The sequence below is a fragment of the Psychrobacillus sp. NPDC058041 genome (genome assembly GCF_042885655.1).
In the GTDB taxonomy this organism is placed as follows: Bacteria; Bacillota; Bacilli; order Bacillales_A; family Planococcaceae; genus Psychrobacillus.
On sequence record NZ_JBHVRO010000012.1, the window covers coordinates 1 to 57671 of the forward strand.

General features: G+C 34.9%; 44 protein-coding genes, 1 pseudogene and 1 other annotated feature. Of the genes and pseudogenes, 11 read left to right on the forward strand and 34 right to left on the reverse strand.

What is annotated here, in order from left to right; all coding sequences use genetic code 11:
• Positions 1–699: 699 nt before the first annotated feature.
• The 9 genes and pseudogenes from ACFVR1_RS16460 to sppA all read right to left on the reverse strand — a co-directional run.
• Positions 700–795 (reverse strand): annotated as a pseudogene (locus tag ACFVR1_RS16460) (hypothetical protein); the annotation flags it as partial.
• A 170-nt stretch (positions 796–965) separates the two neighbouring features.
• Complete coding sequence (locus tag ACFVR1_RS16465; protein WP_387585578.1) at positions 966–1088, reverse strand: hypothetical protein; 123 nt, start codon at positions 1086–1088, stop codon at positions 966–968.
• 621 nt (positions 1089–1709) lie between these two features.
• Positions 1710–5444 carry a YobI family P-loop NTPase gene (locus tag ACFVR1_RS16470; protein WP_387585580.1) on the reverse strand — a complete coding sequence of 1245 codons (3735 nt, stop codon included), beginning with the start codon at positions 5442–5444 and terminating at the stop codon, positions 1710–1712.
• Positions 5445–5659: 215 nt separating this feature from the next.
• Positions 5660–5926 (reverse strand): hypothetical protein, encoded by a 267-nt coding sequence (locus tag ACFVR1_RS16475; protein WP_387585581.1) that lies wholly within the window; start codon positions 5924–5926, stop codon positions 5660–5662.
• Between the two features lie 131 nt (positions 5927–6057).
• A complete protein-coding gene (locus ACFVR1_RS16480; RefSeq protein ID WP_387585583.1) occupies positions 6058–7248 on the reverse strand; it encodes an acetate kinase in 1191 nt (396 codons plus the stop codon).
• A 111-nt stretch (positions 7249–7359) separates the two neighbouring features.
• On the reverse strand, positions 7360–8289 hold the full coding sequence (locus ACFVR1_RS16485) for a class I SAM-dependent methyltransferase (RefSeq protein ID WP_387585584.1): 930 nt from the start codon (positions 8287–8289) through the stop codon (positions 7360–7362).
• A gap of 52 nt (positions 8290–8341) precedes the next feature.
• Complete coding sequence (tpx, locus tag ACFVR1_RS16490) at positions 8342–8851, reverse strand: thiol peroxidase (protein ID WP_387585585.1); 510 nt, start codon at positions 8849–8851, stop codon at positions 8342–8344.
• A 35-nt stretch (positions 8852–8886) separates the two neighbouring features.
• Positions 8887–9468 (reverse strand): RDD family protein, encoded by a 582-nt coding sequence (locus ACFVR1_RS16495; protein WP_387585587.1) that lies wholly within the window; start codon positions 9466–9468, stop codon positions 8887–8889.
• A 12-nt stretch (positions 9469–9480) separates the two neighbouring features.
• Entirely contained in the window at positions 9481–10494 is a 1014-nt protein-coding gene (gene sppA / locus ACFVR1_RS16500; protein ID WP_387585588.1) for a signal peptide peptidase SppA, read from the reverse strand.
• Between the two features lie 153 nt (positions 10495–10647).
• Between sppA and ACFVR1_RS16505 the strand changes: the two genes are divergently transcribed.
• On the forward strand, positions 10648–11448 hold the full coding sequence (locus ACFVR1_RS16505) for an NAD kinase (protein WP_387585590.1): 801 nt from the start codon (positions 10648–10650) through the stop codon (positions 11446–11448).
• A 19-nt stretch (positions 11449–11467) separates the two neighbouring features.
• Here ACFVR1_RS16505 and rarD read toward each other — a convergent pair whose 3' ends face one another.
• The 6 genes from rarD to ezrA all read right to left on the reverse strand — a co-directional run bounded on the left by rarD (position 11468) and on the right by ezrA (position 19232).
• Positions 11468–12406, reverse strand: coding sequence for an EamA family transporter RarD (rarD, locus tag ACFVR1_RS16510; protein ID WP_387585591.1), 939 nt, complete (start codon positions 12404–12406; stop codon positions 11468–11470).
• Between the two features lie 92 nt (positions 12407–12498).
• Positions 12499–14076, reverse strand: a complete 1578-nt coding sequence (mbcS, locus tag ACFVR1_RS16515) for an acyl-CoA synthetase MbcS (RefSeq protein WP_387585593.1) — start codon at positions 14074–14076, stop codon at positions 12499–12501.
• A 678-nt stretch (positions 14077–14754) separates the two neighbouring features.
• Positions 14755–14955, reverse strand: coding sequence for an alpha/beta-type small acid-soluble spore protein (locus tag ACFVR1_RS16520; RefSeq protein WP_387585594.1), 201 nt, complete (start codon positions 14953–14955; stop codon positions 14755–14757).
• Positions 14956–15036: 81 nt separating this feature from the next.
• Positions 15037–16239 (reverse strand): tRNA uracil 4-sulfurtransferase ThiI, encoded by a 1203-nt coding sequence (gene thiI, locus ACFVR1_RS16525; RefSeq protein WP_387585595.1) that lies wholly within the window; start codon positions 16237–16239, stop codon positions 15037–15039.
• Positions 16240–16244: 5 nt separating this feature from the next.
• A complete protein-coding gene (locus tag ACFVR1_RS16530) occupies positions 16245–17378 on the reverse strand; it encodes a cysteine desulfurase family protein (RefSeq protein ID WP_387585597.1) in 1134 nt (377 codons plus the stop codon).
• A gap of 153 nt (positions 17379–17531) precedes the next feature.
• Positions 17532–19232, reverse strand: a complete 1701-nt coding sequence (gene ezrA, locus ACFVR1_RS16535; protein WP_387585599.1) for a septation ring formation regulator EzrA — start codon at positions 19230–19232, stop codon at positions 17532–17534.
• A gap of 148 nt (positions 19233–19380) precedes the next feature.
• Here ezrA and hisJ point away from each other — a divergent pair, with 148 nt between their 5' ends.
• The 3 genes from hisJ to ACFVR1_RS16550 all read left to right on the forward strand — a co-directional run bounded on the left by hisJ (position 19381) and on the right by ACFVR1_RS16550 (position 22336).
• Entirely contained in the window at positions 19381–20190 is an 810-nt protein-coding gene (hisJ, locus tag ACFVR1_RS16540) for a histidinol-phosphatase HisJ (RefSeq protein ID WP_387585601.1), read from the forward strand.
• A gap of 3 nt (positions 20191–20193) precedes the next feature.
• On the forward strand, positions 20194–20673 hold the full coding sequence (locus ACFVR1_RS16545; RefSeq protein WP_387585602.1) for a GAF domain-containing protein: 480 nt from the start codon (positions 20194–20196) through the stop codon (positions 20671–20673).
• A gap of 103 nt (positions 20674–20776) precedes the next feature.
• On the forward strand, positions 20777–22336 hold the full coding sequence (locus ACFVR1_RS16550; protein ID WP_387585604.1) for an FMN-binding glutamate synthase family protein: 1560 nt from the start codon (positions 20777–20779) through the stop codon (positions 22334–22336).
• 107 nt (positions 22337–22443) lie between these two features.
• On the opposite strand, the gene megL is transcribed toward ACFVR1_RS16550, so the two are convergent.
• Both megL and ACFVR1_RS16560 read right to left on the reverse strand, forming a co-directional pair.
• Positions 22444–23631: a methionine gamma-lyase gene (megL, locus tag ACFVR1_RS16555; RefSeq protein WP_387585605.1), complete on the reverse strand. Its 1188-nt coding sequence runs from the start codon at positions 23629–23631 to the stop codon at positions 22444–22446.
• 79 nt (positions 23632–23710) lie between these two features.
• Positions 23711–25573 carry a sensor domain-containing diguanylate cyclase gene (locus ACFVR1_RS16560; protein ID WP_387585607.1) on the reverse strand — a complete coding sequence of 621 codons (1863 nt, stop codon included), beginning with the start codon at positions 25571–25573 and terminating at the stop codon, positions 23711–23713.
• 470 nt (positions 25574–26043) lie between these two features.
• Here ACFVR1_RS16560 and rpsD point away from each other — a divergent pair, with 470 nt between their 5' ends.
• Positions 26044–26646: a 30S ribosomal protein S4 gene (gene rpsD / locus ACFVR1_RS16565; RefSeq protein ID WP_387585609.1), complete on the forward strand. Its 603-nt coding sequence runs from the start codon at positions 26044–26046 to the stop codon at positions 26644–26646.
• A 453-nt stretch (positions 26647–27099) separates the two neighbouring features.
• On the opposite strand, the gene ACFVR1_RS16570 is transcribed toward rpsD, so the two are convergent.
• Both ACFVR1_RS16570 and ACFVR1_RS16575 read right to left on the reverse strand, forming a co-directional pair.
• Positions 27100–28611 carry a prolipoprotein diacylglyceryl transferase gene (locus tag ACFVR1_RS16570; protein ID WP_387585610.1) on the reverse strand — a complete coding sequence of 504 codons (1512 nt, stop codon included), beginning with the start codon at positions 28609–28611 and terminating at the stop codon, positions 27100–27102.
• Positions 28612–29349: 738 nt separating this feature from the next.
• The gene (locus tag ACFVR1_RS16575; protein ID WP_387585611.1) at positions 29350–29604 is read right to left on the reverse strand and encodes a DUF3006 domain-containing protein; all 255 of its coding nucleotides are present in this window, start codon (positions 29602–29604) and stop codon (positions 29350–29352) included.
• Positions 29605–29817: 213 nt separating this feature from the next.
• Between ACFVR1_RS16575 and ACFVR1_RS16580 the strand changes: the two genes are divergently transcribed.
• Positions 29818–29985 (forward strand): hypothetical protein, encoded by a 168-nt coding sequence (locus ACFVR1_RS16580; RefSeq protein ID WP_387585613.1) that lies wholly within the window; start codon positions 29818–29820, stop codon positions 29983–29985.
• A gap of 61 nt (positions 29986–30046) precedes the next feature.
• Here the strand turns inward: ACFVR1_RS16580 and tyrS are convergent, their stop codons facing one another.
• Complete coding sequence (gene tyrS, locus ACFVR1_RS16585; RefSeq protein ID WP_387585615.1) at positions 30047–31312, reverse strand: tyrosine--tRNA ligase; 1266 nt, start codon at positions 31310–31312, stop codon at positions 30047–30049.
• A gap of 51 nt (positions 31313–31363) precedes the next feature.
• Positions 31364–31559: a binding site (T-box leader), on the reverse strand.
• A 100-nt stretch (positions 31560–31659) separates the two neighbouring features.
• Between tyrS and ACFVR1_RS16590 the strand changes: the two genes are divergently transcribed.
• Positions 31660–34530, forward strand: coding sequence for a transglycosylase domain-containing protein (locus ACFVR1_RS16590; RefSeq protein ID WP_387585723.1), 2871 nt, complete (start codon positions 31660–31662; stop codon positions 34528–34530).
• Between the two features lie 74 nt (positions 34531–34604).
• Here the strand turns inward: ACFVR1_RS16590 and acsA are convergent, their stop codons facing one another.
• Entirely contained in the window at positions 34605–36323 is a 1719-nt protein-coding gene (gene acsA / locus ACFVR1_RS16595; protein WP_387585617.1) for an acetate--CoA ligase, read from the reverse strand.
• Between the two features lie 173 nt (positions 36324–36496).
• On the opposite strand from acsA, the gene ACFVR1_RS16600 reads away from it, so the two are divergent.
• Genes ACFVR1_RS16600 through ACFVR1_RS16610 form a run of 3 tightly spaced genes read left to right on the forward strand, consistent with a single transcriptional unit; the run spans position 36497 to position 38987 of the window.
• Positions 36497–37129 carry a GNAT family N-acetyltransferase gene (locus tag ACFVR1_RS16600; RefSeq protein ID WP_387585618.1) on the forward strand — a complete coding sequence of 211 codons (633 nt, stop codon included), beginning with the start codon at positions 36497–36499 and terminating at the stop codon, positions 37127–37129.
• Positions 37130–37167: 38 nt separating this feature from the next.
• The gene (locus tag ACFVR1_RS16605; RefSeq protein ID WP_387585619.1) at positions 37168–37815 is read left to right on the forward strand and encodes an acetoin utilization AcuB family protein; all 648 of its coding nucleotides are present in this window, start codon (positions 37168–37170) and stop codon (positions 37813–37815) included.
• Complete coding sequence (locus ACFVR1_RS16610; RefSeq protein WP_387585621.1) at positions 37785–38987, forward strand: acetoin utilization protein AcuC; 1203 nt, start codon at positions 37785–37787, stop codon at positions 38985–38987. The genes ACFVR1_RS16605 and ACFVR1_RS16610 overlap by 31 nt, the downstream gene beginning before the upstream one ends.
• Positions 38988–39008: 21 nt before the next feature.
• Here ACFVR1_RS16610 and ccpA read toward each other — a convergent pair whose 3' ends face one another.
• Positions 39009–40007, reverse strand: a complete 999-nt coding sequence (ccpA, locus tag ACFVR1_RS16615; RefSeq protein ID WP_387585622.1) for a catabolite control protein A — start codon at positions 40005–40007, stop codon at positions 39009–39011.
• Between the two features lie 308 nt (positions 40008–40315).
• Positions 40316–41401, reverse strand: coding sequence for a bifunctional 3-deoxy-7-phosphoheptulonate synthase/chorismate mutase (locus ACFVR1_RS16620; protein WP_387585624.1), 1086 nt, complete (start codon positions 41399–41401; stop codon positions 40316–40318).
• 171 nt (positions 41402–41572) lie between these two features.
• Here ACFVR1_RS16620 and ACFVR1_RS16625 point away from each other — a divergent pair, with 171 nt between their 5' ends.
• Complete coding sequence (locus ACFVR1_RS16625; protein WP_387585626.1) at positions 41573–43708, forward strand: cell division protein FtsA; 2136 nt, start codon at positions 41573–41575, stop codon at positions 43706–43708.
• A 466-nt stretch (positions 43709–44174) separates the two neighbouring features.
• Here the strand turns inward: ACFVR1_RS16625 and ACFVR1_RS16630 are convergent, their stop codons facing one another.
• The 11 genes from ACFVR1_RS16630 to ACFVR1_RS16680 all read right to left on the reverse strand — a co-directional run bounded on the left by ACFVR1_RS16630 (position 44175) and on the right by ACFVR1_RS16680 (position 57515).
• On the reverse strand, positions 44175–44936 hold the full coding sequence (locus ACFVR1_RS16630; RefSeq protein WP_387585628.1) for an SDR family oxidoreductase: 762 nt from the start codon (positions 44934–44936) through the stop codon (positions 44175–44177).
• Positions 44937–45447: 511 nt separating this feature from the next.
• Complete coding sequence (locus ACFVR1_RS16635) at positions 45448–46041, reverse strand: YtxH domain-containing protein (RefSeq protein ID WP_387585629.1); 594 nt, start codon at positions 46039–46041, stop codon at positions 45448–45450.
• A gap of 21 nt (positions 46042–46062) precedes the next feature.
• A complete protein-coding gene (locus ACFVR1_RS16640) occupies positions 46063–46518 on the reverse strand; it encodes a DUF948 domain-containing protein (protein ID WP_387585630.1) in 456 nt (151 codons plus the stop codon).
• Between the two features lie 202 nt (positions 46519–46720).
• Entirely contained in the window at positions 46721–48019 is a 1299-nt protein-coding gene (gene murC, locus ACFVR1_RS16645; RefSeq protein WP_387585631.1) for a UDP-N-acetylmuramate--L-alanine ligase, read from the reverse strand.
• A 125-nt stretch (positions 48020–48144) separates the two neighbouring features.
• Positions 48145–50598, reverse strand: a complete 2454-nt coding sequence (locus ACFVR1_RS16650; protein ID WP_387585632.1) for a DNA translocase FtsK — start codon at positions 50596–50598, stop codon at positions 48145–48147.
• Between the two features lie 937 nt (positions 50599–51535).
• Positions 51536–52141 carry a YtpR family tRNA-binding protein gene (gene ytpR, locus ACFVR1_RS16655; protein ID WP_387585633.1) on the reverse strand — a complete coding sequence of 202 codons (606 nt, stop codon included), beginning with the start codon at positions 52139–52141 and terminating at the stop codon, positions 51536–51538.
• A complete protein-coding gene (locus ACFVR1_RS16660; RefSeq protein WP_387585635.1) occupies positions 52141–52953 on the reverse strand; it encodes a DUF1444 family protein in 813 nt (270 codons plus the stop codon). Before ACFVR1_RS16660 ends, ytpR begins: the two co-directional genes overlap by 1 nt.
• 246 nt (positions 52954–53199) lie before the next feature.
• Positions 53200–53511: a thioredoxin family protein gene (locus ACFVR1_RS16665; RefSeq protein WP_387585636.1), complete on the reverse strand. Its 312-nt coding sequence runs from the start codon at positions 53509–53511 to the stop codon at positions 53200–53202.
• Positions 53512–53524: 13 nt separating this feature from the next.
• Complete coding sequence (locus tag ACFVR1_RS16670) at positions 53525–54034, reverse strand: hypothetical protein (protein ID WP_387585637.1); 510 nt, start codon at positions 54032–54034, stop codon at positions 53525–53527.
• Between the two features lie 66 nt (positions 54035–54100).
• A complete protein-coding gene (locus ACFVR1_RS16675; RefSeq protein ID WP_387585639.1) occupies positions 54101–54619 on the reverse strand; it encodes a DUF84 family protein in 519 nt (172 codons plus the stop codon).
• A gap of 1822 nt (positions 54620–56441) precedes the next feature.
• Complete coding sequence (locus ACFVR1_RS16680; RefSeq protein ID WP_387585641.1) at positions 56442–57515, reverse strand: M42 family metallopeptidase; 1074 nt, start codon at positions 57513–57515, stop codon at positions 56442–56444.
• Positions 57516–57671: the final 156 nt, after the last annotated feature.

Here is a 57671-nt window from a genome sequence, read left to right on the forward strand (position 1 = left end):
TTTAGTGTTCATTGTTGCTTGGAGTGCAGGTGCTCGACTCCTGCGGGAATAGCAGATGTTTTTCTGCACCGAAAGCGAAGCGGCAGGTGCATGAGCCTTGAGACCCCGCAGGTAGCGAAGCGAACGAGGAGGCTCAAGCCATGCCCGCGGAAAGCGAGCGCCGGAACGGAAATCAACAACTCGTTGAATGGATTACTATCTTTAATTTACTTTTATAGATATTACTCTTGACTAGAGGTAAGAAAGCGTCCGCCTGCAGCGGAAATCAACCTGTTTATGGCATAAAAAAAATTTCTATAAAAAAGTCACTCTCTACTGAATGTGACTCCTTTTCGCAAAAAATTTTTAACCACTATTTAAAAGCTCTTCAGCTTCTGCGAGAGCTTTACCTTAACATCCGAGAGCACATCTTTTTCCCCTTTATAATCCTGCTAACCTCATTGTATCTCTTGCAATCATTATTTCTTCGTTCGTTGGAATGACAATTACTTTTACCGGAGAATGAACCCTTGATATGACAACATTTCTAAGTATTCTTAACCCAATTATACCATTTCGGTTGTGATTGCTCCACGTTTTGAAAAAATGGTTATGATTTCTTTTTTATGTCTTGTACTCTAAGGGAACGAGCATAATTCATAACAAAAAAGAGCCTAACATACGTTAGACTCTACATTGTATCAAAAAAAATTAGTTGAACTAATTCTTCTTTACTAATCCACCAAAATACTTTGGTATATCAATAGGCTCTAGTACTTCGTTAATCGATTGTTTACTATATGTCTTGCCTGTTAGAAGTTGTTCGAATTATTCCATGTCACCGACACCAACAAGAGAGTCTCCTTCTACTACGTTCTTTCGTTTATTACCTTTACGCTATTATACAATATGAATGTAATATCATTAAATTAGTCATACTTTCTGCTAGTTCTTGCACAGGACTCCATTCCTTTTTTAAGGATTCTTCAAAGATAATCGAGTCCAGCAATCTCCTTATGCAAATGACGTTTGGAAGAAGTAGCATGAGCAACTAAGAAAAGCGTGTACACTTCTTCTTTGGATTGGAACCATTCTGACAGGTTTTTCATACAACCACTCCTATACTGTATTATATACGATTAGTATAAACCCCGATAGACCATATAGCGAAAAACCGAAGGTATGTCCCTGTCTTTTTTCCTTTCTTTACCCTCCCCTTACCCACCTTGTTTTGAATTAATTCGAATTAATTTAATCCATTCGAAGGTATTCAATAAATTCGTATTTATTATGGTTAGTGTGGGGGGGTTCGGCGGTTGCTGGAGAGCGGATCGATCGGTTAAGTGGTAGAGGTTCGGGTGGAGTAATAGGTCTATAAGGGAGGGGAAAAGAGCGAGAGAAGTGACAAGAGATAAAGTACGCAGAGCAAGACCAGGAGCAGCAGAACGGAACATAGGTGCGAATAGAATGACTATATGGTCCATCGAGGTATCTATTATATGGTTGTTTTGCGTTGTCTAGAGTTTGTCCTTTGGCGACATAGAAGTGTTTAATAAAGATTGACATTACCCACGTATTAGAGCACCCCGAACTTGCATTTCCTCTACGTTCTTCAAAAAAACCCCGAATTGCTACACTTTTTCTAAAGTGTCTACAATTCGGGGTTCAGCTCATTTATCATAAACTATCTATCTTTTTTTGAAATATGGGCTTTGTTAAACTATAAATTATTACATTAATTCATCTTCATTAACTTTACGTCCATATGCTCGGTAAAATTCCGTATCTTCATTATCAATTTCAAACTTTGTAATCCAGTTCTTTTCTTTGAAAATCTTTAAAATCCTGGTGTTAATTTCGTTAACTTCAATCCTTGGTCGTTTTCTTTCAAATAAACCCAAAAATTCGCTCATTTGTAACGTCGTAAGATTCTCTCTTGCTTGTGTTTCATTCAAATTTGGTAGGGACATCAAAAACAATTCTTTTTTTACATCCATCTCTAGAACATTTGAACTTAGAAGGTCTGAAAGAAGTTTAAAATCAATTGAATACTGATTATCTATTATATGTCTTACATATCTTATTGAAATGTCACATATAATTTTTTTAACGGCGACACTTTCATTTGAGTAATCACTGAGCAAAAACTCTATATCAGCTACATCGAAGTTGTCTTTTAAAATATGCTGTTTAACTAAATCAGAATATCCTTTTTGCTTAATCGTTAATTTTTCTGTTGTAAATTCCAACAATTTAATTTTGTTTGGTTCATCCACGTTTTCATCTAACACTGAAATCATTTCGTCAAAAACATAGTTTTCTGAGTTAATTATTTTAATGTATTCAGAGAAATTATGAGTAATGAAATGCATCAAATTCTCTGGATATATCTCTCTTATAAATAATAGATTTGATTCAGTCATTATAATAATATTGAGTTTGATAAGAATTGAAAACTTCTCGTATTCAATGTCAGAGTATAGAAACGAGTTAAAATTAGTATTTGAAGTCTTCAAAATAGACTCATACCTTTCGTTAGATAACTCGTTGCATAAAACTACTGCCTTAACAAAATCACTTTTGGATTTTTCACCAAATGGAGTATATATTGAGCTGTTTGTATTAAGTCTAAAATTAATACTTGAACTATTGATAAATTCAATTAAATACGTATCTATCACATTTCCGTTTTTAAAGAAATAGTTTAATATATTAATCTCCGTGTAGTTTACTAGTTTTTCTTGTAATAGGTATTTCCATAATTCTGCATTAATTACCTTCTCTATATTATCTAATTTAGTTTGCAGATAGCCAATATACTTTATCTTATAATCTGGTTTAATGTTAACATGGTTGAGTATTGTCAATGTAGCAGATTCTTCGTCTGTTATATCCTCATTAGAGTTTTCAAGATTGACTCTCATATACTCATTCATATTTCTATTTACATATTGTAATAAAGGTTCATCCTCTTTTGAACTAATCAAAGTATAATTTTTATTATAAAAGTCATTGCTTTTGTTCAAGCCATAAACTTTTATTAAGAATAATTCAATGAGTTCAAATGTAATCAGATATAAATTGTTCTTATATACAGCTGCAAAAAGTTCCTTGTTTGATACTTCATAATCAATCCATTCAAATTTAACTCCAATCTTAGTGAACCCATCTATCAGAACGTCGATATTTGGATTAATTATGTCTAAGAAATTAGGACTCTCAGATATAAATTTTGTTAAACTATTTCTATCATTAAGAGCTAAAATATCATCAACCGAAGAATTATATAATGTATGGATGACATATTGTTTTTTCTGTTCATAACTTAGATTACTTACACTAAAAATATCGTCAAAAATTCTTGGCCATATTTTGTTTAATGCTTCTATAAACAAAACAGTTTCTCTCTGTGTTTCCAAAAACTCAGTAATAAATTTGAAATTCTTTGTCCTTTTTAACTGTTCGAGGAAACTAATAAAATATTTTTCATTAATATTTCTTGTATTTAACAGATGACACAACAGGTCAAAGTTTAGGATTTCTATCTGCTCAAAATCGATAAGTTGTAATCTAGAAAGAACTACCTTTGGATTTATTAACGAATATGAGTAATCCTTTGGCATTTGATCAGTTATACTAAGGAGAAAATTCTTATCTATTCGATTTAGACTGTTTTCATAAAAATATGTCATATAATCAGGATATGTTTCATCAATATATCCATTTCGAATTAAGTATTTAATTAAAGGAAAATATGGACTCCCCTTTATTTCTTTATAATCGTTTTTTACTCCAATCTGATTAATAAAGTTGACGCTAAAAATGTTATCAATATTGTCTTTTGTAATAATGCTACGTAATCGACTATTTTGTATTATAGTTCTTTGCTTTTGTAATGTTTGTAATTCACTTTTCAACTCTTCAATTTGATTATCAACATTTCTTTCTATTGCTTCTTTCCGCTTAATATATTCTGGGTTTTGAAGAAGTTCCTCAAGATCTGGTTGTAAACTTATAAGCCTACTACTATAATTTTCTTGTATTTGGACACTATCAGGGTTTTCCTTTATAGCTTTAACCAAATCAGCTCGTGTTTTAAAATTCGAAATATCAATTCCTGAAGCATTGTTTATTCGATAATTTGATAACAAGTAGACCGCATCAAGTTCATTAATAGATTCAAGTTTTTCAACATTTGATAGGTCCAGCTTCTCTTCAACTTCTTTAATTTGATGGTTAATACTTTCAAACTCTTCCTTTAATAATTCCGTTTTACTTTCAAACAAAGTATGAACATATCCCATGCTCAGTTGTAAATCACTAAAATCTCTTGGAAATATATTTTTATAAGTAATTATTGCTAGGAGCCTATTTTTGTTTAATTCTATTGATTGTACAAGGTTATTGTATATAATAAATTCGTTATATATGTTCTTTAGAATTCTCATGTCATCAATATATAATGACAAACCTTTGAGAAAAACCTCGTCGAATAACTCAATAATCTCCCCTTCCACAAAATGTTCAATAAATTTATCATGTGAATTAGAGCTATCAATGACTGGAACAACCGGTATTATGAAATCAAAAAACTTTGTTCGATCTTTTGAAATGAAAATATCATCCCTTAATAAATATATGAAGCGAATCGGTGTTTTCTCGTCTTTGCTTTTTTTATTGTTAATCAGAGTATTAATTTCCCTCAGTTTTTCGAATATTTGATTCACATTATACCTGTCAATATCCTCGAAAATTATTACATCGACATCTGAGTTTTCAAAAATATACAATACTTCATTGAGATACTTATCAAAGTAAGATTCATTTGTTTCTTGAAAGATCTCAATCTCATTTCCCTGTAAATTTAGTCTCTTAAATATATTTTTGTTCTTTTGAGTTGTAATTATGGAGTATATCGTTATTCCAAAGATAATAGAGCATAAAATGCCACTAACCAACAATAGTTCACTAACTGTAGTCCACATCAAAATATTTTTTACCCATTCTATTTCCATTGATGAAACATAATTGCTCCAGCTGTTAAAAAACACTATATATGCTATTAGAATTAAAAATAACGATATAAATAGTGTGCTTTTTATAGTCCCTTTATCAGATACATTTTGCTTCACTTTAAAGTTGGTCTTTGGGATTTTGTTTGGATCAATTTGGTGAATGAGCTGGTTGAGAATCTTTCCCTCTAAAACTACTTCATCATAAGTCGGAATATCTGTACTTTCGGGTGATTCGAAGTGAGCTAGAGAAATATGTAAAAATTTTTTATCTGTATATTCACTCTTATATGTTTCTATTAAGCTGCTTTTACCAGAACTATACGGGCCAGATATTGCAATATTTTTAAGATCATCATTTGCAAAAACGAAATTCAATGCGTCTTCATAAATATTTAAGTCGGAATTATTAATAGGTGTTAACTTTTGAAAATGGTATTCTTTTTTATCCATTACATAACCTTCTTTTCAAGTATTATCCTAAATAAGCTGTTTTCAAAGTCTTCTCACACCTAGCTATTTTCTACATAAATAAAACATTCAACAAAATAGAAATAATTACTTTATACATTTAGACAAATAAACGACTGCTCCAATAATCCTATTTGCCTCCTACTTCATGCTTTCTCAGATCTACTTAGAAACTAGCTTTCGGTATTCCATTTAATTTAATAATATCTATTTCTAAACCTCGCTTTAAGAAACTGTGTTTTTTCGTTTAACTGCCACTCAATAAATCTTCTTGCGTCCTCATGTGTAACATTAGTCATATACTTACGAACACCAAAACAACGCTCAAAATCATTGAATAGTTTTTTATAGCTTTCTATTGTAAGACTTGCCCGACCTTCTAACGTTTTAATACTTATGATTAACTCTCTACCTTCTAACCATGTTAAACCTTTGCCTGTTGATGATGTTCTTCTTTTTTTCATAATACATCCTCCTAGAGTTGTAATCATAACCCTCAGAAAGTTGTACATATCAAATATCGGTAATGATTGCACGAGAGAAAATAATCATAACCAGTTTAGATTTTAAAGATTAGTCTAATCGTTCAAACCCTTTATAATCCTGCTAACCTCATTGTATCTCTTGCAATCATTATTTCTTCGTTCGTTGGGATGACAATTACTTTTACAGGAGAATGAGGATAATTTATAAATATTTCTTTACCGTTTAGCTTATTTAAATCATGATCCAAATAAACCCCCATAAATTGTAGACCACTTAAAACTTTTTTTCGAATAACTTCACTATTTTCTCCAATTCCTGCAGTAAAAATTATGGCATCTACGCCATTCATCCGAGCTGCATAAGAACCTATATATTTATGGATACGATTTGTAAATACGTCAAGTGCTAACTGAGCTCGTTCATTTCCCTTGGATGCCTCTGTTACAATTTCACGTAGATCACTTGAAAATCCAGAAACGCCTAGCATGCCAGATTTTTTATTTAAAACATCTAATACTTCTTCTGCACTTTTCTCTGTTTTTTCCATTAAGTATGGAATTAAAGCAGGATCTAAATTCCCAGATCTTGTCCCCATCGTTACTCCAGCAAGAGGTGTAAAGCCCATGGATGTGTCAATAGATTTTCCTCGATGTATAGCCGCAATACTTGCTCCATTTCCAAGGTGACAGGATATAAATCTAGTCGTTTCTATTGGTCGGTTTAATAACTCTGCTGCCCGGTAAGCAACATACTTATGTGAAGTCCCGTGAAAACCATATTTACGAATTCCATACTTCTCATAATAATCATATGGTATGGAATATAAGTACGAACTTTCCGGCATCGTTTGATGAAATGCTGTATCAAAAACAGCTACCGCAGGAACATTCGGTAATTCTTTTGAAAACTCGCGAATACCGGTAATATTTGCAGGATTATGTAATGGGGCAAGCTCAGAAAGCTCTTCTAATTTTTTCATTACTTTTTCTGTTATTAATACTGAATCACTATACACTTCTCCACCATGTACTACACGGTGTCCTACTCCTTGTATGTCATTTAAAGAGTGAATAACTCCTTTATCAACTAACTGATTCATCAAAAGTTTTACGGCTTGTGTATGGTTTTCCACTTGTTCTATTAATTGTATTCGTTCATTTTGCGTCGTCATTGTAAAAATAGGATTGCTTAAGCCAATTCGTTCTATTAATCCTTTTGCAATAACATTTTCTTCTGGCATTTTCAACAATTGAAATTTTAAAGATGAACTACCGGCATTAATCGCTAAAATATTTACCATAAAAAAACGCCCCTTCCATCCTTTCACTTAATTTAGCCGGTGTATGACCGCTGGTAGATTAAGTGAAACTAGTACTTTAATTGTACTAATCACAGTAGGGGCGAGCAACTATCATCTTGAATTTTCTTCTTGCCATATATCTACTTTTTTAAAGAACAACTCCATCGCTTCCCGATTCGACATATTTGGAACTTTTGCAAGTAATACTTCCCTCGGTGCTTTTAAATCTTCGCTTTTCTTTTGAAGAATGAGTAAACTCTTCTCCTGCCCTTTTGTTTTGAAGATATTAGATGGAAACTGTATTACTGCCTGAATCCAGCCATTATCTTTCAAAAATTTATGAAGGTTTGGTGCTTGTTTTGATTCAAAAATAGTGTCTGGAACTAAAAAGTATAAGTATCCACCAGGTTTTACATGATTCATCGATTGTTCGATAAATAAATGATGTGCATAAGACATTTCACCTTCACTTTGAAGAAAATATTCACTTGCAGTTTCCTCATCTGGATAATATCCTACAGGTAAATCACTTACAACAATGTCAACTGGATCGATTAATAATGGTTTTAAGGCATCCTGTCTAAATAATTGAATATCACAACTTAATAGCTCACCTGTTTGGGCTGCCAATTGAATTAATAAATCGTCTATTTCAACACCAAAAGCATGATTCTCACTAGATAATGCATTCATAATTGTATAGAGTAAATTACCAGTTCCTAAAGCTGGATCTAAAATTGCATGCTCTTTTTTTTCTTTCATCATTTTCTTAACAAAATAAGATACTAACAAGCCAATTGCATCTGGTGTCATTTGATGGTTAACTTGTGCTGATTTTTTCATCCCTTTTAGAATTGCAAGTTGTACTGCTTTTCTAATTTGCTCGTTATCAGGGTTTGTCACTAAGGGTGCTTTTTTATCTGTTATCCATAATTCAAGTGCGTAAATAACGCCTTCTAAATATGTCACAGACTCCTGTTCTTCTATAAAACTACTTTCTTGATCAATAAACGTAAAAATTTTCTCCACATTTGTATGCATAATTATCCCTCAAATTAAAACCCACTCTTTAATTAGAGTGGGTTTTATTGTTTTATTTGTTCGTTAACTCTTTAACTGCTTCTAATGCTTTTTCGTAGTCTGGATGATCTGTTCCTTCGCTTACATATTCAACATAAGTAACTACGTCATTTTTATCAACTACAAAAATGGAACGAGCTAGTAAACGCAATTCTTTCATCACCACGCCATATGCTTCTCCGAAAGAAAGATCGCGATGATCCGATAATGTCTGAATTGCATCTGCAGCATTAGCTCCACACCAACGCTTTTGAGCAAAAGGTAAGTCAACGGAGATAGTCAAAATTACTACATCCTCACCGAGACTAGCAGCACTTTGATTGAATTTATTTGTTTGTGTTGAACAAACACCAGTATCTAGAGAAGGGACTACACTAATTAAACGAACTTTCCCAGCAGAATCTTGAAGTGTTACTGCCGATAAATCGTTTGCTAAAACTGTAAAGTTTGGTGCTTTCTCTCCAACTACCACTTCTTTACCAACTAATGTAATAGGATTATTTTTAAATGTTACTTGTGCCATAATATGTAGCCTCCTTTTTCAATATCTTCATCTTACTAGAATGTGTTCTGCTCTTGCAACTCTTTTGCCATTGCTGTACGTTCGTATCCATTTTTTTCTATCTTGTCGTAAACTTCTTCATGAACTACAAAAGTATCTGCGATCATATCATGGATTGCCTGATTTCTCTCTGTAAACGCAATAACAAGATAAGGAAGATTAAATGGGATAACAGAAATTATGCGGCCAATCCACTCCCTGAATAGAATTGTACTCCATGTAAGGTTTCCATTATCCTTCGATATAACTCGAATGCCAAAAATCATTTTTCCTATTGTTTGATTGAAAAATTTTGTCATCAGTACAAAATAGGCGTAAAAAAGAATCGATGTTATTAACGTAAATGGTGCATACCAGGTAGGATCGTTTATTTCTAATGAAAACAAACGAAAAATGGGCTTTATTAGTAACATTCCAATAGAGGATAAGATTAATAGATCCGAAAAATATGCCCAAAAACGAATCCAAAAACCAGCTGGTTTCAGTTCAAATTGTTCAATTGGTTTTATGTCTATTTGCTGGGTTGGCAATTCATTCGGTTGTACATTATTTTCTTCCGTCTGTATAATTTCACTCATCATTTACCCTCCTTATCTATCACCATATAAATACATCATTCGTGGTGCACTATTGTCTGCAATAAGTTTACCGATTAATTTTGATTCCATATCTATCCCTAGGAAAGATTGTGCTTTCAGAGCAAAAAGGGAGGAAAGACTTTGTGAGTAGCCATATTCAATTACTTCCGCATCCTCTAATTTTTGATCTTTCTTAATCGCTTGAATAACATCATCCAAATATCCAACGTCATCTGCAAGACCAGCTGCAATAGCTTGACGCCCACTCATAATTCTACCGTCTGCAACTTTCTTCACTTCTGCAACTGTCATATGACGACCTTGCGCAACGATATCAACAAAATCCTCATACGATTCGTTTAACATAACTTGTAACATATTTCTTTCTTCTTCTGTCATATCTCTAGTTGGACTCATGATATCTTTATAAGGACCAGATTTTATAGTTACAAACTCTACTCCGTATTTTTCTGCCAATTTTCCATAATTGATGCTATGCATGATAACACCAATAGAACCTGTAATTGTTTCTTTATTCACAAAGATTTTATCTGCAGGTGCCGAAATATAGTAACCCCCTGATGCTGCCATACTTCCCATAGAAACATAGATTGGCTTTGAAGTTTCGTCTTGAATCTCTTTAATTTTTTTATATATTTGTGCAGATTCGACTACTCCGCCACCAGGTGAGTTCACTTGTAAAACTATAGCTTTTATTGTATCGTCTTCTTTCACCTGATCTAATTGTTGCAAAAAGAATTGGTGATTATAACTTTCTGTTCCAAAAATAGAGGATGCACTACCGGTATCCTGAATCGTACCATCAACTGTTAATACTGCTACTCTGTTATCCATATCTCCATCTTCTAATACAGTTTCATAGAAATCAGAATTTGAAATAGATGCAAATTCATCCATTAAAGAAGTCCAATCTGTAGAAAACATAGTTGATATTGTGTTTACAAAAATTGATATTACCAATAAAATGGATGCTCCTAAAATAGCAAACCAACGTTTCTTATTCATATTGTTGTTCCTCCTTTTGTTCTCTCATAACATACGATAAAAATCCCTAAACGTTTCATGAAATGGTAAAATAAATATTATAAATATAGTGAAGCTAGGCAATAAATAATTTTAATCTTTTTATCCTTAATTCTACTGGAAGGAATATCGATTATGACATCCAAAAACGCAATATATCTTTTTGCTAAAAATGACATAGATACTTTACAAAAAAAAGATCATTTAACAAATGTAATAAAACAGTACGGCTTTCAAGTTGTTGAACACCATGATGAAGCCTCTATAATTGTAAGTATTGGTTCAGACGGATCATTTTTACAAGCAGTTCGCAAGACAGGATTCCGCCAGGATTGTCTCTATGCCGGAATATCAACTACAGGCCTACTAAGTATGTATTGTGACTTTTTAATAGAAGACATTCACGAAATGGCAGAAGCAGTATTGCATAATAAAATTGAAGTTCGGAAGTACCCTTTGCTCGAACTATCGGTCAATCAACAACCTAAATTTTATTGCTTAAATGAGTTCACCATTCGTTCAAATATCATTAAAACTTTTGTATTGGACATAATAATTGACCACAAACTGTTTGAGACATTTAGAGGAGACGGGATCGTTATTTCAACTCCGACTGGTAGCTCCGCTTACAATAAGTCACTTAATGGAGCTATAGTAGACCCATTACTTCCATGTATTCAAGTAACAGAAATTGCTTCCATGAACAATAATGAATACAGAACACTAGGTTCTCCCTTCATTTTAAGTGGTAGTAGAACTCTTGAACTTAGACTCCATAAAGACTGGAATGACTATCCATCGATGAGCACAGACAACGAAGCATTAAGTATTCAACATGTAGAGACTGTGTCTATCGCATTAAGTAATCAAGTTGTAAAAACAGTAAAATTGAAAAATAATAGCTATTGGGAAAAAGTAAAGCGATCTTTTTTATAGAACACAGGTAGGCTGAGAACTACCTGTGTTTTCTTACTTCCACAATTTTAGAAAAAGTAAATAAAATTAATGCTGTCCAAATAAATGAAAATGATATAAACTCAATTTTGCTAAATTTTTCATCATATACAAAAATGCCGACTAGGAGCATAATTGTTGGAGCAAAATATTGAATAAATCCTGACATATAAAGAGGCATCGTTTTCGTTCCTTTTGCAAACAATACGAGTGGGACTGCGGTTGCAACACCAGTTAATGCAAGCAAAATCATTGTTTGAGCATTTGATTGGAAGAAAACTGCTTGATCAGTCATCAATAAATAAACAAAATAAATAAGTGCTATAGGAAGAACAAACATTGTTTCTAATGTTAAGCCACGTAAAGGATCTATCGTTAAGCTTTTTTTAATCAAACCATAAAAAGCAAATGTCAAAGCTAACGTAACAGCAATCCATGGAATCTCTCCATAAGATATTGTAAGAATGATTACTCCAGCTGCTGCAATAGCTACTGAAAGTTGTTGTGCCCAAGATAGTTTTTCTTTTAAAAAGATAATTCCTAGAAGTACAGATAACAGTGGGTTGATGTAATATCCTAAACTCGTTTGTACTATGTATCCCGCATTTACTGCGTATATGTAAGTAAACCAATTTCCTGTTACTAAGTACGAAGCAAGAACTAGACTCCAAAAAGCCTTTTTATTCTTCCAAAGTTCCTTTAAATCACTGATTAACGTTCCAAATTTTCTACTTAAGATAACTACTAAAAATGTAAAAATAAATGACCATATTACTCGACTCGAAAGTATCTCATCACTCGAAACACTTGCCAATAGCTTCCAATAAATCGGCATAAATCCCCAAAATATATAAGCAATTGCTACTATAATTATTCCCTGTTTCTCTTCTTTCTGCAAAGCTTCACCCCATTTGTTTGTGCCAGAAAATACAAGCATCATTATATTCCCTTACTTCACTAAAGTAAACAAAAAATCTTTTCAACATGTAAAAACACGAAAAACATTTTTTGTTCTTCGTGTCTTGATATTTCTTATTTTTTCAATTTTTCTTGTTCTCTTAGTTCAATTCTTCTTATTTTACCAGAAGTTGTTTTCGGTAATTCTTTGATAAATTGTATTTCGCGAGGATACTTATACGGAGCAGTCAGTGATTTAACATGCTCTTGAAGTTCTTTTACTAATTCCTCTGAACCTTGTATGGATGAATCACGTAAAACGACGAATGCTTTTACAATTGCTCCTCGAAGTTCATGAGGACTTCCAACTACGGCACATTCTTGTACAGCTGGATGTTTTGTAAGCGCATCTTCCACTTCAAATGGTCCAATTGTGTAACCAGAACTTATTATGATATCGTCCCCTCTACCTTCGAACCAAAAATAACCATCTTCGTCTTTTTTCGCTTGATCTCCAGTAATATAGTAATCACCTCTAAATTGCATTGAAGTTCTTTCAGGGTCCTTTAAATATTCTTTAAAAAGAGCAGGTGTCTCTATATGCACTGCAATATCTCCAACCTCACCTGGAGCACACACTTCTCCAAGATCATTAATGATTTCTACTCTATTTCCTGGTGTTGGTTTTCCCATTGAACCTAATCTTGTTTCCATTCCTTTCATCGTGCCGACAAGCAAAGTGTTTTCTGTTTGACCATAACCATCTCTGACTTCCAAACTAAACAATCTATTAAAAGTTTCAATGACTTCTCTGTTTAACGGTTCACCTGCAGATACAGCACTATGAAGGGAGGATAGATTATATTCTGATAATCCTTCTGTTTTAGCCATTATTCTATATTCCGTTGGTGTGCAGCAAAGCACATTTACTTTTTTCTCTTGAATCTTATTTAAATATGTTTTCGGTTCAAATTTTCCACTGTACACATAACCAATTGCACCACTCCCTAACGTTGCAAGGAAAGGGCTCCAAATCCACTTTTGCCATCCAGGACTAGCAGTTGCCCAAACTATGTCTCCTTCCTGAATTCCAAGCCAATTAGGGCCAGAGGTACGCAAATGTGCAAAAGCCCATCCATGTGTATGTACTACACCTTTTGGATTTCCAGTAGTGCCACTTGTGTATGACAGAAATGCCATATCACCTTTTCGTGTAGCGACAGTTTGAAACTGATCGGATTCCCCATTCATTTCATTTGTAAGAGAAGTCCATTTCCCATTTCCTTCACCAATAACTAGTAATAATTTTTCATCTATATGTTGAACGCCATCAAACTGATCCAAAAATGGTTCATATGCGATGACAGCTTTCGCTTCACTATGCTCCAGACGATATTCAATATCTTTTGCTCGAAGCATTTCAGAGCTTGGAATAACTACAAGGCCCGCTTTTAGTGCACCAATATAAACTTCATATGCTTCTATTAGTCGAGGAACCATAATTAATACGACATCGCCTTTTTGAAGACCTTTTTTGGTAAATACATTTGCCACTCTATTTGCTCTTAGCATTAACTCTTTATATGTACACGTCTTATTTTCATCTTTATCCGATTCCCAAATGAGAGCAATCTTTTCTTCTTCAGAACTATATTTTTCAAATTCAGTAACTAAGTTATAGTTGTTTGGTGCTATCAAATTTTGTTTATTCATCTTAACTCCTCCTCGTCCTTACATCTCAATTATAAATTAAATAGTCAGATTTTTAAATATAAATAAAAATTTCTGTTTTTTTAAAAGATCTCAAACTCCCTTTAAGTGCATCTTGTCTTTCACCAATTCCCAAGTGCTTTAAAGGACCTTTTAAATGTACTAGGCGATGAACTGCTTCATGAAGGACGACAAAGGGCTTGATCTTATTGTTTTTTTACTTTTACTGTACACAGTATATCAGTGGGCAGATAATTAGAATTGGTGGAAACTGAAAAAAATAGATAGTATCCATTAATAAGGAAGCGCTGTGCGGACGAAATTGTATCTTCGTTCGCTTTTAAAAGAATAGGAAAGGATTTATTCTTACATTATCCAAACCTGATGCACCATGTCTCCATAATTCAAGAGGTCGACGGACAAACATCCGCCACAAGATGACCGAAAAAAATGGCTCGTGAAGTGACGCAGTCACTTCACGAGCTAAATTACTACGGTAATAGTGTAGCCACTGTTTTGTCCAAAGTACTCCGGAATGGGTGATGACCATGTGCACTTAAAGAACGCTTGCATTTTTCTTATGATGTGAAGTTGTTGGTAATACTGAATTCCTAGCACGTCAAATTTATTTATTTTCTTTTAAATAGAAAAATCGGTAGCCTAAGCTACCGATTTTTTTTCTTATTTGCTGTATCCACTCATTTGGGATTGAGCCTGTTGCACTAATCGCTTAGTAATTTCTCCGCCGACGGATCCGTTGGCACGCGATGATGCATCTGGTCCAAGTTGTACTCCAAACTCTTGAGCAATTTCATATTTCATTTGATCAATAGCTTGTTTTACTCCTGGTACTAAAAGTTGATTTGAAGTGTTGTTTGCCATAATTATCACCTCCTTGTGAAATTAGAATGCTCGTTTTCGAGCAATCCATACACTAAGGGATGAGGTATATTTTGTTATTTTTTATAAAAGATTTTCAAAGTTATTGTTTTTCTTGTTTGGGAATGAAAACACTTCTCTATTTTTAACCGCATCATTTATTAATTCATCAAAGTCTTTAAAGCTTTCATAGTACTCCACTTTTTCAAGCTTAGGCTTCGTTTTCGGACAAGATGAAGTAAATATTGTGCAGCAATCCTCAAATGGTAATATGGACGTTTCATAAGTTCCAATCTTTCGTGCAATATCGATGATTTCAAGTTTATCAAATGAAATTAAAGGTCTAAAAACAGGTGTAGTTGAAACAGCATTAATAGCTGTTAGGCTTTCCAGTGTTTGGCTAGCCACTTGTCCTAAACTTTCTCCCGTAACGATTCCTAACGCTCCAATTTCTTCTCTAACAATATCTGCGATTTTCATCATCATTCTTCTTGTAGTTGTCATTGATACGTTGTCTGGAATTTGTGATTGAATGCTTTGCTGAATTTCCGTAAATGGAATGACATGCAGTCTCACCGTTGCTCCAAAATGACTCAACTGATTAGCTAAATCCATCACTTTTTCTTTTGAACGTTCACTTGTAAAGGGTGGACTATGGAAATGGATTGCGTCTAAACGTACTCCACGTTTTAATAACATATAACCTGCTACCGGACTATCGATTCCTCCCGAAAGCATTAATAAGGAGCGACCATTTGAACCTAAAGGCATACCGCCAGCTCCTGGAATAACTTCAGCCATCATATAAACAGCATCAGTTAATACCTCAATACGCAAATCAATTTCCGGCTCTTTCATTTTTACTTTCAAGCTAGGAAATTGTTTTAGTACATGACTTGCAACTGTACGCTGTAATTCGTAAGTATCTAAAGGAAATCTTTTATCCGTTCTTTTTACTGTAACTCTAAATGACTTATCTTGGTTGTCTAAACTCGCAATAATTTTCAATGCCGTTGCTTGTATATCATCCATTTCCTGAGAACATGAAGCAACTGGACTAAATGATTGTATACCGAATATTTTCGGTAATCTCTTAATAAGTTGTTGTATTTCATTATCATCTTTTGAAGTTAAAAACATTCGATCTCTTTCTGCTGTCATTTTAAAATTTTGCAAGTCCATAAAAGAAAACTTTATATTATTTCGAAGTTGCGTGATAAATGCTTTTCTATTTTTACCTTTCGTTGATAATTCACCATATCTAACTAATATTTTTTCCCATTTCATCTTTTTTAATCTCCTTTTATTACGTTCATTACTTTTGTAAATATTCTTTTAAATTGCTGAACTTCTTCCGGTGTATTCATATAAGAAAAGCTTAGTCGGATAACACCTTTGATATAATCATCTTCTAAATGCATTGCTTTTAACACATGACTTGTTTGTGTTTGTTTGGATGAACATGCACTGCTCGTGGAGACGATTACGTCTTCTTTTTGCAGTGCATTAATAAATACTTCTCCTTTTACTCCTCGGACTGAAAAAGAAACAATATGGGGAGCTTTTATTTCCGGGGAAATGATTTTTATAGATGAAAATTTCTTTAAAAAAGTAGTAACTTCTTCTGACATTTTCAATATGCTTTCCATATGAGTATTTAAATTGGCATTTGCTATTCTTATTGCTTTTGCTGTACATACAGATAATGGTACAGGTGTCGTACCACTTCGAACTCCTGATTCCTGACCTCCTCCAAAAAGAATAGGAGTAATCTCTATAGTACTTTTTAAAGCAAGAAGACCGGATCCTTTTAATCCATGAATTTTATGAGACGAAATAGTTATTGCATCTACATATTGTTCATCAAAGTTTACGACCATTTTCCCAAAGCTTTGGACCGCATCCATATGAAAAACTGCACGGCTTTTTGATTTTATAAGTGAAGCTATTTCATTAATAGGCTGAATGGCACCAGTTTCGTTATTTACATGCATTACACTCACTAACACTGTATCGTGACGAAGAAGCGAATCCAATTCTTCTAACTTAATATAGCCTTCTTTATTCACCGGGATTAATTCTACAATAAATCCTTGTTTTTGGAGCATTTTAGCAGCTTCGATTATTGAAGGATGTTCAATTGCGGAAATAAGTACATGATTTCCACGATGCTTGTATTTATTAGCTAAACCAAATATAGCTAAATTATTCGACTCTGTCCCTCCTGAAGTAAAATATACTTTTTCATCAACTGTTTTTAATACATCAGCAACTTGTTTTCTAGCGGATTGTAACAATTCGTCTGTTTGGTGTCCGAACTCATGTATGGAAGAAGGATTCGCCCAATACTGTTCGTTTACCGTTACAAATGTATCGATTATTTCTTTTAGTGCTTTCGTAGTAGAACTGTTATCAAAATAAATCATGTTCCATTAACTCCTTTTCGGAAAAAAACCACCTTCACAATTTTAGTGAGGTGGTTCACATTTGTATACACAACATAAATACTAAAATAGATATATCTCCAGATTATCTGAAAACGTTACTCATTCGAGGAAATCTTAGTTATTATAATCAGGTTATGTACGTAGTGTATCTTCTTTCACAAGTACTTCAATCTTTTTTAAAGCACCTGGTTCAACCTCTTCTACCGCAGTAGCCGCGTCCTCCAGAGCTTTTGCATATCTTAGTTGTCTAAATGCCTCTTCAGCTTCTAATAAACGCATATGAACATTTGGATGATTTGCTCGATAACGGTTACCATATTGGATAATCTTTTCGGTTAATAACACATTTTCAAGCATTTCCTTTGCTTTTTGATGCACTTCCTCCATACAAGCCTCAGCTTGAGACAAATAATTATCCACTAATAGCATATTTAATGGAACTTCTTGAAGGCTTTGCATAGCAACGTAAATATGTTCTTCTGCTTCTTCAAGACGAACATCCATCTCTTCTGGAATACCTGGTATGTTCGCTTTCTGTAACATACGATCTGTTTCATGCAATAAGTTTTTCAAGTCATCTAGCTTAGCACGTGCTTTATTTTCATCAATTCTTAGATTTTTTAATCGATTTGCAAAACGGTCTTGCTCATCATATAAGCGATCAATTTCTTCTGATATCTCATTTAGCTCTTCTTGCAAACTTGAATAAGCAGATTGTTCTTCCTCGACACGAGTGGAAAGTAGTTCAAATTTCTTTTGCAATACTTCCAGTTCTTTTAAACAACTTTGTGGAATTTCTGCTTCTTTTTCAGGTAATCGGTAGCTTTGTTGCACAAAAGCTGCTTCTTCACTAATAGCACGAGTAACTGAAGTAACTTCTTTTAAACGGTAAGCAGTTTTTTCTTTATGTAAATCTACGTATTTTTTAGCAATTACTTCTTTTTCCAATAAATCATAGAAGGATTCAATTTCATCTTTGATTTCTTCTACCCTGGTAATTGCTTTACTCACATTTAGTTCAATAATTTCAGCTTTTAACTCAGTCAATTCTTCCTCAATCGCATCTAATTTTGCAGACATTTCAAGATGTTGCAAGTAGTAGGAGCTCTCTTCCATTTCTTTTTGTCCACTTCTTAATTCATGGATACTTCCTGGAATTTTATGTTGAATTTCTGAAAGTGCTGTTGGTATTTCATGTAAAATGCGAAAAAACTTTTGTCCATCATTTTGAACAGAAATAACAATCTCTCTTGCGCTTAAATAGTTCCCTGTCTCTGTCAATTTATCAAATTCTTCAAAATGTGGAATAAAGGACTCTAATTTTGTCTCTAATGCTGGAACCGCATCTCCAAATGAATGCTGATGTGCTAGTACCGTTTTTCTAGCAGCACGATGTTGCTCTTTTAACTGTTCCATCTCAATTCGATTTTTCTCTTCACTGCCTATTAAATCTTCTAATTCCTTTAAAATACTCGACATTTTCTCATCACATGTAGTAATTAAAGACTGAATTTCTTTTTCAACTTTAGAAGCTTTGAAGAAAAGAAATTTATCGACATTTTCTTCTACATCAAACAATAGAACATCGATTTTAGGCATTAAAACATCCATTACTTCCGTCCAAGTATTTCTCCATCTTTCAAACATCTCTTCTGTTTGACCATTCATATTCAATTGCTTTACTTTTGTCATCTCTTCTAAAATAGGTTTGTTTTGAATTTGATGCTTTTCATGCTCTAACCGCTCAATTTCTGAATTATGTTTTCGTCTTATTATAAACGCAAAAATTGCAATGATTAAAAGTATAATAATCACTGGGATGATATACTTCATCGTAAGCCCCCTGTTCCAAGATCAAAAGTTCTTATTCAAATGTTACTATATATATTACCATGCTTTATATGTTATTGTTTCATAAAACAATAGAAAAGCAATGAATTCTTTGAAATATTTGTATTTCGATGACGTGGAGGTTGATTTTTTGAAAAAAGATGGTCATATCCATACACCTTACTGTCCTCATGGAACGCTTGACTCTTTTCAATTATATATTGAAAAAGCAATCCAAAATGGATTTCACGAAATAACTTTTACAGAGCATGCCCCATTACCTAGAAGTTTCATCGATCCTACTCCGCAACAAGATAGCGGAATGAATTTAAACAAGCTCGAATCTTATTTAAACACTCTAGATGATTTGAAAAAACAATATAGAAAAGATATTATTATTTCATCTGGGTTAGAGATAGACTTTATATCAGGATTTGAACATGAGACTATATCTTTTCTAAATACTTATGGACAATATTTAGATGATTCTATTTTATCCGTACATTTTTTACAATTTCAAAACACATATACTTGTATCGACTTCTCTCCAAAAAACTATATAGAATTTGTAGAAAAAGTAGGAAATCCAGTCTCTGTGTATAAATTGTATTATAAAACACTAATGGATTCAATAAAGAGTGATCTAGGAAGCTATAAACCAAAACGAATCGGTCATATAACACTTGTACATAAATTTCAGCATGCATTATCCGAAAAAGTTGATGATAAGGAAGAAATTGTTTCTATATTAAAAGAAATAAAAAATCAACATCTCCAACTTGACGTAAATAGTGCAGGTCTTGCCAAACCGTATTGTTTGGAAAGCTATCCATCTCCTCCATACATTTTAATGGCAAAACAATTAGAAATCCCCTTAGTGTTCGGTTCAGATGCCCATCAAGTAAGTGATTTACATCAGTTCTATAATGAACTAAATAAATATATTGAGAATGGAGAATAAAAAATGTTTACACAAACAACCTATTCCGAAGACCTATCAGCAAATTACGTCATGTTATCTAAGCAATTAGATGCGTTATTGACTGGTGAAAAAAATGCTATAGCAAATCTAAGTAACGCATCCGCATTACTAAATCAATTTTTTGACCAAATTAATTGGGTTGGCTTCTATCTAATGGAAGACGGTGAATTAGTATTAGGTCCATTTCAAGGATTACCTGCTTGCGTAAGAATCCCTCTTGGTAGAGGTGTTTGTGGCACAGCTGCAAAAACAAAAGAAACCGTCATTGTTCCAGATGTTCACGCATTTCCAGGACATATAGCATGTGATGCAGCTTCACAATCGGAAATCGTTGTACCTATTGTTAGGAATGGAGAACTTTTAGGTGTACTAGACATAGACAGTCCTATTAAAGAACGCTTTTCAGAGCAAGATAAAGAAGGCTTAGAGCAATTCGTTCAAGTTTTAATTAAACATATTTAAGAAAAACAGAAGGAGAAATTTTCCTTCTGTTTTTTCATAATCAAGACTTATGGACCTTTGTAATGGTAAGATATTTATAAAGTTTGTAAGAGGAGTGAGGGCTTTGTCTTGGATTGAAACTATTTCGATTTCTTCAACTTTACTAATTGTATTTCTTGTTATCGTACCTATTACAGTTGTTATTTTTCTTTACCTTTACGACCGAAAACAGAAGCAGCATGCAATACTACGTAATTATCCGATTTTAGGGCGAATGCGCTATATATTAGAGAAAGCTGGTCCAGAGCTTAGACAATATCTATTCGATAATGATAACGGAGGAGAACCCTTCAACCGCGAAGAATATTTGCATATGGTTATGCCGGGAAAATATTTGAACAGCATAATTGGTTTTGGTTCGAAACGTAATTTTAATGAAGCCGGCTATTTTATTCGAAACGCAATGTTTACGAAACAAAATGAGGAAATGCGAGTCGACAACGCAGTCATTGTTGATACAAAGCGTTATATTGTCGATGAAGATAATTTATTTTCACGTAAAGAGCATTTGGAGGATGTCCCAGCTTTATCTTGGTTATTACCTGAAGAAGATGCGATTATAATCGGTCCTAATTGTGAGCATCCTTTCCACGTTCGTAGTATGCTCGGACAATCTGCAATGAGTTACGGTGCACTAGGAGAAAATGCAATTACTGCTTTATCGAAAGGTATTGGCATGGCCAAAGGAGCCTGGATGAATACAGGAGAAGGTGGCTTATCCAAACATCATCTAGCTGGTGACGCAGATATCATCGCGCAAATTGGATCAGGATTATTCGGTTTCCGTACGGAAGATGGAGAATTTAGTTGGGAACGGCTTCGTGAGAAAGCGGAAATTCCACAAGTGAAAGCATTCGAACTGAAGTTAGCGCAAGGAGCAAAAATGCGCGGTGGACACGTAGAAGGCGAGAAAGTGACAGAAGAAATAGCAGCTATTCGGAACGTTACTCCATATAAAACGATTAATAGCCCAAATCGTTTTCATCAATTTGATGACTATCCTACTTTGTTCGAATTTATCGATAAAATTCGGCACCATACTGGAAAGCCAGTTGGCATAAAGGTAGTAATCGGTAGCAAGCAAGATGCAGAAGAACTTGCGTCATTCATGCTCGAAACTGGTACCGGACCAGATCATATATCTCTCGATGGTGGCGAAGGCGGTTCTGGAGCGACATATCAAGATCTTGCAGATAGTGTGGGTTTACCACTTCGATCGTCCCTTATTCTTCTTGACGATGCATTAAAAAAATTCGGAGTGAGAGATCGAGTGAAGGTTATCGCCTCTGGTAAAATTACAACGCCGGATCGTGCGGCGATTGCTTTAGCAATGGGAGCCGATCTTGTTCAAATTGCACGAGGTTTTATGATATCGGTAGGTTGTATTATGGCACATAAATGCCATACGAATACTTGTCCAGCAGGTGTTGCTACTACAGATAAGAAGTTGCAACAAGGACTTGTTGTAGAAGAAAAGAAATATCGTGTGACTAATTATATTTTGACAATGCGTGAAGGACTTTTCCGTATAGCGGCTGCAGCTGGTCTTGATTCGCCAACAAAGCTTGATAGACAGCATGTTGTGTACAAAGATGATCGCGGAAGAGTATTCACTATAGATTAATAAATATACCGTTCTCTCATAAGTGGAGAACGGTATTTTATTTTCTATCTAGTACACTGCTTAAATTGGGAAAAGTAATTGTTTGTCAGCAAGTGGGAGAATGAACTTTAAAGCTTTGAAAAAGCTTGCTTTAAATCCTCTATTAAATCTTTAGAGTTTTCTAGTCCTACAGAAAGTCTTAGCAATCCATCAGTGATGCCCATTTCTAATCTTTCTTTTTCTGGCACGACATAATGAGTCATCGTTGCAGGATGCTGAATTAGTGTTTCGGCATCTCCTAGACTTACAGCAATTTTAATTAAATTTAACTCGTTCATTAGCTTTTGAGCATTTTTCATCCCACCTTTAACGGTAAATGAAATTAGTCCCCCGCCAGCTTTCATTTGTTTCTTCGCAATTTCGAATTGAGGATTGTTCTCATCAAATGGATAGTAAATATTTTCTACCATAGAGCATGTTTGTAAAAAAGAGAAAATATCTGATGCATTTTTCGTATGACGTTCCATCCGTACGTGTAAAGTTTTTAGACCTCTGATTAGTAACCATGCATCAAATGGAGAAATTATACCACCAAAATCTTTTTGGATGGACAGACGTATTCCCTTTATTTCCTCTTTCTTCTTTCCAACTAGAATTCCCGCAATAACATCTCCATGCCCATTAATATATTTTGTTGCACTATGCAATACGAAATCTGCTCCTAATTCTAATGGGTTTTGCAAATAAGGTGATGAAAATGTATTATCTACTACTACAGAAATACCATGTTTTTTTGCAATCTTTGTTATTAATGCAATATCCACTATCTCCATTGTTGGATTAATAGGAGTCTCAATATAAATACAAACCGTATTCGGTTTAATAGCTGCTTCAATCTCTTCTTCTGTTGCTAGTGTTGAAAGGTCATGTGAAATATTATACTTATCCTTTAAAATATTTAAAAAACCAAATGTACAACCATATATACCCCGAGTACAAAGAATATGATCTCCAGACTTAGTTAAATGAACTAGAATAGTACTTACAGCTGCCATTCCTGAACCAAACGCTAGTGCTCCTTCTCCATATTCCAGTGAAGCCATTCGTTCTTCCAAGACACGGACCGTTGGGTTTCCCAATCTCGAATAAATACCCCCGGTTTCTTCTCCTGCGAACCTTCTAGCCCCTTGTTCAGCCGTTTCAAATGCAAATGTGGAAGTCTGATACAGTGGTACCGATAGACTATCGTGATGATTAACAGAACTATACCCTTTATGAATATATATTGTTTCTTTTTGATAATTTTCTTTATCCACTTCACATACACCCCTTTTGTTGTAAACGCTTACATTTAGTTTACACGTAATGAAACAAAAAGAAAAGGCACTCATCCTTTTAAAGATGAGATGCCTCATAAATACTTAATTGATTTTTCCCATTATTCTTAGCTTCATATAATGCTATATCTGCACAATGGAAGAGATCATGGAAAGATAAATTATTTTCTTTTTCCCAAACACTTACTCCCATAGATACTGTTACACTCGGATTTGTATATTTCGGTATTTGGGCTATTATTTGGTTAGATTCCTCTATACCTTGCGAGATGGTCATTTGGGAGAAGTATATGGCAAGTTCTTCTCCTCCCCATCTAGCTCCAATTCCAATTCCATCCGTTCGTTTTTGAATAATAGAAGCGATTTGTTTTAATATGTCATCTCCTACTTGATGACCATGAGAGTCATTCACTTGTTTAAAATTATCAATATCCAAAAGTATGAAGATACCTCGGTCCTCATTTTCCATCGAGGTTTCCACAAATTTGTCTAGATATTTTCGAGCATAAAGATTTGTTAAATGATCACGATTTACCATTTCTTGTAACTTATTACGTAAAGTAGAATTACTTATTGCGAGAGAGGAATGTTGAATTAACGATTGCATTAATTTAAAACTATCAAATGAAAAAAAATATGGTTCTCTGTGTAGCACAATACTAAATCCTGTAATTTGATTTTGCTCTTTTAACGGAATTGCAACAAGAGAACGATATTCATATTTTATATCTGCAAGCCGATTGAAATCTGCAATAAAAAGAGGTTCCTTCATTTTAAGGAAATGATTAGCCACATGATGAATGTATAGTTGACCATCAATAGTATGAAAAAACTCTGAACTCACGGAAGAAATTTGGTATTCTTCCTCTTCTCCTAAAAGGACAAAACAAATTTGTTCCGGGTGAAAAGATTTAATTAATTGATTTCGTAAAAATAATAACATATCCTCAAGTGATAGGTTCATATTGAGCTTATGTGAAGTTTCATTAATTAATTGTAAATCTGCTACCAATCGATGTGATTGTACATACAATTTTGCGTTTTCTAATGCATTTCCTGTAGCAGAAGCAAGCAATGAGGCAAATTCCTTTTGTCTTACTGAAAACAAATAGTCAAATGGCGTTGACATTTGCATAATACCATATATACCTTGCTTACCTTTTATAGGAACATTCAATAACCGCACTCCTAAGTCTGCCGCTAGTTCAGTTGTAATCTCACCTGAAACATAAGCTTCTATAGTTGCCGGTCTTTCTGATGTGTAATCAAATAGTTTATAAGGGACAGATGTCTTTCGTTCTTGGTCATTTGATAAAATTAAAATCGAGTGGAAGTTCGGAAATGCATCTTGTACAGCATTTAATGTTCCTTCTAATATTTGTCCAATATCTAGAGTTGAGTGAAACATTTTTGTTACATTAAATAGATTTCTATACTGATGCTCCTGGTGAGTTAAGAAGATTGTTTTCTTAAGCATTTGCACTAATTTACTAATAATATTTATAAAATCATTTACTTCTGCCGTGCAAGAGAATTCTTCCCACTTTTCCGTTGACTCCATAATAAGTAAACCTAATGGCTGTTCTTCCAAGTCTCTTAAGAGTATGGATACTTCTCCATTTATGAGATGATTTTTTTGTAGAAATGGAATACTTGCAAAGCTTTTTTCGTAGAAAAACGCTTCAATTTCCTTCCATCTGATAGCATTTAATTTTTTTATCAATGAGTGGTTCCCTTTTAACTGTAAAAATGTATCAGTATCGAAAATATAATAGTTTGCTATTTCGATATTAAAAAACTCTAAAAGTACTGTTTTTAAATCTTCAAACCAATTAAAACTTGAATCTTGAGTGAATGCATTTTCACTCCAAATGTCTAATATACGACTTTTCAATTGTTCTAATATAGTATCTTTTATCATTAAAACACCTCTTAGCTTTCCAAGAGTGAATACATTACTTTTATCACATACATCTATACTTCTATTTGACTATACTTCTCATAATTTGTCAATTGAATTCCTATTACAAAAGTGCAAAGCGACCTTTAAGAGCACCTCGTTCTTTACTAATTTCGGAGTGCTTTGGACGAAACAGTTCCTCGCGATTCATGGTCTAAAAAATGAGGAACCTTTATTCACAGAGGAACAATTGAATGAATAATATTGACTTTGTTCGCTTCAAAAGTTACAATAAACTTTGTGTAAAATAAATGCAGCAGTTGTATGGTCTAGAATGTTCATTTTGTTCCTCTATTTTATAGAATAGATGGTGTATCCTGTAACCCTTTGGCTGCATGGGCGATGATACATGAAAATAAAATGTCTACTAGTTTGGATACATCTGGTCTTATTTTACAACAAAATAAAACCAATAAAAGGAGGAGTCACTCATGGCTCGCTATACAGGTCCAGCATGGAAATTATCACGTCGTCTTGGTATCTCACTAAGTGGTACTGGTAAAGAATTAGAAAAACGCGCATATGCACCAGGACAACACGGTCCTAACCAACGCAAAAAATTAACAGAATACGGTCTTCAATTACAAGAGAAACAAAAACTTCGTCACACTTATGGTGTAAACGAACGTCAATTCCGTACTCTTTTTGACAAAGCTGGTAAAATGCAAGGTAAACATGGTGAAAACTTCATGATCCTTCTTGAAACTCGCTTAGATAACATTGTTTACCGTTTAGGTCTTGCTCGCACTCGTCGTGGAGCTCGTCAATTAGTAAACCATGGCCACGTAATGGTTGATGGTAAACGTGTTGATATTCCTTCATTCCGTTTAAAAGCAGGTCAAGAAATTTCTCTTCGTGAAAAATCTCAAAACCTTGATGTAGTAAACGAATCAATCGAAGTGAACAACTTCGTACCAGATTACTTATCATTTGATGCAGATAAAAAAGTTGGTACTTTCGTTCGTCTTCCAGAGCGCAGCGAACTTTCTGCTGAAATTAACGAAGCTCTTATCGTTGAGTTCTACTCTCGTTAATAGCTATACTCTGCAAAGAGTATTATGCCCTAAAACCTTGTTAGTTCAAGGTTTTAGGGTTTTTTTATTTTTATCCTACCACTCAAGTTAAAAGTTTAGAAATGCAGGTTATTCCGGCTAGTTGGGGCTAAAATTGGGGCTAATAAAGCATTAAATGGCAGTGTATGTAAGAGAAATAAGGCAATACAAAAAGCGTCTCTAATCGAGAAGTGCGGTATATCCAGGCTTTGCTGAATTTAAGGGTGTTATTTCTTTAACGGGAATTTACTATTTTCCACTTGATTGTGTTAGCAAAACGTTAGCATTGCGAAATTTTTTTTCGCAAGTCTTGTTTTACAATATACTCAAAAAGGGGGGAATGAATATTCTCCTTTTTCATTCCCCTTCCTCTTTCTATTCAGTTCAATGCCATTAAACTCTTAAACTACGATCGATTACGCTAGAGAATCCCTCTTATTTTAGGAATTTTATAAGATTAGAGAAAGAAGCTACTAGGTCTTGATAGTATCCAATCATTTTATCCATTAAAGAGATTTGGTTGGATTCCTTTTCTACCTCATTTTGACTCATTGGTTCTCTATCAGTAGCCAAACTTACTTCTTCATTTACTGTTTGTAAAGGCTCCTCAAGATCTGATACTGTATTTTCCACTGATTCTACGGTTTCTTGCTCTGGTGTTTCTACATCAGAAGGTTGATCTTCATTTTCTACAGCCACTGGACTTTCTAAATTAACGTCAATATCATTTGTTAGAACTTTATTTGCGTTATCAACAGAGATGTCTCGGGATATATCTGTCTCTAAAGTTGGTGTATCTGTTTCACCAGCATCAGCAGATATATCGGATACTACATCAATTGCAACAACGTTTTCAGGTTCTTCACTTGTTTGAGCTAATTTTTGTTCTATAAGAGTTTGATAGTATCCAATAACACTTTGATAGCCATCACCGATAAATTGATAAGTTTCATTTACCCATGTACTAAAGTCATTTTCTTGATTTTGTGAACCCTCTACTTGACCGTCTTCATCTGTTGGTGCTTTTGTTTCTTCAGCTACGTCTTCTTCAACTGCTTCTGTACCATCCTCTACTTGGCCAACTTCAGCTGTTGGTGCTTCTATTTCTTCAGCTGTTCCTTCTTCTTCAGCTGCTACGTCCTCTTCAACTGCTTCTGTACCATCTTCTACTTGGCCAACTTCAGCTGTCGGAGCTTCTATTTCTTCCACTGTTCCTTCTTCAGCTACTATTGCATCATCTTCTAATTGGCAATCTTCTGTTGTTGGTGCTTCTGCTTCTTCAGCTACGTTTTCTTCAACTGCTTCTGTACCATCTTCTAATTGGCCAACTTCAGATGTAGGTGCTTCTGTTTCTTCAGCTGTCCCTTCTTCTTCAACTGCTATTGCATCATCTTCTACTTGGCCAACTTCAGATGTAGGTGCTTCTGTTTCTTCAGCTGCTACGTCTTCTTCAACTGCTTCTGTACCATCTTCTACTTGGCCAACTTCAGCTGTTGGTGCTTCTGTTTCTTCAGCTGCTACGTCTTCTTCAACTGCATCTGTACCATCTTCTACTTGGCCAACTTCAGCTGTTCCTTCTTCTTCAGCTACTGTATCATCACTTATTTCGCCTTCTTGTTTCACATCATGATTTGTTTCATCTATATTATCATTATCTGGATCTTCATTAGCTGTGCCGGAATTAACTTGAGCTAGTTTGCTAACTAGTTTACCTTTTTCAGGAGATCCTGATAAACTTTTCGCTAATGCAGATACTTCCTGACCATGATTTTTCACTTGTTCAATAACTTCCGGATTAACGCCCTTTGCATCAAGCTCTGCTGCAGAGATAGGTGCACCAGCTACTAAAAAGGTTGCAGCCATTATTGATGTTGACATCACTAGTGGCGCTACTTTCTTCGACAAATTTTTGTTTGTTTTCTTAGAATCCATTTGTTTTTTATTCATTACTTGATCTCTCCTAATTCGCATTTTTTTCTACTGATAGGATGGATTTTTCATAAATTCCGTTATTTAACTTTTCACCTCCTATCAACCTAAGTAAGATTATTACTCAAATTTTCCGGCAGTACCATCATCTGCCTGAATTGAATATACCAAAGCATTGTTACCATTTTGTGTTACTCTGATTAAAAAAAATGACGCTTCCATTACGTATTTGTAGAATTTTGCAATATATGAAATAATATTTAAAGTCCAAAAAACTCTATTCTAAAAAAATAATTATGCTTTCATATTTGTACTCTCTGGTATTTCAAGTCTTTTCCCACCACATAATATCTGATTAAATTGTCCAATTTTACTTTACAAATAAAACTAGAAAGTAAAAATTATCAAAAAAATATAACGAATATTTTATAAATGTTTATATTCAATCATCTGATTGCATGCCTGTAGTTTTCAAAAACAAGGGTATTCACCCCGTTAATAGTTTTACTCTGCAAAGAGTATTAAGCCCTAAAACCTTTTTATTTCAAGGTTCTAGGGCTTTTTTGAGTATTTTTTATTTTAAAAAACAAACGCTCGATTTAAGTGCACCTTGCCATTAAATATATAGAAAAAAAGACTGTTGCAAACTCGAATTTCATCGAGTTTTTCAACAGTCTAAGCTTCTAAATATATAAGTTTGTATGCTCTCCCATACTTTATAAACAACCTAATAAAGAGAACTATTTCGAAAAGTGATTAATTTATATCCATCTTCATACCTTCGATTAAATCAAGTAATCGTTGTTTAGCGACATCTGTTTCTTCTTTCAAAGCAGTGAAGGTATAGCCAGACTTATCTTCATTAACCTGAACTTCTAATAAATCCCCTACTTTTGCATTTATCGTAAACTTATTTTTTAATATTACAAGTTTATTTGTTTTATTATCTTTTTCTAAAAGAACAACAAAAAAATCATCGAAACGATCAACTACGTATCTATTTGAACCCATCACGAACAGCCCCCGACCAAAATAATAAAAATATACTAAAATTAAATAATTTAATTTGTAGAAAGTTTGTTTATCTATATTATTCTATACTATTTCTTACTCATTTTTCATCTAATTATGATTAATTTTTATATTTTTTTAATTTTTTCATGACTATATGTCTATTTTGTGGAAACACTAAGAAATGAAATAGGCAAAAAAGGAGGATATACTTTGAAAAACAAAGGTATGAATCATTCACCGAATAGAAAGTCAAACGAAAATGGAGTCAGCGCAAGGTATACTGAACCCGAAAAGTTAAGTGAAAATGAGAAGAGAACTCTTCAAGTTAAAGATGGTCAACATAATCACCATGTCGACGAACGCGGTGGAGCTTTCTAGCATTACCATAAAGTAAAAATAAATAGCTACTTCCCCATTTCAAGGGAAGTAGCTATTTATATTAAACAAACTTAATCATTTTGTAGTTTTTCTTTCCTCGACGAATAATCATAAATTCATCTTCTAAACGATCATTTTCCCCTACTTCATAAGATACATCCGTCACTTTTTCACCATTTATAGATATAGCACCGTTTGCAACATCTTCTCGCGCTTGTCTTTTCGAAGGAGACACATTTGCTTCGACGATAAAATCCACAATATTTTTGCCATCTTTTGTCATCTCAACTGATGGTACATCTTTAAAAGCATCTTTCATTTCTTCGGAAGATAGTTCTTTTAAATTTCCGCTAAACAATGCTTGGGAAATTCGAACAGCTTGGTCTAAAGCTTCTTGACCATGAATAAGACGAGTCATTTCTTCTGCTAGTGCAATTTGTGCTTTACGTAAATGAGGCTCATTTTCCACAGTCACCTGGAATGCTTCAATTTCTTTTCTTTCTAAAAACGTGAAAATTTTCATGTATTTTATAACATCTGAATCCGCTGTGTTAATCCAAAATTGATAAAACTCATACGGGGATGTCTTTTTTGCATCTAACCATACAGAACCAGAAGCAGATTTACCGAATTTAGTTCCATCTGCTTTTGTAACTAATGGAATAGTGATGCCGAATGCTTTAGTTTCCTCTTCATGGGTTTTACGAATCATTTCAAGACCTGTTGTTATATTCCCCCATTGGTCAGATCCACCAATTTGAACACGACAATTAAAGTGGTCAAATAAATGTTTGAAATCAATACCTTGTATTAACGTGTAGGTAAATTCAGTAAAAGAAAGACCTGTATCTAAGCGAGAAGCAATAGAATCTTTCCCCAACATATAGTTAATATTAATAAGCTTTCCAAAATCTCTTAAAAACTCAACTACCGTCATCGAGCCATTCCAATCATAGTTATTGACCATTTGAGCGCCATTCTCAGCTTGGAAATCAAAGATTTGTTCCATTTGGGCCTTAATACCTTGAACATTCCGATCAATTTGTTCAATTGTTTGAAGTTGGCGTTCTTCCGATCGACCAGATGGATCCCCAATCATGCCTGTTGCCCCACCCACTAAAAGAATCGGTCGATGCCCATGTAATTGAAATCTTCTTAGTGTAAGCAAAGGTACAATATGTCCAATATGCATACTATCTGCGGTTGGATCTACCCCGCAATATAAAGATATTTTTTCTTTGTTTAATAACTCTTCTAATCCCTCGGCATCTGTTTGTTGATATAAAAGTCCTCTCCAAGATAAATCCTCTAGTAATGCGTTTGTCAATTTAATCTCCTCCTTTAGAAAATAAAAAAAGTCCCTGCACGAAATTAATCATGCAGGGACGCTATATCAATTAGCGCGGTACCACCCAGCTTGAAGGAAAAACCCTTCCGCTTCAATCACGATATCGTTGTGAAAACGTTTAACTCCAAGCCTGTAATTCGTTTTTATACACTGACTAACTTTCACCAACCGTTAGCTCTCTAAACAGTATGTACAATAACTACTTCGGACTTTTCTTCGTTAAAATATATACCTATTTTACATAATATAAAACGTATGTCAATATCTATCGTCTATTGATAATCGGTTATGGTATAATAATTCTTGATTTGGGGGTCGAGCTAATGATGGATAAATGGATAAAGAAAATCCAATTTTACAAAGATAAACTGGATGATTGGCAATCAACTAAATGGGCTAAAGGACTACGTATTTCAACCGGCGTTATTTGGAATTTATGCTTACTTTTCATAATTATAGGTGTTACGTTTGGAATCTTTGCTGTATCAGTTGGAGCTGGCTATTTTGCTTCGTTAGTAAAAGAGGAACCATTACGTAGTAAAGAAGAAATGAGAGAAGATGTGTTTAACTATGAAGAAACCTCTGAAATTTATTTTGCAGGAGATGTATATCTCGGTAAGTTAAGGACGGATCTTGAGCGCACTGAAACTAAATTATCCTCCATTTCACCATATGTTTTGGATGCTGTTTTGGCTACAGAAGATGAATACTTCGAAGTACATAATGGGATAGTTCCTAAAGCAATTATCCGTGGATTGCTTCAAGATGTAACAAACTCCGATACAAAAACAGGTGGTTCTACTTTAACGCAACAATTAATTAAAAACCAAATATTAACAAACGAAGTTTCCTATGAACGAAAAGCAAAAGAAATTCTTTTAGCAATGCGTTTAGAACATTTTATGACAAAAGATGAAATATTAGAAACTTACTTGAACATTATTCCTTATGGTCGAAATGCAAACGGAAGAAACATTGCAGGCATTGAGACAGCAGCTAACGGAATATTTAACGTAAAAGCGAAAGATTTAACACTACCTCAAGCAGCATATATTGCTGGAATTCCGCAATCACCATTCGCATATACACCTTTTAGAAAAGGCGGAGTTTTAAAAGAAGGGAAAGCATTACAACCCGGTATTGAACGGATGAAGACTGTTTTATTCAGAATGAAAGAAACAGGATATATCACCGAAGAAGAATACAACTCTGTAAAAGATTATGATATTACGAAAGATTTTAGACAACCAGAGATAGTGCCAGAAGAAAAGTATCCTTGGCTAACTTTTGAAATTGAAAATCGTGTTAAAGAAATACTAAGAGAACAATTTGCTTCTGCAGATGGAATTGATCCAGAACGATTGAAAAATGAATCTAAGCTCTATGAAAAATATGATATTATTGCAAAACGTGCTGTAAGTACAGGCGGTTACCGAATTCATACAACCATAAATAAAGAAATGTATGAAGCGATGATTAAAGTTAAAGATAATTTTGATAGCTATGGACATACGTACACGAAAGAAGTGAAAGACCCAAACACTGGCGAAATTATTAAACAAGATTTTCCAGTGCAAGTTGGAAGTATGATGATTGAAAATGGAACTGGTAAAATATTAGCCTTCTTAGGTGGACGAGACTATAATTTAGAACAATATAATCATGCAACCCAATCTGTTCGTCCAATCGGTTCAACAATAAAGCCTTTACTTGTATATGCTCCAGCAATTGAATATGGGGTCATTGGTGCCGGAAGCCCTGTTGTCGATGTGAAACTAGAAAATTTAGGCAGTACAACATGGAAAGAATCACCATCGAATTATACGAAAGATCAAGAAAGAGGTATTATTTCAGCACGTGATGCATTAAAAACATCACAAAACTTATCTACTATTCGTTTGTATGATTTAATTATGGATAGAAAACCAACAGACTTTTTGCTCAAAATGGGCTTTGAACATATTGGGGAAACCGAATACGCACATCATGCTTTGGCTATAGGTGGGATGGACAACGGTGCAACTGTAGAAGAAAACACAAATGCATTTGGAACCTTTGCAAATAATGGTCAATTTATCGATGCTTATATGATCGAAAAAATTGAAGATGTTCATGGGAATGTCATCTATCAACATAAAATTGAACCAGTGCAAGTATTCAGTCCTGCAACTGCTTATATTATTACAGATATGCTTCGGGATGTACTATCAGGTGGGACAGCATCCCTTGCCAATTCGAGATTAAAATTTAAATCTGATTTTGCAGCTAAAACTGGGACAACACAGAATCATAATGATTCTTGGCTTGTTGGATATAATCCAAATGTTTCTCTTGGTGTATGGCTTGGTTATGATGATAACCAATTATCCTTATTCTATATGAATAATCGTTATAATCATCCAAGCGTTCGAGTGAATATGCTTTGGTCCAATATGATGAATGCCATGTATGATGTGAACCCAGAGCTAGTGGATGCTCCAAATCCTTTCCCGGTTCCAAAGGGAGTTGTTACAAAATCTTTTTGTGGTATATCTGGACTGGCCACATCAGATGCCTGTGCTCAAGCAGGTTTAGTCAAATCAGACTTATTTAACGAAGCTGCAATGCTTCCAACTGCCCCAGATGATAGTTTAATATCATCATCTTATGTAGTTATTAATGGAAATAGATATCGCTCCTTAGACTCTACTCCAAGTGAATTCGTAGTAAAAGGTGGATTTGGAGTGAACGAAGAATTTATCAAACGAATGCTTGGTAAATTTGGAGGAAATGCAAGTAAACTATTTCCTGAGAACTCTACTTTTTCTGGAAATGTAGTATCTGAAGAAGTATTTAAAGCAGATGGTAGTCCTCCTTTAGCTGTTACGGCTTCATTAAGTGGAAAAACATTGACATGGACGAATTCGGATTCTACTGACGTTGTTGGATATCGAATATTCCAAGTAGTAAACGGTGAAAGAGTACTAGCTGCTTCTAAACTAGAAGCTGAAACATATAGTTATCAAATTAACGGTACAGGTCAATATATCGTTGTAGCAGTAGATATTACAGGATTACAATCTGGAGCTTCTAATATTGTTTCAATAGAAGAGAAAAAACCTGAGCCACCAACTGACATAATTACACCACCAACTAATTCAGGTGAAGGGGATAAACCAACTCATCCAGAAAATGAAGAGGAAACTGGTGATGATTAATAGTTAAGTTAAATCCTTATTTTTAGAAATGAAAAGCCACAGCTTCCTGATTTTTAGGTCGCTGTGGCTTTTTTTTAGTCTTCCATCGTTGACAAGTCCCCTGTTGGTAATTTTAATTCCCAGGCTTTTAATACTCGTCTCATAATTTTTCCGCTTCGGGTTTTTGGTAACTTATCTTTAAATTCTATTTCTCTAGGTGCAGCATGAGCTGCAAGCCCCTTCTTAACAAATTGCTGAATGTCTATAATTAGTTCTTCAGAAGGTTCATACCCTTCATTCAATGCGACGAATGCTTTAATAATTTCTCCTCGAACAGGATCGGGTTTACCGATTACACCAGCTTCTAAAATAGCAGGATGTTCTAGTAGCTTGCTTTCCACTTCAAATGGACCTACTCGTTCCCCAGAAGTCATGATAACATCATCTACTCTTCCTTGGAACCAATAATAACCTTCATCATCCATATAAGCCGAGTCTCCGGAGAAATACCATTCATCATTCATAAAAGTTGACTCGTATTTTTCTTTGTTATTCCAAATTTGACGCATCATAGATGGCCAGCCCTTTTTAATCGCCAAATTCCCCATGGTGAATGGAGGAACAACATTTCCTTGATTATCTATAATGGCTGCTTCCAAACCTGGCAAAGGTTTCCCCATCGAACCAGGTTTAATCGGTAAGCACGCGTAGTTACAGATCATTTGTGCACCTGTTTCAGTCATCCACCAAGTATCATGAATTCTTTTATTAAATACATGCATTCCCCATTTAATCACTTCTGGATTTAACGGTTCTCCAACTGATAAAATATGACGTAACGAAGATAAATCATGTTTTTTAACAACCGCATCACCGGCCCCCATTAACATTCGGAATGCAGTTGGAGCACTATACCAAACAGTTACACGGTATTCATCAATCGCATTATACCATGCATCAGGTGAAAATCGACCGCCAAGTACAAGGGAAGTCGTTCCTGCAAGCCATGGACCAAATATTCCATAAGAGGTTCCGGTAACCCACCCTGGATCTGCTGTACACCAATAGATATCTTCATCTCTAATATCCATTACCCATTTCATCGATTGATATTGTTGAACCATAGCATAATGCACATGTAAAATGCCTTTCGGTTTCCCGGTTGAACCAGATGTATAATGTAAGATTAGTCCATCTTCTTTACCTACCCATTCTATTTCAAAAGATTCAGATGCTTGAACTAATGATTTATTAAAATCTATAAACTTATCAGATTCCTCTATATTTTCCCCAACTAAAAAAACTGTTTCTAGATTCGGTAATTTATCTAACGGGATTCTATTAAGCAACTCAGGTGTAGTAACGATGGCTTTCGCTTCGCTATCTAGTAAGCGGTCATAAACAGCACCTTCCATAAATGCCTCAAAAAGCGGTCCTACGATAACGCCCATTTTGACTGCACCCAGAAGTGAAAAATATAATTCTGGCGACCTAGGCATAAAGATAAAAAGACGATCTCCTTTTGCAAGACTAGAGTTTTGTTTAAAAGCATTTGCTGCTTTATTGCTCATCTTTTTCATATCAAGGAATGTATAAGATTCTTTCCTATCAGCATCTTGGTAGTATAGTGCAACTTTATCTTTTCTATAAGACTCTGCATGTCTATCTATAGCTTCAAAGGCCATATTGACTTTTCCAGTCTCATACCAAGAAAAAGTCTTCTCAGTATCTTCCCATTGAAAGCTTTTTACAGTTCCATCATAGTCCTTTAATTGATAGTCACCTTGTACCACTGGCAATATTTCAATTTTCATCCTCTTCACCCTTTCGATAAATATACTCTTTTATTCTACAATACTTTTTTACATTTTTGCTAATCTTTTTACTTTTTAGAATGTTTCATTACATTTATTTAGGAAACCGCATTCATTCATAAAATATCATGTATAATAGTTATAATTGGAATATTTTTATAGGTGGTGAATTCGTGATACACAACAAAATGTATAATGTAGTGGAATTACAAACAAATCATGGCGCCGTTATTGTCGAAGGACCTGTTCATTGGGAGGTATTGGCCAATTTAGATTTCCATGAAGATTTGGTTGCTTTTCGAGCACCGGCTCAACAGCATAAAGCCATTATTGACATAGCCAAACTGCCTGAAGGAAGAATTATAATTGCACGTGATCAACAAACTATCGTAGGATACTGTACATTTCTCCATCCCGATCCACTGGAACGTTGGTCACAAGGGAATATGGAAAATTTAATCGAACTTGGTGCCATTGAGGTAATTCCAAAGTATCGTGGAACGGGAGTAGGGAAAACACTTTTACGAGTTTCTATGATGGACGATATGATGGAAGATTATATAACAATCACAACAGAATACTATTGGCATTGGGATTTAAAAGGAACGGGCTTAAATGTGTGGGAATATCGAAAAGTAATGGAGAAAATGATGCAGGCTGGTGGATTAGATTACTTTGCAACAGATGATCCAGAGATTAGTTCCCATCCTGCAAATTGTCTCATGGCTAAAATAGGTAGCAGAGTAGATGTTGAGTCCATTCAACAGTTTGATCAGTTACGCTTTATGAATCGATATATGTATTAATACCAAAGAGAAGGCAAATAGAAAAGGAGATCATTTCAATGATTGTAGAAGAAATAATGAATACATCTGTTCCAACATTAACACCTTCCCATACAATTAATGATGCATTACTACTTTTAAAAGAGAAAAAAATACGCCATTTACCAATTATCAATGAGCAACGTGAAGTTGTTGGAGTGGTAACGGATAGAGACTTAAAAGAAGCAACCCCCTCCTCTCTACTAAACATTAAAAATCCAGAAATTTATGAACGCCCATTAGGACTAATAATGACCAAAAATCCAATAACAGGTCATCCATTAGATTTCGTGGAAGAAACAGCCAATATTTTTTATGACAATCGTATTGGATGTTTGCCCATTGTTAGCCAAGGTAAACTAGTAGGTATGATTACTGAATCTGACCTACTATATAAATTTATTGAACTAACTGGAGCACATCAGCCTGGATCTCAAATCGAAGTTCGTGTTCCAAATCAACCAGGAGTATTGTTTGAAGTATCTAAAGTTTTCTATGAACAGAAAATGAACGTACTAAGTGTTCTAGTGTATCCCGATAAAATTCGAAGCGATTACAAAATATTAGTATTGCGTGTAAAAACGATGAATCCTCTCAAACTAATAGAAGCTATAAGAGCAGAGGGTTTCGAAGTTTTATGGCCAAATCATCCAGGAATAAATATATGAATAATAATGCAGTGTTTATCTTTTCAGAAGATCAGTTAGGCTATAAATTTTCGGATACACATCCTTTTAATCAAAAACGGTTAACATTAACAGTTGACCTACTAAGAGAAATGAACGCTTTACAATCATCGGATATAGTAGCACCTAGGACAGCAACGGACGAGGAATTATGCTTAGCACATGATCCCCAATATATTGAAATTGTAAAAAAAGCAAGTTTAGAAACTATTGAAACGAGTATATATGAAAGCTATGGAATTGGTACAGAGGATACTCCGATCTTCCCACATATGCATGAAGCAAGCGCTAGTCTTGTTGGAGGAACCCTAACTGCAGTTGACTACGTCATGGAAGGAAAATCATCTCACGCAATTAATTTAGGTGGTGGTCTTCATCATGGTTTTAAAGGTCGAGCCTCAGGTTTCTGTGTTTACAATGATAGTTCAGTAGCAATTAAATATATGCAACGAAAATACAATGCTCGCGTTCTATACATAGACACAGATGCTCATCACGGAGATGGTGTGCAATGGAGCTTTTATGACGACCCCAATGTCTGTACTATCTCACTTCATGAGACAGGAAGATATCTCTTTCCTGGTACAGGTAATATAACCGAAAGAGGAACTGGGGAAGGTTATGGTACATCCTTTAACTTTCCAATGGATGCTTTCACAGAAGATGATTCATTCTTGGAAATTTATCGTACGGCATTTAAAGAGATCATAGAGGCTTTTAAACCAGATGTCATCTTAAGTCAAAATGGTGCAGATGCACATTATTTCGATCCATTGACGCATTTATATGGAACAATGAACCTATATCAAGAAATCCCGAAACTGGCGCATGAACTGGCGCATAAATATTGTGATGGAAAATGGATTGCTGTAGGCGGTGGTGGATATGATATTTGGAGAGTAGTACCTCGCGCTTGGTCCTTACTTTGGATGGAAATGAATGATATAAAGACTCCTAAAGGAGAATTGCCGAAAGCTTGGCTAGATCGTTGGTCTAAAGAAGCACCTATCCCTTTTATTCCAACTTGGATGGACCCAAATCCACTATATGAACCAATCCCTCGAAAAGCAGAAATTACGGAGAAAAATAAACAAATGCTTAATAAATCGTTACACTTACTTCGTCAACAGGAAGCATATAAAAACGACCAGTAACCTTAGCTACTGGTCGTTTTATCATTTAACAGAATCCCTTTCCTCTATCCTATAAGGAAGAATTACCGTTTGTTCATCTATCTTTTCTTTGTTCATAAACTTTGTCAACAATCTCATCGATACTGCTCCAATATCATATAAAGGCAGTACGACACTTGTTAATTGAGGTCTTACCATTCGAGCAAGTTTGGAGTTTTCAAAACTAATGACTTCGATATCTTCAGGAACTTTTAATCCATTATCTTGAGCTCCATGGATTAAACCAATGGCTATTTCATCATTTCCAGCAAAAAATGCCGTTGGGGGATTTTTCAGCTCACTTAGCTTTCTCCAAGCTAGTAGCCCGTCATCATACGTATTATCAATTCCTACTATTAACTCTGGGTCAATTTCTATATTAGATGCTTCTAATGCCTTTTTATAGCCTGATAACTTGAACAATTGATTTATTGTCGAGGACATCGACCCCGAAACAAATGCAATCCGTTTATGACCATTTTGAAGTAAGCGATTAACTGCATCAACAGCCGCTTCTTGATATTCGATATTAACAGAAGGAAAAGAGTTAGAAGTCTCAATTGTACCAGCTAACACAATAGGCACTTGCGATCTCTCCATCTCTCTAGTCATATCTTTTGTTACTTGATCACTCATCATGACTACTCCATCTACTTGCTTACTAAATAAAGTTGAAAGTAGCTGAACTTCTTTGTCTTCTTGTTGATCGGAGTTCGTTAAAATAATATTGTATCTGTACATCGTTGCAATATCTTCTATACCTCTTACAAGCTCTGCATAAAATACATTTGAAATATCTGGAATAATTACTCCAACAGTTTTAGTCTTTTTGCTGGCTAATCCCCTTGCAACTGCATTAGGTCTATAATCCAGTCGCTCTATAACTGCTAATACTTTTTGACGAGTTGCAGGTTTTACATTTTGGTTTCCATTTACTACACGTGAAACGGTTGCCATTGATACATTTGCTTCCCTTGCTACATCATATATTGTAATTGTCAACGCATAACCCTCCCTCACTACTATCAATATATATACTATATATAAATAATACTGTATGTACTCTATGATTTTCAATTATATAGTAAAACCGACTCTAGAAGAAGAGTCGGTTTTGTGGATTTTCTTTGTCTATTTCAGCTCCTTACCCCTTAATGTTGAATGAGGAAACTGAAAAAGAGTAATTCTAAAAAATTTGCTTATAAATACTTCCTACACGGATTTAGTGAGTAGTTACTATTAATGTTAATTGGAATTCTTCTTCAACTAAACAAGACTACTGCAAATTTATCCATTTATTTGTATTTTATTTATGCATGTACTTCATGTGTCTTCATGAATTTTTGTAACGAATCATAGAATTCGTCGAATTGCTTTAAATTCATTTGTTGAGCTGCATCAGATAAAGCAACTGCTGGATCAGGATGAACCTCTGCCATTACTCCATCTGCTCCAATAGCAATTGCAGCTTTAGCAGCAGGTAATAGAATATCTCTACGGCCAGTAGAATGAGTAACGTCAACAAATACAGGTAAATGTGTCTCTTGTTTCAATATTGGCACTGCCGAAATATCCAATGTATTTCTTGTAGCTCTTTCATACGTACGAATACCTCGTTCACATAAAATAATTTGATCATTACCTTGTGACATAATATATTCCGCAGCATGAATAAATTCATCTAATGTTGCAGCAATACCACGTTTTAATAATACTGGTTTATTGATGGAACCTACTGCTTTTAATAATTCAAAGTTTTGCATATTACGAGCACCAACTTGAACAACATCTACATAATCAAGTGCTTCGTCTAAATGGCCAGGAGTAACGATTTCAGACACTACCGCTAAGCCATATTCTTGTGAAATTTGTTTTAATATTTTTAAACCTTCTAGTCCAAGGCCTTGGAAATCATAAGGAGATGTACGTGGTTTGTAAGCCCCACCTCTTATAAGTTTTAATCCTTTTCCTTGAATTGCCGCAGCAACTTCTGCAACTTGAGTATATGATTCAACGGCACATGGACCAAATACAAAAGATGGTGTACCTGTACCAATTTTTTCACCATTAATCTCTACAATAGTATCTGCTGATTTCTTTTTCCGAGAAACAAGAAGTGCTTTCTTCTGATCATCCACTTGCAGTTCTAAAGCAGTTTTGAAAATTTCTTTAAAAATATGCTCTACTGTGGACTGCGGAAGCGGACCATCATTGTTCTCTTTTAAGTGATCTAGCATATTTCTTTCGCGAAGAGGATCATATCTATTAACACCTTGTTTTTCCTTCACTCTTCCAATTTCCTGAACCACTCCAGCTCTTTCATTAATCAACTGTAATATTTCTACATTGATTTCATCAACACGTGCGCGTAATCCTTCTAAATCTACTTGACTCATAGATATTTCTCCTCTCTTCTCTCCAACGATACTTTATATCAACTGAAGATTATGATACATTTTTAGATATAAGACATATTATAATCAATGCATACATGAATGTCACGCATTTTATTTTAACGCTTCAACTCGCTAAAGTATTTGATAATTAGAAAAGGGACGTGGGGGAATTTGTCATCCAAGTTATTTGCGCTTGATATTGGAACAAGATCTGTAGTTGGTATCATCTTAGAAGAACGCGATCAATCGTTTCATGTTGTCGACATATTAGTCGAGGAACATAAAGAACGAGCAATGGTTGATGGTCAAATACATAATGTTTTAAAAGTAGCCGAAGCTATTATATCCATTAAAACACAATTAGAAATAAAACACGGACCTCTAGAAAAAGTTAGCGTTGCTGCTGCCGGCCGGGCTTTAAAAACAGAACAAGCCTCTATTCAAATGGATATTAAAAACCGACCAATATTTTCGGAAGAGGACGTAAGTCGTCTAGAACTATCTGCAGTTCAAAAAGCTCAAACAAATTTAGTACAAAAAGATGTCGAAAAACAATCTAGTCATTATTATTGTGTTGGATATAGTGTATTATACTATCGACTTGATGGTGAAGAAATTGGAAGCTTAGTTGATCAACAAGGATCAGTGGCTTCAATCGAGGTAATCGCAACTTTCTTGCCGCGAGTAGTTGTAGAATCTTTATTATCCGCTTTAAAGAGAGCAAATTTAGAAATGGAAGCTTTGACTTTAGAACCGATTGCCGCTATTAATGTTTTAATACCAACGTCTATGCGGCGACTAAATGTCGCTCTTGTTGATATAGGCGCAGGAACGTCAGATATTGCAATCACAGATCATGGTACAGTAGTTGCATATGGTATGGTTCCAAATGCTGGAGACGAAATAACAGAAGCATTAAGCGATCATTATTTACTGGACTTTCCATTAGCAGAAGAAGCGAAGCGTGCTATTAACAAAAATGATTTTATACGTATTCAAGATATTTTGGGCTTCGATCAAAATATACCAAAAGATGAAGTCATTGAAGTTCTTAAGCCAGCAACTGTTGAATTGGCTACTTCTATTTCAAATGAAATTCTTCGTCTTAATAATAACAAACCAACTAAAGCAGTCATGCTTGTTGGAGGCGGAAGTTTGACTCCATCTCTTACTTCTATTCTTGCAGAAAAATTAGAGCTTCCTCCAAACCGAGTAGCTGTTCGTGGGATTGATGCTATTCAAAATATAACAAAAGAAGAACATATTCCAGTTACTCCCGAACTTGTAACACCTATTGGAATTGCCATTGCTGCAAAGCGAGCACCAATTCAATATATGTCAGTAGAAGTAAACAATCAAATCGTCCGATTATTTGAATTAAAAGAAATGACTGTAGGAGATGCACTTTTAGCTGCCAACATATCCGCAAGAAGATTATACGGAAAACCAGGCGCTGCACTTGCTGTTCAAGTAAATGGACGAGACATTTATATTCCTGGAGAACATGGGAAACCAGCTATTATTCAATTAAATGGTCAAGATGCAACCACTAAAACAATTATTAAAAGTAACGATAAAATTGAACTATTAGAAGGTCATGACGGAAAAGACGCGGAAGCAACTGTTAGAGATCTACTTGATGATGCATCAGTTAAAACCATAACATGTCAAGGAGTGATGCATATTGTAGAACCGATTGTAACGATCAACAATCAAAAAATGTCACTTGATACCTCTCTAAAAGAGAGAGATAAAATTACAGTGGAAACTCCACAAACAGTAGAACAAATATTACTCGCAATTCAGAAAGAGAACTATCTATTTAACTTAAACCCATTTACTATTACGATTAATAAAAAAAATCACTTTATTCCAGAGTTCACTTCATCTTTATTGTTAAATGAAAATCCGGTGAAACTTCAATACCCGGTTCAAGACAATGATATTATAGAAATCAAGGTAGCAAGCGCACCATCCCTACAACAAATTGCGGATCAAATAGATAGAAAGCTAGTTGATAGAATTAAAGTTATTTTTCAAAATGAAGAGATTGAATTATATAAAGAGTGTTCCATTGTTTCAAATGGAGAAATCATTATTACTCCTAAAGATAAAGTGCCAAATGGATCGATTCTTCAATGGCAAGATATAAATACTTCTTGTTGGATTTTTCAAGACGTATTTCGTTTTTCGGATTGGTCTTTGCCTGACACTAAAGGCTCATTTCAAATTTTGAAAAATGGTCAAGCATCTGGATTTGATGCCGAAATCTTCGGTGGAGATCAACTAGAGATAGTTTTTAATTAAGAAAAGAGCAAGTGACACGCACGTAGCTTAAGAGGGTACTGAAAAAGTCCAATCTTTTAAATTGACTCTGTTACTTTTGATTCCCGTTACAGGCGGACGCTTTCCGCTCCAATCAAGTAAATGATTCAAAATCAACCATTACATCTAGCATAAATTTAAGCGTTCCATATCTCGATTCAATCGAAATTTGGAACGCTTTTTGTTTTATAAAAAGAGTATCAATGTATGTAGGTGGTATCCATAATGATCTCCAATCAAGCTAATAATTCTATATAAATTTTAACATAAAAAACCATCTTCTTATTGATCTAAACTCGTATTTAGTACAATTAGTTTAACAAAAAAAGCATTAATCCTTCTTGGATTAACGCACCCCATTAGTTTAAGTACATTTCTTCGCAGACTTTGTTAATCTTATTGTTAATGATCAAGGGAGTAAAAATAGCGCTCCATCAATACAATGAACTCAATCCATCTTATTTCTTAGATAGTCCACAAACGTGATTTTTCCCATTCTTTGATTATCATTGGTGTTTTTACCATCCATGAATGATTTGTAAAGTTCCCCTGGTAAAGAAAAGCTTAGCACTTTATTCGTCTCATTATTAATCTTAATTTTCAGTTCAGCCATTTCTCTTAATGGCATTATATCTGGTCCACCAAAATCATCAGTTCTTCCTTGGGGACCTTTATCCACTAAACCAATTAAATGTTTGGCAAATTCACTTACATCGACACTTTGAAACTTAATGTTTCCAGGGATAATATATCTTTTAAAGAGAGGTTTGGATAAAAATAAATTTTCAACAAAGTTGTGGAACTGAGTTGCACGTACAATTGTATAAGGAATAGAACTATTCTTTAACAAATCTTCTGCTTCATATTTTTGCTTATAATATTTCAATGGTATTTCATTTATGCCGACAATTGAAGGATAAATAAAATGTTTTATATGTTGCATCTTTCTTAAAAACTCTTCAAAACCTGAAACCTCAACAATTTCTGAATTTTTAACTGGACTTGTTGCTGCGTGAATAATTACATCTACTCCTTTTACTGCTTCTTCTATACCTTCACCAGATAATAAGTCACTATAAACCCACTCGAAAGGTCCTGTATTTTCAGGTTTACTTCTCGAAGTTAATTTGACCTTATACTCAGAAATTGTTAGTTGATTTAGTAAAGCTGAACCTAGTAGTCCTGTTGAACCTGTCACCAATATCTTCAATTGCATCCCCCTTTATCTTTAAATTCTTCTTAATTAGTAATATTCACAGGTTATTTACTATATTCAACTAAAGACCCCGCACGAAGCGTAGAAAAGGGAAGGAAGGCTAATGGCGCCTCCTCCTGAGGCAACGCCTTCATGACCAACATCGTGTTGGCCCAGGAGGCTCGATGGTTCGTCCGCGGTAAGCGAGTATCTTTTTCCAGACTGAATTCTTCTTACTTTCTATTTTACAAAAATTGATTGTAGAAGATACAAATTCGGATACACTTTGCGGATTCATCCTATCTCCTCAAGTTCTATCGATCCTAGTAATATACTCCTTTTATGCAATCTAATATGTATCTATTTATAAAACCATTCAATACTGGATTTCAAGCAACTCAACTACAAGGAGTAAGCAAATATCTGCGCTTGGGTTTTTCTTAAAATCTACGTTTTAACATGAGCAATACTAAAAAAAGTGATAGCCCCTATGTCATTGTTCGACTTAAAGGACTACCACTTTTACTTAGTTATTTGAATTATTATTTACTACTGCATCTTTTATAGCTTCTGCAACTGCTGTTGAATCTTCCTCTTCGTCTTCATCTTTTTCGCGTGCTGTTTCCTCTTCTGTCGTATGAGAAATAGTTTCCATATAATCCATTGGCTCTTCCCCTTCTGACGATGCAGTACCATCATCTAGAGGAGAAGTTGGCATACCTTTAATAGATTTTACTTTCTCTACCAGCTGTCCTGATTGTTCTTGGATTTGTTTAGACAATTGAGTGGTCTTCTCTATTGCAGTAGATGATAAATCCTTTGTTTTGTCCTTTAAATGCCCAGCTTGAGTTGTGATATTTTCTCTTAGCTCGGTGCCAGTCTTTGGTGCTAATAATAATGCAGTAGCCGCACCAATAATACCACCTAAAAGCACTCCAATGATGAAATCTTTGCCAGTTACCTCGTCATCACGGTATATATTGTCTCTACTTTCGTTTTTGTAAGACTGTGGAGAATACTTCCCCTGCATTTGCTGGTTATACGATGACTGATTTTCATAATATTCATTATTGTGTTTTGAATCATTATAATTTGGTTTATTGTGATTATAATTGCTCATGTTATTTCCTCCAATAATTTATTATTTTTTTTTCGAATCGTATGTGTTGTATTCTGCTTCTTCTAGAGCTTTACGCTCTTTCCACTTGTCTCGAACACCAAGAAGAACATTACTCCATTGAATAACTTGTGCAATCTTCTCTTCGTTTTTTTCGACTTCCGATGAGACAGAAGAAGTAATTCGTTGTATAGAATAGTTTAATCCAGTAACAGAAGTTCCTACATTTTTTACTGCATCCACTACCGTGTTTAACTTCTCTGATTTCTTTTGAATATCTTCTGCTAATTCATTTGTTTTATGAAGAAGTTCCGCAGTTTCTTTCGTAACATTTTGTAAATTTGTATCTAGCCCTTCCAGTGTGTTCGCAACATTATTCAATGTCTTTTTCACAGAAAATAACGTAACTGCCAGGCTTATACAAAGTACTAAAAATGCAATTGCGGCTATAATAGCAGCTATGTATAAGAGATTTTCCATTGTGTATCCTCCTTCGGTTGTTATACAACATTTTTACCCTTTAATGAATAAAATTAAACTTCTTTCTATATAATACTATACTACGTTTCTTTCAAATATTCTTTAAATAAAAAAGCTTAATCCGAATTTGGATTAAGCTTTTTTTATTTAATCAGATAAGTAATTATACATTCTTTAATTAGTTTCTGTCTAGAAACAAGTTTTAAACAAGCTTTTCTTCAAATGCTTGTTGGTATTTTTGAACATCTCCTGCTCCCATAAATAAAAAGACTGCATTATCATAGTTGAGCAATTGATTTACATTTTCTTCAGTTAATATTTGACTTTCATCAATAATATCAGCTAATGTTTGAATAGTTAAGTCACCTGCATTTTCTCGCGCTGACCCAAAAATATCACATAAGAATACCTGATCTGATAGACTCAAACTCTCGCCAAATTCACTAAGAAATTTTTGTGTTCTCGTAAAAGTATGAGGTTGAAAAATAGAAATAATCTTTCTATTAGGATATTTTTGTCTTGCAGATTGAATCGTAGCCTTAATCTCTGTAGGATGATGAGCATAATCATCAATAATCATACGATCTCCGATTACCGATTCAGTAAAACGTCTTTTAACACCTTCAAAAGTTTCTAAACCCATTTGAATAATATCCGCAGGTACATCTTCGTAATGACATAGAGAAATTACAGCTAATGAATTTAGAACTGCATGATCACCGAACAAAGGAATAGAGAAACGGTGGTAAAATTCATTGCGAACAAAAACATCAAAAGAAGTACCTTCCGTTGTTTTTTCCAAGTTCCTTGCAGCAAAGTCATTTTGCTCGCCAAAACCATAATAAAGAACAGGGACTGGTGCTTTAATCTTTTGTAAATATGAATCATCCCCGCAAGCAATAATTCCCTTCTTCACTTGCATAGCCATCGATTGGAAAGCGTTAAACACATCTTCAATATCATGAAAATAATCTGGATGATCAAAATCGATATTTGTCATAATCGCATAGTCTGGATTGTAAGCTAAAAAATGTCGTCGATATTCACATGCTTCAAACACAAAATTTTCAGCATCCTTCATGCCTTTCCCCGTGCCATCTCCAATTAAAAACGAGGTGGGTTTGTACCCACTTAAAACATGAGAAAGCAATCCTGTTGTAGATGTTTTGCCATGTGCTCCAGTAACAGCCACTGAAGTAAACTGACTCATATAATTACCTAAAAATTCATGATATCGAATAATCGTCAAACCAAGTTCCTTCGCTCTAACTAACTCTGGATGGCTATCTGGGAATGCATTACCTGCTATAATGGTCATTCCTTCTTGAATGTTCGCTTCATCGAATAATAATACATTTATATTACGTTCATGTAATGGTTTCTCTGTGAAAAAATATTTTTCAATATCAGATCCTTGTACCTCGTTACCAACATCATGTAATATCTGTGCCAACGGGCTCATTCCAGACCCTTTAATGCCTGTAAAATGATACTTTGTCATACTTTGTAAACCTCCTGGGATTATCCCCATTTATATGCATATTCAAATAATAAATAGATTATTCCGCCTTAGTAGACGTATTCCCAATTATATCATTATTTAATCCTTAATATTAATAAACTATATTAACTAAAAATTTGTTCTAGATTATCGTCAGTAAGTAGCACTTCTCTAGCTTTACTTCCCTTTTGTTCTGTTATATATCCATTTTCATACATAGCATCTATTAGCCTCGCAGCTCGGTTATACCCTAGATGAAATTTGCGTTGTAATAAAGAAGTGGAAGCCGAACCCTGCTCTACGATAAACCGACATGCTTCTTCAAATAATTCATCTTGTTCTGTCACATTCTCAGCCTTTTGTAGCAATTCTTCCTGCTCAAACATATACTCTGGTGTTCCTTGAGATCTTGCATAATCGATGATATTCTCAATTTCTTCATCCGATACATATGTTCCCTGAATACGAACTGGACTTGACATGCCATTTCCTTGGTAAAGCATATCGCCTTTACCTAACAATCTTTCTGCTCCTTGTTGGTCTAGAATAGTTCTAGAATCAATTTGGGAAGAAACTGAAAAAGCAATTCTTGTAGGAATATTTGCTTTTATAAGCCCGGTTATAACATCGACAGATGGACGTTGTGTTGCTAATACTAAATGTATGCCGCAAGCTCTTGCCTTTTGTGCGATTCGACAAATAGCATCTTCTACTTCCGTAGGTGCCATCATCATCAAATCAGCAAGCTCATCAATTACGATAACAATAAACGGAAGTTTTTGTGCAAATTGTCGCTTTTCCGTTGCAAGGGAATTGTATCGATTAATATCTCTTACGCCAATATGTGCAAATAGTTGATAGCGTCGCTCCATCTCTTCTACTGCCCATTTTAAAGCAGCAGTTGCAGCTTTCACATCTGTAATAACCGGACTTACAAGATGAGGTATATGATTAAATGGGGCTAGTTCTACCATTTTTGGATCGATCAATAACAGTTTAACCTCTTCAGGACTGGCTTTATAAATTAGACTTACAAGCAGTGAATTAATAAATACAGATTTCCCTGAACCTGTCGCACCTGCTATTAATCCATGTGGCATTTTACGTAAATCAAGAGTCACTGGTTTACCTGTAAGATCAAGCCCTAGCGCAGCCTCCAGAGGAGAGTCTGATTCTAGAAAAACACTCGTATTAATTACTTCAGATAAACGAACAGCTCTTGACTTACGATTCGGGATCTCAATACCAATTGAGCTTTTCCCTGGTATTGGTGCCTGAATTCGAATATCTTTTGCAGCAAGAGCAAGTTTCAAATCATCTGCTAAATTACGAATCTTGCTTACTTTTGTTCCATGCCCTACAGTTAACTCGAATTGCGTTACTGCTGGACCTTGAAATGTCTGAATAATTTCACCAGCTACTTGGAAATGAGATAGTGCTTCCACAAGTGTTAATGCTTGCTCCTCCATCCATTCTTTATCTTCATTTTTCATTTCCGGTGGAAGTAAATAGCTAATATCTGGTCTTGTATACTCTAAGGAGCTATATTCTGGTTTTGATTCCGTTTCCTGCACTGTTATTTGGGACACGACCGGTTTTATCTCCGGCTGGTAGACCGGCATCTCTGTTACTAGTTTATTCATTTTTTCTTTATCTGATTTAAGCATTAATACATTAAAAGGTCTAATATTTTCTTTAGGTATATTTGGTTTTACTTCTGCCACTGGTTCTATAGGATTATCTTGTGCTTGTCCATCTGTAGTCTGAGATAGCAATTCTTTTTTCTCAATAGTTACTGTAGCAGGTGTCACTTTTTCTACTTCTTGTTTTGGTAATTCCGTAATTGCTAATTCCTTAAAGGTTTGTTCATTTTCTGTCACTTTACTTTCAACTGTTTCTTCCATTTTTTCTTTATCTGATTTGAGCATTAATGCATTAAACGGTCTTATATTTTCTTTAGGTATATTTGGTTTTACTTCTTCCACTGGTTCTATAGGACTGTCCTGTGCTTGTCCATCTGTATGCTGAGATAGCAAGCCTTTTTCCTCAATAGTTACTGTAGCAGTTGTCACTTTTTCTACTTCTTGTTTTGGTAATTCCGTAATTGCTAATTCCCTAAAGGTTTGTTCATTTTCATTTTCTGTCACTTTACTTTCAATTGTTTCTTCTATTATTTTTTCTTGTTTTCTTGAAAATCCAAAAACAGGTGAAGGCACTTGAGTTGGAGTAAACGCTTTTTTACGTGTTTCTTTCACAGGAGACTCAACTATTTCTTTTTTTGGCGCACAATGTACAATTGGCTCTTGCTTTCTTTTTTGCCATAACTCCTGTGTATGAAGAGGTTTATAAGGTTGCTCATCTCTTAATTGGTTATCTTTTACTGCTTGTCCTATATTTTTTTCTGTTTTTGGCTCACTATATATATTTTCATTTTTTTCTTCATCCGGTATTAAAGGAAAACGAAAAGGAGTTCTCGAGTTTGTACGTGTAACCAGTTCTTCATCTTGTTCTACTTCTACAATTTGTTCTTCTCTATTTTCAACATCATTTATTGCAAATAATTTTTTAAACCATTTCAAATTCATCACTCTTTCTAGATAGATACTATTTATTTTAACAGTAATATCAGATGTCGTCTTTACTAAACAATAAAAACATAAGAAAAGCCTAGGCATCTTTTAATTTCATCTTATCTTTACCATTTCCCTAGTGCTTCGGACTAGACATCCCCTACACTATTACCCTAGAAATGTGTGTGAAACGTGATTTGTGTTCTCCGAAGCTTATCGCTCGCGAAATAAATGAGGTGACGCTTCTCCAAACAATACAAGAAACTGCACAACCGATATGTTTCAAATTCTATAAGAAAAGCGCACGCTCCTTTTAAGTGCATCTTGGCTTCACTAATTCCTGAGTGCTTTGGACGAAACAGTTGCTTCACTATTACCGGTGGATTTTGACGAGTTGGAAGTGACTACGTCACTTCCAACTCCTCATTTTCAGTCATCTTATGGCGAATGTTTGTCCGTCGCCCTCTTGGAATTCGTGCGGACATGATGCGTTTGGTTTGGCTAATTATAGAAAAAATACTTCCCTACGTATTAAAAGCTTCCGAAGATACAATTTCGGAAGCTCTTCACTTATTTATCGAAAGATACTACCTATGTTTTCACTGGTTCCGCTTGCCATATGGATAAGCAAAAGAAAGTACCGGTTCATTATGTCGACTAACAATATTATCTTTCTTATTTGCACTGTTGATAGGTGCGGAAGGCGGCGACTCCTAGGGGATTAGCAAGCAAATCAAAACCCTGGACGGAGCGCAGCAAAATTAATTTTTCCGACGAACTTAATCTTTTCTGCGACGAGTTTTGCACAGGAGCAACGGAAGCGGCTTTATGATTGCCCCCTGGAAAGCGTCCGCCTGAAGCGGAGATCAACCTGTTCATGTAATAGTAGTTTCTAGGTTACCTTTCATTCAAAAAAAAGCATACCAATTTGGCATGCTTTCTTTCATTATTTTAAAAATGAACTACCTACTTCTAAACTATCTTCCAAAATTAGTATCCCTTTAACTTCTGGTGCATTTGGTAATGCTAATTCTCTTGCGGAACAAAGCATACCGCTTGATGCAACACCGCGAAGCTCTGCATCTTTAATAATCATTCCCGAAGGCATTACTGCCCCTACCTTTGCTACAACAACTTTTTGTCCAGCTTCTACGTTAGGTGCCCCGCAAACTATTTGTAATGTATTCTCACCAACATTTACTTGGCAAACTTTTAGCTTGTCGGCGTTTGGATGTTGTTCTAAAGATTCCACGTAACCTACAACAAACTTTGGAGAAAAATCTACAACTAATTTATATTCTACATTATTAGAAACTAGAGCTTTTTCTACTTTATTTACCAAATCCTCTGTTAAATCCACGTTTCCTTTAGCTTGAATTTCTGCATATTTACTAAATCCAAAAATATTGATCGCTACTACTTCTTCGGATTTTGCATCTTTAACTAGCGTGACATCACCTTTTGTTTCTGTAACTACTTTTTCAATTTTTTCTGGAGTTAATTGCAGTAATAATACATCTCCAACGCCATCTCGGTTGTAAAAAACATTCATTATTCTTCTTTCTCCTTCGTTACTCGATTTTTCGCTAAAATAAAAATTGGCTCTAAATCACCATTTTCATATACAAATGATAAAGATGTGATCGGAACTGTTCCAACTGTAAAGAAATGCATCGTCATTTGAGCAAGAACATCGTACCCTGTTTCATTTCTAATATCACCAATTATCATAACATCTTGATGGGGTACTGAAATAGTCATATCTCCAACAATTATCTTTTTCATGTCTTTTAATAATGATTCATTAAGTATTCTGCTTGCATCATAACCATCGTTATTGTTGAAAAAATAAAAAATATTACCTGCTACTTCATCTTTTTTATAGTTATTTACTAAATTTCGAACTTGAAAAAGAGCTCTTTCTCGAATTTCAGTTTCACGAATTCCCCAACTCTCTAACATTTTTTCATCAAGTAAACGATATGTTTTACCTAAATCTATTGCGTAGTAAATTCTTGTTTCAGCTGTATGTTCTTTTATGATGAAGCGATTTCCTTCATTCGAATTTTTTGGGAAAGAGGTGGACCGTATAACCGGATAAACAGATGAGGAAGGATTAATGTCTCCCGCAATTTCCTTTTCCATTGCTTGGAAGGTTTGATGAATAGTATATACTACTTCTTCTATAGCTTGTTCTTTTTTTATTTCATATTTCGCTAAAATCGGAGGAACAGAAATATCGATTCCTTTGTTTATCGTTTTATGTGTAAGTCGAAGTTTATTCGTTTCTCGATTATAATCATATGCAAATGTATCTTCCGAAAGTTTTGTTTTTAATAAACGTATTAGTTCTTGAGCTTGCATTCTTCACCCTCCTTTTTCAATTAAAGACTAAGCTTCTGCTTCTGCGGTTACTCGTCGCAAAAAACTCTGACTATTACCTTGGAAAGATTGGATCGGAATGATCCTAATCATTCCTTCCCAATTAAAAGCATCCGAAGAAAAACAAATTCGGATGCTTTGCTACTTTCTTTATATATGAATTAGCTATTTTTCTCAAGTATGATGAGCAAAAATAATATATAGTAGGGAGTTTAATTCTAGTTAAGTTCAGATTGTTTGCAAGAAGGACACAATTTCTTCTTTTGTTTTACGATCTTTGCTAACGAAACGCCCTTTTTCTTCCCCTTTATCAAAAACAATAAAACTAGGAATACCGAAAATATCTAATTGAATACAAAGATCAATAAATTTGTCTCGATCAACGGAAATAAATTGAAAATCTGAAAATTTTTCTTCCACTTCTCCCATAAAAGGGTCTATGAAATGACAGTCAGGACACCAATCCGCTGTAAATTTAAAAACTACCTTATTTTCTTGTTTTAGTTTGTCGAATTGTTCAACAGAAATTAGATTCTCCACATATTTTCCTCCTTTAGTTAGTTGAAATGGATCGTACTATTTTCATCATTTGCTCTAAGTTTGAAGCAATATTAGGTTGTTTAGAAATAGTTGTAAGTTTAATGCCACCAATACTCGTGATTAATTCAAAGTTTTCTTCGCTATTTTGGATAATTGCAGCAAAACCAAATCGTCCATTTTGTTCAAACGTATTCTTTTCAACTATTTTTAATTTAGTATCAGCTATCAATAAATCATAATATAATTGACTTTCAGAAAGCTCATTTGGATTGTTAAATAATATGTATGAATCTTTCCCTTTAGATAATATAATATTAGTTTGGTCCGATTCTTCAATTGTAAATCCACTTGGCAAAAAGATTTTCAAGTTGCCCACTTTTTCATTTGGCTTTTCAGCATCTCCTTGAAACACGATTTTCGCATTTTCAATTCCGTCTGCTGCCTGCTCTTCTACTGAAGAACAGCCTACCAATAAAATGACAGCTACCGACACGACACAGAATCGTATCCATTTTCGGGTCATTTACCTTCCTCCATTCAAAGCATAACTGATATATATTTTAACGATGATTTACACCACTTGCAACTACTAGAATTTCTTGGAAAGTTCGTATTGGCCAATAAGTAAGAGCATAATATGTTCAAACATATCACTTCTTGTTACAAGACCATTTGTAAATACCCCAATTGCGCCTTCCCCTTGACGGATATCATTTGTATTTGTATAGACATCCATTATCGGTCCAAGTTCGAACCCCTCTTTCAACTTAGTCGCTATTTCTTTTGGTAAAGGTACACCTGCACCTGTTGCAGTAAAGACATTATCGTCATTTGTTACAAGTGCGCCCCAATTACAAATATACATGACACCATCAATTTCATTTACGCCACCTTCTAAACCAATTCCAAATGATGCGTCTGAATTCACCATTAATTGTTTAGCACGATTAATAGCACCTTGTCTAGTTTCTTCATCGCTCATTGGCTGGCTTGATACAAGTGATGGTACTTCTTTATTTTCAAACTCCGCGTTTGGATAATATAAACTAGATATAGTGTGGACAGCTTTTGTTTTAGCTCTATTATTGGTTCCTATTAATATTTTCAAACATTGTTCCTCCTATTCTAGTAAGAAAAGCGCAAGTCTCCTTTAAGGGCATCTTGTCTTCACCATTTCCAAAGTGCTCGGACAAAACATTGGCTATATTATTACCGTTAGTGCTATGGATCGTGAAGTGACTGCGTCACTTCACGATCTATCTATTTTCTATATTGTACACTGCTCAATAGATAAGCAAAAGAAAGTAACTCAGTTCATTGATTGGGTGACTCTCTTATTAGCACAGTTGATTGGAGCAAAAGGCCTCGAGTACTAGGGAATTAGTAAGCAAATCAAGTCACCCGCCTCGCTCGGACTGAAGGAAGCGGTTTGATACTTGCCTCATGGTAAGCGTCCTACCACAGCGGAAAACGACCTGTTCATGAACAAAAAAATTACATACTTATCTTTAAGAAGAGCCAGGCAAAAAGACGTTCGGTACTTTCAAGAAGGGTAGCATATGAATGCGTTGCTTTCCGCTACGGCGGACGCTTTTCGCGGGCATGGCTTCAGCCTCCTGGGCCAACACAATGTTGGTCATGAAGGCGTCGCCTCAGGACGAGGCGCCCTTAGCCTTCCTTCCTTTCCTGCGTTCCTGCGGGGCCTTCCGCTCATGCACCTGCCGCTTCGCTTTCGGTGCAGAAAACATCTGCTATTCCCGCAGAAGTCGCCGCCTCCGCTCCAATCAACTAGTATGTATGGGAAGATTTATAATTGCTTAGTAAGATAGTGTTATTTAAATCCTAGTTAGGGAACTGTATTTTATCCAGATGCATATCACTACGTTTACTTAAACTATTTCTATCCTCTTAACTATAGCTGTTCTAAATCTTATTGCTAAGTACTACTCACTTAATGGATTGTAGTGAAAGCTGGCGACTCCAGCGGGATGAGTGAGACAGATGAAACATCACAACGAACGCGTAAGCGGCGGTGATGGTTCATCGCTCACCCCGCGGAAAGCGTCCACCTGAAACGAAAATCCAAGGTATTATCGTTAGGGAACTATACCTTATCCGGGTGCACAAAATTTCACCAAAATTTTAAAAAGCAATGCAACTCATATTTAACAACGATAAAAGGATGGCATAGTCACTAAGTTTACTTAAACTATTTCTATCCTCTTAGCGATAGCAGGGATAAATCTTCTTGTTAGGTACTACTCACTTAATGGATTGTAGTGAAAGGTGGTGACTCCAGTCGGAGGCCAACAGGATGTTGGTCACGAAGGCGTTGCCACACGATGTGGCGCTCTTAGCCTTTGTTCTTCTGTGAGACAGATGGGCCATCACAACGAACGCGTAGCGGCGGTGATGGCCCATCTCTCACCCCGCGGAACGCGTCCACCTAAAACGGAAATCCGCGGTATTATTAATTCTTTAAAGTACTATCAACATTAGTTAGAGAACTATACTTTTCCCAAGATTTTAAAAAGCAATAGCATCTCTTATTTAACAACGATTACTGGATTACATATTAACTTCGTTTACTTAGACTATTTCTATCCCCTTAGCTATAGCTGGTAAATTTCTTGTTAGGAAATACTCACTTAATGGATTGGAGTGAAAGGTAGCGACTCCAGTCGGAGGCCAACAAGATGTTGGTCACGAAGGCGTTGCCACACGATGTGGCGCTCTTAGCCTTTGTTCCTCTGTGAGACAGATGTGCCATCACAACGAACGCGTAGCGGCGCCCTCGCGGAAAGCGTCCACCTGAAACGGAAATCCGAGGTATTATTTAATTCTTTAAAGTACCATAAACACTGATTTCGCAGGAAGAAAATCCATATATTTTCTTATCTTTTAAAAAAAGATGCCACTTGGGCACCTATTTAAACATTTAATTTTATTGTTTCTAAAGTTGTACGATCGCAAGTCTTTACTAATTTAGTAATTAACTCTTTTGCAGCAGCATAATCATCCGTATGAATAATAGAAGCAGAAGTATGAATATAACGAGAGCAAATTCCGATTACAGCACTCGGTACACCTTCATTTGAAGTATGAACACGTCCTGCATCCGTTCCACCTTGCGAGATAAAATATTGATATGGGATGTTATTTGTTTCTGCTGTATCTAATACAAATTCTCTCATACCACGATGAGTTATCATTGAACGGTCAAAAATGCGTAAAAGAGTTCCTTTTCCAAGTTGACCAAATTCATTTTTATCACCAGAAGCATCATTTGCAGGGCTTGCGTCTAATGCAAAGAATAGATCAGGATTAATCATATTTGCAGATGCTTGTGCACCACGTAGGCCAACCTCTTCCATTACATTAGCTCCAGAATACAACATATTAGGCAGTTTGTCATTTTGCACTTCTTTTAAAAGTTCAATGGCTAATCCGCAACCATAACGGTTGTCCCAAGCTTTTGCCATAATTTTTTTGTCATTTGCCATTGGTGTGAATGGACATACAGGAACAATTTGATCACCAGGTTTAACGCCCATACGTAGAACATCTTCTTTGTCGTCTGCACCAATATCAATTAGCATATTTCTAACATCCATTGGCTTATTTCGCATTTCATCACTCAATAAATGAGGAGGTATTGAACCGATTACACCTGGAATAGTTTTATTATACGTTACAATCTCAACTCGTTGAGCAAGCAGTACTTGACTCCACCAACCACCCAATGTTTGAAAACGAATCATTCCGTTATCTGTAATGCCAGATACCATAAAACCAACTTCATCCATATGCCCTGCAACTAAAATTTTCGGACCATTTTCATCGCCTTTTTTCAAGCCGAAAATGCCTCCTAAATTATCTTGTACAATTTCATCTGAATACTTTTCAAGCTCACTGCGCATGAAATTACGTACTGCATGCTCATTACCTGGTGCGCCCGGTAATTCTGTTAATGTTTTAAATAGCGAACGAGTTTCTTCATTCATCTGTAAAAGCCTCCTAAAGCTGGGTTTCAATTTTAAAATATAGATTCCACTTCTATTGTAATAAATGTTGGAATCGTTTACTACATAAAAACTTCGACTACCGAAAAATTTATTTGAATTTAGATATATGATACACTAAAAAAAAGACTAAGGAGG

Coding starts and splice junctions, on each gene's coding strand:
- ACFVR1_RS16605 (WP_387585619.1), top strand. CDS start 37,168: ATGATTGTAGAAGAAATAATGAATACATCTGTTCCAACATTAACACCT.
- ACFVR1_RS16495 (WP_387585587.1), bottom strand. CDS start 9,468: ATGAGTGAAATTATACAGACGGAAGAAAATAATGTACAACCGAATGAA.
- tpx (WP_387585585.1), bottom strand. CDS start 8,851: ATGGCACAAGTAACATTTAAAAATAATCCTATTACATTAGTTGGTAAA.
- ACFVR1_RS16670 (WP_387585637.1), bottom strand. CDS start 54,034: ATGACCCGAAAATGGATACGATTCTGTGTCGTGTCGGTAGCTGTCATT.
- ytpR (WP_387585633.1), bottom strand. CDS start 52,141: ATGAATGTTTTTTACAACCGAGATGGCGTTGGAGATGTATTATTACTG.
- ACFVR1_RS16620 (WP_387585624.1), bottom strand. CDS start 41,401: ATGAGTCAAGTAGATTTAGAAGGATTACGCGCACGTGTTGATGAAATC.
- ACFVR1_RS16640 (WP_387585630.1), bottom strand. CDS start 46,518: ATGGAAAATCTCTTATACATAGCTGCTATTATAGCCGCAATTGCATTT.
- ACFVR1_RS16610 (WP_387585621.1), top strand. CDS start 37,785: ATGGCCAAATCATCCAGGAATAAATATATGAATAATAATGCAGTGTTT.
- murC (WP_387585631.1), bottom strand. CDS start 48,019: ATGACAAAGTATCATTTTACAGGCATTAAAGGGTCTGGAATGAGCCCG.
- ACFVR1_RS16470 (WP_387585580.1), bottom strand. CDS start 5,444: ATGGATAAAAAAGAATACCATTTTCAAAAGTTAACACCTATTAATAAT.
- ACFVR1_RS16590 (WP_387585723.1), top strand. CDS start 31,660: ATGGATAAATGGATAAAGAAAATCCAATTTTACAAAGATAAACTGGAT.
- ACFVR1_RS16480 (WP_387585583.1), bottom strand. CDS start 7,248: ATGGTAAATATTTTAGCGATTAATGCCGGTAGTTCATCTTTAAAATTT.
- ACFVR1_RS16575 (WP_387585611.1), bottom strand. CDS start 29,604: ATGGGTTCAAATAGATACGTAGTTGATCGTTTCGATGATTTTTTTGTT.
- ACFVR1_RS16545 (WP_387585602.1), top strand. CDS start 20,194: ATGTTTACACAAACAACCTATTCCGAAGACCTATCAGCAAATTACGTC.
- ACFVR1_RS16475 (WP_387585581.1), bottom strand. CDS start 5,926: ATGAAAAAAAGAAGAACATCATCAACAGGCAAAGGTTTAACATGGTTA.
- thiI (WP_387585595.1), bottom strand. CDS start 16,239: ATGAAATGGGAAAAAATATTAGTTAGATATGGTGAATTATCAACGAAA.
- sppA (WP_387585588.1), bottom strand. CDS start 10,494: ATGAATAAGAAACGTTGGTTTGCTATTTTAGGAGCATCCATTTTATTG.
- ACFVR1_RS16530 (WP_387585597.1), bottom strand. CDS start 17,378: ATGATTTATTTTGATAACAGTTCTACTACGAAAGCACTAAAAGAAATA.
- ACFVR1_RS16465 (WP_387585578.1), bottom strand. CDS start 1,088: ATGAAAAACCTGTCAGAATGGTTCCAATCCAAAGAAGAAGTGTACACG.
- mbcS (WP_387585593.1), bottom strand. CDS start 14,076: ATGAATAAACAAAATTTGATAGCACCAAACAACTATAACTTAGTTACT.
- ACFVR1_RS16635 (WP_387585629.1), bottom strand. CDS start 46,041: ATGAGCAATTATAATCACAATAAACCAAATTATAATGATTCAAAACAC.
- acsA (WP_387585617.1), bottom strand. CDS start 36,323: ATGAAAATTGAAATATTGCCAGTGGTACAAGGTGACTATCAATTAAAG.
- ACFVR1_RS16560 (WP_387585607.1), bottom strand. CDS start 25,573: ATGATAAAAGATACTATATTAGAACAATTGAAAAGTCGTATATTAGAC.
- ACFVR1_RS16505 (WP_387585590.1), top strand. CDS start 10,648: ATGACATCCAAAAACGCAATATATCTTTTTGCTAAAAATGACATAGAT.
- ezrA (WP_387585599.1), bottom strand. CDS start 19,232: ATGAAGTATATCATCCCAGTGATTATTATACTTTTAATCATTGCAATT.
- ACFVR1_RS16680 (WP_387585641.1), bottom strand. CDS start 57,515: ATGAATGAAGAAACTCGTTCGCTATTTAAAACATTAACAGAATTACCG.
- ACFVR1_RS16570 (WP_387585610.1), bottom strand. CDS start 28,611: ATGAATAAAAAACAAATGGATTCTAAGAAAACAAACAAAAATTTGTCG.
- rarD (WP_387585591.1), bottom strand. CDS start 12,406: ATGATGCTTGTATTTTCTGGCACAAACAAATGGGGTGAAGCTTTGCAG.
- rpsD (WP_387585609.1), top strand. CDS start 26,044: ATGGCTCGCTATACAGGTCCAGCATGGAAATTATCACGTCGTCTTGGT.
- ACFVR1_RS16660 (WP_387585635.1), bottom strand. CDS start 52,953: ATGCAAGCTCAAGAACTAATACGTTTATTAAAAACAAAACTTTCGGAA.
- ACFVR1_RS16485 (WP_387585584.1), bottom strand. CDS start 8,289: ATGCATACAAATGTGGAGAAAATTTTTACGTTTATTGATCAAGAAAGT.
- ACFVR1_RS16520 (WP_387585594.1), bottom strand. CDS start 14,955: ATGGCAAACAACACTTCAAATCAACTTTTAGTACCAGGAGTAAAACAA.